The sequence below is a fragment of the Nitratidesulfovibrio sp. genome, from assembly GCF_040373385.1.
Lineage (GTDB): Bacteria > Desulfobacterota > Desulfovibrionia > Desulfovibrionales > Desulfovibrionaceae > Cupidesulfovibrio.
Window position 1 is genome coordinate 1 of record NZ_JBDXXH010000007.1, and the last position, 57,671, is coordinate 57,671.

42 protein-coding genes and 1 riboswitch are annotated in these 57,671 nt (G+C 68.0%); of the genes, 17 read left to right on the top strand and 25 right to left on the bottom strand.

Annotated elements, in window-relative coordinates; genetic code table 11:
* Positions 1–142: 142 nt before the first annotated feature.
* Positions 143–227: riboswitch (ZMP/ZTP riboswitch) on the top strand.
* A gap of 278 nt (positions 228–505) precedes the next feature.
* Positions 506–1,729: a benzoate/H(+) symporter BenE family transporter gene (locus ABWO17_RS12320; protein ID WP_353118952.1), complete on the top strand. Its 1,224-nt coding sequence runs from the start codon at positions 506–508 to the stop codon at positions 1,727–1,729.
* A gap of 244 nt (positions 1,730–1,973) precedes the next feature.
* Here ABWO17_RS12320 and ABWO17_RS12325 read toward each other — a convergent pair whose 3' ends face one another.
* Positions 1,974–3,050 carry an HDOD domain-containing protein gene (locus ABWO17_RS12325; RefSeq protein ID WP_353118954.1) on the bottom strand — a complete coding sequence of 359 codons (1,077 nt, stop codon included), beginning with the start codon at positions 3,048–3,050 and terminating at the stop codon, positions 1,974–1,976.
* 562 nt (positions 3,051–3,612) lie between these two features.
* Positions 3,613–5,301: a long-chain fatty acid--CoA ligase gene (locus tag ABWO17_RS12330; protein WP_353118956.1), complete on the bottom strand. Its 1,689-nt coding sequence runs from the start codon at positions 5,299–5,301 to the stop codon at positions 3,613–3,615.
* Between the two features lie 384 nt (positions 5,302–5,685).
* Here ABWO17_RS12330 and ABWO17_RS12335 point away from each other — a divergent pair, with 384 nt between their 5' ends.
* Positions 5,686–5,991 (top strand): Dabb family protein, encoded by a 306-nt coding sequence (locus ABWO17_RS12335; protein WP_353118958.1) that lies wholly within the window; start codon positions 5,686–5,688, stop codon positions 5,989–5,991.
* Between the two features lie 107 nt (positions 5,992–6,098).
* Here the strand turns inward: ABWO17_RS12335 and ABWO17_RS12340 are convergent, their stop codons facing one another.
* Positions 6,099–6,761: a class I SAM-dependent methyltransferase gene (locus tag ABWO17_RS12340; RefSeq protein WP_353118960.1), complete on the bottom strand. Its 663-nt coding sequence runs from the start codon at positions 6,759–6,761 to the stop codon at positions 6,099–6,101.
* A gap of 188 nt (positions 6,762–6,949) precedes the next feature.
* Here ABWO17_RS12340 and ABWO17_RS12345 point away from each other — a divergent pair, with 188 nt between their 5' ends.
* Positions 6,950–7,885, top strand: a complete 936-nt coding sequence (locus ABWO17_RS12345) for a LysR family transcriptional regulator (protein WP_353118962.1) — start codon at positions 6,950–6,952, stop codon at positions 7,883–7,885.
* Here ABWO17_RS12345 and trhA read toward each other — a convergent pair.
* Both trhA and ftsY read right to left on the bottom strand, forming a co-directional pair.
* Complete coding sequence (gene trhA, locus ABWO17_RS12350) at positions 7,872–8,519, bottom strand: PAQR family membrane homeostasis protein TrhA (protein WP_353119255.1); 648 nt, start codon at positions 8,517–8,519, stop codon at positions 7,872–7,874. The two genes, ABWO17_RS12345 and trhA, sit on opposite strands and share 14 nt — an antisense overlap.
* A gap of 318 nt (positions 8,520–8,837) precedes the next feature.
* Positions 8,838–10,205, bottom strand: coding sequence for a signal recognition particle-docking protein FtsY (ftsY, locus tag ABWO17_RS12355; RefSeq protein ID WP_353118964.1), 1,368 nt, complete (start codon positions 10,203–10,205; stop codon positions 8,838–8,840).
* 512 nt (positions 10,206–10,717) lie between these two features.
* Here ftsY and ABWO17_RS12360 point away from each other — a divergent pair.
* Positions 10,718–13,033: an ATP-binding protein gene (locus ABWO17_RS12360; RefSeq protein WP_353118966.1), complete on the top strand. Its 2,316-nt coding sequence runs from the start codon at positions 10,718–10,720 to the stop codon at positions 13,031–13,033.
* Positions 13,034–13,403: 370 nt separating this feature from the next.
* Positions 13,404–14,645 (top strand): OmpP1/FadL family transporter, encoded by a 1,242-nt coding sequence (locus ABWO17_RS12365; protein WP_353118968.1) that lies wholly within the window; start codon positions 13,404–13,406, stop codon positions 14,643–14,645.
* 361 nt (positions 14,646–15,006) lie between these two features.
* On the opposite strand, the gene ABWO17_RS12370 is transcribed toward ABWO17_RS12365, so the two are convergent.
* The 5 genes from ABWO17_RS12370 to ABWO17_RS12390 form a co-directional block, all read right to left on the bottom strand.
* Entirely contained in the window at positions 15,007–15,501 is a 495-nt protein-coding gene (locus tag ABWO17_RS12370; RefSeq protein WP_353118970.1) for a hypothetical protein, read from the bottom strand.
* Positions 15,498–18,599 carry a DEAD/DEAH box helicase gene (locus ABWO17_RS12375; RefSeq protein WP_353118972.1) on the bottom strand — a complete coding sequence of 1,034 codons (3,102 nt, stop codon included), beginning with the start codon at positions 18,597–18,599 and terminating at the stop codon, positions 15,498–15,500. Before ABWO17_RS12375 ends, ABWO17_RS12370 begins: the two co-directional genes overlap by 4 nt.
* Positions 18,600–18,948: 349 nt before the next feature.
* Positions 18,949–19,722: a precorrin-8X methylmutase gene (locus ABWO17_RS12380; RefSeq protein WP_353118974.1), complete on the bottom strand. Its 774-nt coding sequence runs from the start codon at positions 19,720–19,722 to the stop codon at positions 18,949–18,951.
* Positions 19,713–21,410, bottom strand: a complete 1,698-nt coding sequence (locus ABWO17_RS12385) for a cobyrinic acid a,c-diamide synthase CobB (RefSeq protein ID WP_353118976.1) — start codon at positions 21,408–21,410, stop codon at positions 19,713–19,715. The genes ABWO17_RS12380 and ABWO17_RS12385 overlap by 10 nt, the downstream gene beginning before the upstream one ends.
* A 29-nt stretch (positions 21,411–21,439) precedes the next feature.
* Positions 21,440–21,697 (bottom strand): hypothetical protein, encoded by a 258-nt coding sequence (locus ABWO17_RS12390; RefSeq protein WP_353118977.1) that lies wholly within the window; start codon positions 21,695–21,697, stop codon positions 21,440–21,442.
* A gap of 426 nt (positions 21,698–22,123) precedes the next feature.
* Here ABWO17_RS12390 and ABWO17_RS12395 point away from each other — a divergent pair, with 426 nt between their 5' ends.
* The 3 genes from ABWO17_RS12395 to ABWO17_RS12405 all read left to right on the top strand — a co-directional run bounded on the left by ABWO17_RS12395 (position 22,124) and on the right by ABWO17_RS12405 (position 25,401).
* Positions 22,124–22,516: a Ros/MucR family transcriptional regulator gene (locus ABWO17_RS12395; RefSeq protein ID WP_353118979.1), complete on the top strand. Its 393-nt coding sequence runs from the start codon at positions 22,124–22,126 to the stop codon at positions 22,514–22,516.
* A 331-nt stretch (positions 22,517–22,847) separates the two neighbouring features.
* Positions 22,848–24,659 carry a methyl-accepting chemotaxis protein gene (locus tag ABWO17_RS12400; RefSeq protein WP_353118981.1) on the top strand — a complete coding sequence of 604 codons (1,812 nt, stop codon included), beginning with the start codon at positions 22,848–22,850 and terminating at the stop codon, positions 24,657–24,659.
* Positions 24,660–24,852: 193 nt separating this feature from the next.
* Positions 24,853–25,401: a hypothetical protein gene (locus ABWO17_RS12405; protein WP_353118983.1), complete on the top strand. Its 549-nt coding sequence runs from the start codon at positions 24,853–24,855 to the stop codon at positions 25,399–25,401.
* A 160-nt stretch (positions 25,402–25,561) separates the two neighbouring features.
* On the opposite strand, the gene ABWO17_RS12410 is transcribed toward ABWO17_RS12405, so the two are convergent.
* The 6 genes from ABWO17_RS12410 to der form a co-directional block, all read right to left on the bottom strand.
* On the bottom strand, positions 25,562–26,281 hold the full coding sequence (locus ABWO17_RS12410; RefSeq protein WP_353118985.1) for an alpha/beta fold hydrolase: 720 nt from the start codon (positions 26,279–26,281) through the stop codon (positions 25,562–25,564).
* A 171-nt stretch (positions 26,282–26,452) separates the two neighbouring features.
* Positions 26,453–27,277 (bottom strand): ATP-binding cassette domain-containing protein, encoded by an 825-nt coding sequence (locus ABWO17_RS12415; protein ID WP_353118987.1) that lies wholly within the window; start codon positions 27,275–27,277, stop codon positions 26,453–26,455.
* The gene (locus tag ABWO17_RS12420; RefSeq protein ID WP_353118988.1) at positions 27,274–28,071 is read right to left on the bottom strand and encodes a GTP-binding protein; all 798 of its coding nucleotides are present in this window, start codon (positions 28,069–28,071) and stop codon (positions 27,274–27,276) included. The genes ABWO17_RS12415 and ABWO17_RS12420 overlap by 4 nt, the downstream gene beginning before the upstream one ends.
* On the bottom strand, positions 28,059–29,120 hold the full coding sequence (locus ABWO17_RS12425) for an ABC transporter substrate-binding protein (protein ID WP_353118990.1): 1,062 nt from the start codon (positions 29,118–29,120) through the stop codon (positions 28,059–28,061). The genes ABWO17_RS12420 and ABWO17_RS12425 overlap by 13 nt, the downstream gene beginning before the upstream one ends.
* Before the next feature lie 142 nt (positions 29,121–29,262).
* The gene (locus ABWO17_RS12430) at positions 29,263–30,087 is read right to left on the bottom strand and encodes a cache domain-containing protein (RefSeq protein WP_353118992.1); all 825 of its coding nucleotides are present in this window, start codon (positions 30,085–30,087) and stop codon (positions 29,263–29,265) included.
* 213 nt (positions 30,088–30,300) lie between these two features.
* Entirely contained in the window at positions 30,301–31,824 is a 1,524-nt protein-coding gene (gene der / locus ABWO17_RS12435) for a ribosome biogenesis GTPase Der (RefSeq protein WP_353118994.1), read from the bottom strand.
* Between the two features lie 642 nt (positions 31,825–32,466).
* Here der and ABWO17_RS12440 point away from each other — a divergent pair.
* Positions 32,467–33,471 carry a substrate-binding domain-containing protein gene (locus tag ABWO17_RS12440; protein ID WP_353118996.1) on the top strand — a complete coding sequence of 335 codons (1,005 nt, stop codon included), beginning with the start codon at positions 32,467–32,469 and terminating at the stop codon, positions 33,469–33,471.
* A 211-nt stretch (positions 33,472–33,682) separates the two neighbouring features.
* Here the strand turns inward: ABWO17_RS12440 and ABWO17_RS12445 are convergent, their stop codons facing one another.
* The 3 genes from ABWO17_RS12445 to ABWO17_RS12455 form a co-directional block, all read right to left on the bottom strand.
* Positions 33,683–34,573, bottom strand: coding sequence for a MarR family winged helix-turn-helix transcriptional regulator (locus ABWO17_RS12445; RefSeq protein WP_353118998.1), 891 nt, complete (start codon positions 34,571–34,573; stop codon positions 33,683–33,685).
* Positions 34,574–34,758: 185 nt separating this feature from the next.
* The gene (locus ABWO17_RS12450; RefSeq protein ID WP_353119000.1) at positions 34,759–36,303 is read right to left on the bottom strand and encodes a M14 family metallopeptidase; all 1,545 of its coding nucleotides are present in this window, start codon (positions 36,301–36,303) and stop codon (positions 34,759–34,761) included.
* The gene (locus ABWO17_RS12455; protein WP_353119002.1) at positions 36,300–37,322 is read right to left on the bottom strand and encodes a M15 family metallopeptidase; all 1,023 of its coding nucleotides are present in this window, start codon (positions 37,320–37,322) and stop codon (positions 36,300–36,302) included. Before ABWO17_RS12455 ends, ABWO17_RS12450 begins: the two co-directional genes overlap by 4 nt.
* Positions 37,323–37,868: 546 nt before the next feature.
* On the opposite strand from ABWO17_RS12455, the gene ABWO17_RS12460 reads away from it, so the two are divergent.
* The 5 genes from ABWO17_RS12460 (at position 37,869) to recR (ending at position 44,872) form a co-directional block, all read left to right on the top strand.
* Positions 37,869–40,196 (top strand): YecA family protein, encoded by a 2,328-nt coding sequence (locus ABWO17_RS12460; protein ID WP_353119004.1) that lies wholly within the window; start codon positions 37,869–37,871, stop codon positions 40,194–40,196.
* Positions 40,197–40,554: 358 nt separating this feature from the next.
* Positions 40,555–41,478, top strand: a complete 924-nt coding sequence (locus tag ABWO17_RS12465; RefSeq protein WP_353119006.1) for a branched-chain amino acid transaminase — start codon at positions 40,555–40,557, stop codon at positions 41,476–41,478.
* Positions 41,479–41,667: 189 nt separating this feature from the next.
* Positions 41,668–43,710, top strand: a complete 2,043-nt coding sequence (gene dnaX / locus ABWO17_RS12470) for a DNA polymerase III subunit gamma/tau (protein ID WP_353119007.1) — start codon at positions 41,668–41,670, stop codon at positions 43,708–43,710.
* An 18-nt stretch (positions 43,711–43,728) separates the two neighbouring features.
* Positions 43,729–44,040, top strand: coding sequence for a YbaB/EbfC family nucleoid-associated protein (locus ABWO17_RS12475; protein ID WP_353119009.1), 312 nt, complete (start codon positions 43,729–43,731; stop codon positions 44,038–44,040).
* A 226-nt stretch (positions 44,041–44,266) separates the two neighbouring features.
* Complete coding sequence (recR, locus tag ABWO17_RS12480; RefSeq protein WP_353119011.1) at positions 44,267–44,872, top strand: recombination mediator RecR; 606 nt, start codon at positions 44,267–44,269, stop codon at positions 44,870–44,872.
* A gap of 327 nt (positions 44,873–45,199) precedes the next feature.
* On the opposite strand, the gene ABWO17_RS12485 is transcribed toward recR, so the two are convergent.
* Positions 45,200–45,955, bottom strand: a complete 756-nt coding sequence (locus ABWO17_RS12485) for a DVU0298 family protein (protein WP_353119013.1) — start codon at positions 45,953–45,955, stop codon at positions 45,200–45,202.
* Between the two features lie 578 nt (positions 45,956–46,533).
* Between ABWO17_RS12485 and ABWO17_RS12490 the strand changes: the two genes are divergently transcribed.
* Positions 46,534–50,271, top strand: a complete 3,738-nt coding sequence (locus ABWO17_RS12490; protein ID WP_353119015.1) for a hybrid sensor histidine kinase/response regulator — start codon at positions 46,534–46,536, stop codon at positions 50,269–50,271.
* 57 nt (positions 50,272–50,328) lie between these two features.
* Here the strand turns inward: ABWO17_RS12490 and ABWO17_RS12495 are convergent, their stop codons facing one another.
* Together ABWO17_RS12495 and ABWO17_RS12500 are read right to left on the bottom strand one after the other, a co-directional pair.
* Positions 50,329–51,789, bottom strand: coding sequence for a 3-deoxy-D-manno-octulosonic acid transferase (locus ABWO17_RS12495; RefSeq protein ID WP_353119017.1), 1,461 nt, complete (start codon positions 51,787–51,789; stop codon positions 50,329–50,331).
* Between the two features lie 217 nt (positions 51,790–52,006).
* Positions 52,007–52,732 (bottom strand): HD domain-containing protein, encoded by a 726-nt coding sequence (locus tag ABWO17_RS12500; protein WP_353119019.1) that lies wholly within the window; start codon positions 52,730–52,732, stop codon positions 52,007–52,009.
* Positions 52,733–53,258: 526 nt separating this feature from the next.
* On the opposite strand from ABWO17_RS12500, the gene hypD reads away from it, so the two are divergent.
* Positions 53,259–54,356, top strand: a complete 1,098-nt coding sequence (gene hypD / locus ABWO17_RS12505) for a hydrogenase formation protein HypD (RefSeq protein WP_502914916.1) — start codon at positions 53,259–53,261, stop codon at positions 54,354–54,356.
* Positions 54,357–54,360: 4 nt separating this feature from the next.
* Positions 54,361–55,386: a hydrogenase expression/formation protein HypE gene (gene hypE / locus ABWO17_RS12510; protein ID WP_353119021.1), complete on the top strand. Its 1,026-nt coding sequence runs from the start codon at positions 54,361–54,363 to the stop codon at positions 55,384–55,386.
* Positions 55,387–55,516: 130 nt separating this feature from the next.
* Here the strand turns inward: hypE and ABWO17_RS12515 are convergent, their stop codons facing one another.
* The 3 genes from ABWO17_RS12515 to ABWO17_RS12525 form a co-directional block, all read right to left on the bottom strand.
* Positions 55,517–55,837, bottom strand: a complete 321-nt coding sequence (locus ABWO17_RS12515) for a helix-turn-helix transcriptional regulator (protein ID WP_353119023.1) — start codon at positions 55,835–55,837, stop codon at positions 55,517–55,519.
* A 12-nt stretch (positions 55,838–55,849) separates the two neighbouring features.
* The gene (locus ABWO17_RS12520) at positions 55,850–56,197 is read right to left on the bottom strand and encodes a type II toxin-antitoxin system RelE/ParE family toxin (RefSeq protein WP_353119025.1); all 348 of its coding nucleotides are present in this window, start codon (positions 56,195–56,197) and stop codon (positions 55,850–55,852) included.
* Between the two features lie 106 nt (positions 56,198–56,303).
* Positions 56,304–57,653 carry a TIGR03013 family XrtA/PEP-CTERM system glycosyltransferase gene (locus ABWO17_RS12525; protein WP_353119027.1) on the bottom strand — a complete coding sequence of 450 codons (1,350 nt, stop codon included), beginning with the start codon at positions 57,651–57,653 and terminating at the stop codon, positions 56,304–56,306.
* Positions 57,654–57,671: the final 18 nt, after the last annotated feature.

Sequence of the window (57,671 nt, forward strand, 5' to 3'; positions counted from 1 at the left end):
GGGGGGGGGGGGAGGGCAGTGCGCTGTTCTGGCCGTACCCCTCTTCGATCGTGGTGTTGCGGCGGATGTCTTGGCCGTGCGGTAGGGCAAGGCGCGTCTTGACGCTGCAACGGCGACGGTGCTAGCACCGCACATTACCTACATGATGCCGCGCGACTGGCGAGAAAGTGGAGCAACACCACGAGGGAGCGCGGCATACGTCAGCGCCGCTCGCCTGGGCCGCATCGGACACGATGCCGACAACGACCTTTCCCGCACCGCCGGGAAAGCCTGTCCGGAGGCCGCCCATGTGCTTGTTCATGGTATTTCACGCAATCCATTCCCGATTCGACGGCGGTAATGCCGCAGGCGTTCGCGGCGCGGGCAGGTCCTGCGCCTGTCTTGCCGTGCGCGCCAGCCATCCCGCCAGCACCCGCCTTTCCGCGTGCACCCATTCGGCCGCGCTGCTTCGCCTGGTTCCTGCCGCCATTCGCCCCCTTTCCGGCCCTTTCCGGGGGAGGTCCGCATGCTGAAGCGCATCCTGTCAGAATCGTCCCTCTCTGCCCTTGTGGCGGGCCTTGTGGCGGTCATCGTCTCCTATGCCGGACCTGCCGCGCTGATGTTTCAGGCCGCCGATGCCGCGCACCTGACCCAGGCCCAGTTGTCCAGCTGGATCTGGGCCATTTCCGTGGCCAGCGGCGTGACCGGCATCGGCCTCAGCCTGCGTTACCGCGTGCCGGTGATCACCGCGTGGTCCACCCCCGGTGCGGCGTTGCTGGCCGCCGGATGGACTGCCTACAGCTATCCTGAGGCCATCGGGGCGTTCATCGCCGTGGGCGTGGCCATCACCGTGTTCGGGGTCACCGGGCTGTTTGCCGCGTTCATGGACCGCATTCCCAAGGCCGTGGTGTCGGCCATGCTGGCGGGCATCCTGTTCCGGTTCTGCGTGGACGTGTTCACGCGCACGCAGGCCGCCCCGCTGTTGGTGGCCCCCATGCTGCTGGTGTGGCTGGCGGCTCGGCGTCTGGCCCCGCGCTATGCCGTGCTGCTGCCGCTGCTGGCGGGGCTGCTGGTAGCGGGGCTGACCGGCCAGCTTTCGTTCGGCGCGGTAAGCGCCGCGCCCGCTGTGCCGGTGCTGACCATGCCCCATTTCACCATGGGGGCGTTGCTGGGCCTTGGCGTGCCACTGTTCGTGGTGGCCATGGCCGGGCAGAACGCCACGGGCCTTGGGGTCATGCGCGCATCCGGCTATGACACCCCCGGCAGCCCGCTGGTGACGTGGACGGGCGTGGCATCCACCCTGCTGGCGCCGTTCGGCTCGCACGGGGTAAACCTTGCGGCCATCACCGCCGCCATCTGCACCGGGCCGGAAGCCCACGCGGATCCGGCGCGGCGCTACTGGGCGGGCATCTTCTGCGGTGGCTTCTACGTGCTGGTGGGCACCTTCGGCGCCACGTTGGTGGGCCTGTTCACGGCCCTGCCGCAGGCGCTTGTGGCAGTGGTGTCGGGCCTGGCCCTGCTGGGGGCCTTTCTTGGCGGGCTGACCCAGGCCACGGAAGACCCGGTGCACCGGGAAAGCGCCATCATCACGTTTCTGGTCACCGTGTCCGGGGTGAGCCTGCTGGGCGTGGGCTCGTCGTTCTGGGGGCTGCTGGCGGGCCTGCTGGTCGGGGCGGTGCTGGTGGGGCCGCAGGCGCGGTTGCAGGCGGCCATTCACGCGCGCTCGGAGGGCGTGGCGGCGCGCAGGTAGAAGGGATTGTACCCGTCCGGGTGTGGCTTTGCCGTACCCGGGCGGAGCATGCATGAAATGATCGGCGGCGTGGACGGGGTGACCGTTCGCGCCGCCGTTGCGTTGCCGGGGTGGAAATATGGGAGGGTCAGGGGCGTTGCGTGCCTGAGCCGCGTTGGGGCTATGGCAGCGCAGGGATGCTGGCCCCGGTCAGGGGATCGTCCCGGAGCCGGGCGAACATCTTGGGTTAGGGCGCACGCCTCGATCAGGCCGTCACGTCGCCAAAAAGGGCCTGTTCCATGGCCTCGGTGTCGGCGAGGATGTGCCCAACCAGCGAAGAGAAGTCGGCGGGGGACAGCTTCAGGCGGTCCAGCGCGCCGCGCGCGGGCTTGTGCAGCAGTTCGTCACCCGGCATGTGGTAGCCCAGAGCCACGGCAATGCAGTCGCCAAGGTGCACGTATACACCCAGGTCGCTCCAGGCGCGGGCATCGGCTTCATGGTGGGTGCCCGCTGCTTCGGCCACGGCATCGCCCAGCCGCCAGGCATCCAGCAGCCGACGGCCTATGTCGCAATGGTCGTAGCCCAGCAACTCGCGTTCTGCTGCCTGGATGGGCATGGCGCCTTCCGTGGCGCGGCGGGATATCTGGGCCGCCAGGTCCGGCAGGTTGCCCATCAGCAGCAGGTGGCCGATGTCGTGCAGCATGCCCGCAACAAAGGTCCGGCCCGGCTCGGCTCCGCCGCAGGCCACGGCCAGCGCGCGGGCGGCGGTGGCCACACAGGCGGCGTGTCGCCAGAAGGTGCGCCGGGCCACAACGTCGCGCGGGGTCATCAGGCGCATCAGTGATGCGGCGGTGACCAGGCTGAGAATCTGGCGCATGCCCAGCATCATCACTGCGCGTTGCACCGTTTCCACGGGCACCAGCGGGGCGTGCAGCGGGCTGTTGACGATGCGCAGCACGGCGGCGGTCAGGTAGGTGTCATGCTGGATGACCTGCGCCACGTCGTCGGGGGTGGCGTCATCCGAGGTCACCAGCGCGCTCAGGCGCTGCACCACTTCCGGCGGGGTGGTCAGGGCCGGGCGGCGGGCCAGCAGCGCGGCCAGCGAGGGCGTGTCTGCCCGTGGTGCGGTGGGATGGGGGGCGGTGGTCCGGACCGTGGCGGGTCGGCTGCCGTCTGCGGTGCCGGGGTGCTGCACGGTCACGCGGGGAGAGTCCGGCTGCCCATCGCGCAGCAGGAGCACGCGCGCCCAGTCCGCAAGTTTGGCCAGCAGCGGATGGGCCAGGTCCACCTGGGCAAAGCGCCGGGACAGTTCCGCGTCTGCCCATGCGGCAGAGGGGGGCACGCTGGCTGCGCCGGGGCGTGCGGCGTGATCCGGGACAGAGTCCAGGCCAGGCTGAGCCGGGGGCTGGGCCGGGTGCGGTGCGCCCCCTGTCTGTGGGGCAACTGCGGGAGAGGCGGATGCGCGGGGCTTTCCGCCGTTGAGGAATCCCATGGTGTGGCCGGGTGAGCCGCGTGGTGCGCGGGCAGAGTGTGTCCGTCAGCCTGACGGATATCCCAGAGCGCCCGGCTTGAAAAGCGGACACTGGCGGAAGTGCGCAGGCCCAAAACGCAGAACGGCTTGCGGACCACCCGCAAGCCGATTTCTGCGTCATGCAAAGAAAGGAAGGATATCTGGGTTACTGCATGCGGCGTGCCAACCTGTGCCACCCTGCGATTTGTGTGCGCAACACGCTGATATTACATATGTTGTTCGCGCGGCTCGGGGTGAGTCACAGCCCTGCTCCGCGTGCAGGAAGTTGAACCGATCTTCCACGGTCCCGCAAGGGGGCCAAGAAATTTGACCGCCGCCCCGGTGCGGGATGGTGGGTCCTGTCCCGCTTCCCGTATCGCCCCTCGCCGTCCGCCTATTGCTCGACGTACAGGTAGCGCTTGATCTTGTGGGTGGGCGTCTTCTCGAAGGGTTCGGTCTGCTCGATGACCTTGTGCAGCCGCGCGAAGGTGGACACCTTGGTGTTCACGTCGTTGCGCAGTTCCTCCAGCAGGGCGGCCACCTTTTCGTGCGCCTTGGCGGCGGGCAGGCCGCCGAATTCCTCGTCCAGCCGCGCGTAGTCCAGGTGGATGCGGGCCGCCAGCCTGCCGTCCAACTGGAACACCAGCGATTCCATCACGTACGGCGACTGCTGGATAACCGCTTCCACCTCTTCGGGGTAGATGTTCTCTCCGCTGGGCCCCACGATGACGTTCTTCAGCCTGCCCTTGATGTACAGGTAGCCGTCGCGGTCGAACTTGCCGAGGTCGCCGGTGCGGAACCAGCCGTCCTCGGTAAAGACGGAGGCGGTGATTTCCGGCGCCTTGGCGTATTCGCGCATCACGTTGGGGCCGCGCACCAGTATTTCGCCTTCGCCGGTGGCCGGGTCGGGCGCGTCGATGCGCACCTCCACCCCGGTCAGGGGCCAGCCGGTGGCGGTCAGCCGGGTGTCGGACGGCCCGCAGCCCGCCACAAGGGGCGAGGTTTCGGTCAGGCCGTAGCCGATGGCGTACGGAAAGCCCGCCTCGCGCAGAAAGCGTTCCACGTCGGGCGCGATGGCCGCGCCGCCGATGCAGAAGATGCGCAGCGCCCCGCCAAAGGTCTGCAACAGTTTCTTGCCCGCCATGGCATGCAGCTTGCGCCGCACGAAGGGCAGCGCATACAGCCGCCGCTTCAGCCAGGTATCGGTGAACTTTGGCAGCACGGCGGACTTGAAGATCTTTTCGATGACCAGCGGCACCGACAGCATGGCCGTGGGCCGCACCTGGGCCAGTGCGGGCAGCAGGGCGCGCGCCGTGGGCGGCTTGTCCATGTAGTGCACGTGCGCGCCGTTCAGCACCGGCAGCACCAGCCCCAGCGTACATTCGTAGGTGTGCGACAGGGGCAGGATGGACAGCATGCGGTCGCCGGGGACGATGCGCACGATGCTTTTCACCGCGTCGGCGTCCCACACGATGTTGCGGTGGGTCAGCACCACGCCTTTGGAATGGCCGGTGGTGCCGGAGGTGTAGATGATGGCCGCCACGTCGTCCTCGCCCGGCTCTTCGGCGGCAACGTGGGTGAAGCGCATGGCCTTGTCGCGCAGGCGTCGGAATTCGCGCAGGCCGCGTTCCTTCAGTTCGCGCAGCTTGTCGCGCGTGGCCCCCTGCTGCACGGGGTGGAAATTCTCTATCTGGATGAGTTCCGGCGGGGTGTCGAACTGGCCGTCCTCCAGCTTGGTGAACAGCCGTTCGGAGACGAACACCACCTTGGCTTCCGAATGGCGGATGATGTGGTGCACGGCATCCGCGTGAAATTCCGGAAGGATGGGCACGGCGATGGCGCCCATGGCGGTAATGGCGAAATAGGCGATACCCCAGTTGGGCATGCTTTCCGAAAGGATGGCCACCCGGTCTCCGCGCGTCACGCCCTGTTCCGCCAGCAGGGCAGATACCGTGGTGGCGTGCTCGAGCAGTTCGCGGAAGGTTATGGGCGTGCCGCCTATCTGCGACAGCGCGGGCTGGTCGGCGTACAGTTCGGCGCTGCGTTCCAGCACCCGCCTGAGGGTAAGCGTCTGCAACTCCATGCAAGCTCCTTCGTGTGGGACTTCACGGATGTACGGCAAAGCCGGATTCGCCGCAATCCCATGCGATGCGGCGGCAGGCGCGGAGTGCGGGGTGTCGCCGTAACGTCACGCAGGGAAGGTGCGAGGCGGGGCGTTGCAGTGGTCAGACGTACGTGAAGCGGGGCGGATACGCGGGCAGACCGTGGCGGGGTGCTGACGGCATGGGGCCGGACGTGGATGAAGAGGCGGCGACGAAGGAGAAGCGCGGTGCCGTGAAAGAGCGCGCTTTCGTGGGGTGCGGCACGTGCCCCAGCGGGCGCGCATGCGCGCACCGGTTGACCACGCAGCCCATCGTGACGCATACCGGAGGAACCATCCAAACCCCAACGCCGCACGAGGTTTCCCATGCTCAAGCACATCGTCTGGTGGACCCTGAAGGACGAGGCCGAAGGCGCCTCCGCCGCCGAAAACGCCGCCAAGATGAAGGCCATGCTCGATCCGCTCATGGGCAAGATTCCCAGCCTGAAGGGGCTGGAGGTGAGCACCACCTTCCTCGGCACCACCACCGAGCCGGTGCAGATCATCCTGGTGTCCACCCACGACGACGCCGAAGGGCTGAAGGCCTACGCCGAACACCCCGAACACATGCAGTGCGTGGACTTCATCAAGAAGATCGTGGCTAGCCGCAAGGCCATCGACTTCACGGTGTAGCCGCGCTGGCCGGGTGCGCCCGGCGGTGCCTTTTTCCGGGGCGGAAGAGCGCGGGTTCTTCCGCCCCGTGCCGTTCCGGCGGCCAGGCGGTCACGCAGGCATGCCGGTCACGACCCGCCAGCCGGTCGGGGGCACCGGGTGCCCCAGGCTACGAAGATGGAGATGCTGGCGCTGCCGCAACCGCAGGCGGATGTGGCGCAGCAGGTGCCGCCTGCGTCCTCCACCCGCACGTCGCGCAGGCCCGCCTCGCGCAGCCAGCGGGCCACGTCCCCGCGCCGGAAGCCGGGCCAGCGGTCGTGGTGTTCCTGCAGCAGAAAGGCGTTGTCGTGCCGGTCAAGGTCGGTCAGCACCACCCTGCCGCCGGGCCGGACGATGCGCGTCATCTCGCGCAGGGCCGCGCCGGGGGCGTCGACATGGTGCAGGTACATGTTGGCGAAGGCGTGGTCCACAGCGCCGTCGGGCAGGGGCAGGGCGTTGCCCTCGCAGACCCGGCAGTCCACCGGGGGCAGACCGGGGCCGCCCGCCGCGAAGGGCTTGGCCCGCAGTACGTCCAGCATGGCCGCGTTGGCGTCCAGCGCCATGACGGCCACGCCTTGCGCCACCAGCGCCTCGGTGACGAAGCCGGTGCCCGCGCCCACGTCCGCCACCGTCTGGCCGGGGGCCAGTGGTGCCCGCGCGCAGGCCGCCTCGCGCACGGCCTCGGAAAAGAATCCGGCGCGCAGGGTATCCCAGTCGCCCGCCACGGCATCGAAATAGCCCTTGCATCCCATTTGCGTCCTCCTGCATGTTGCATGTTGCCGTCGGAAGCCGGAATGTATGCCCGCACCGCCCGCCCGGCCATTCGCATGTTCCGGTGGCCGGTTCGGAAAAATTGAAGGCAGGCGGCCCTGTCGGCATGTGCGGCCAGTCCGGCGTTGCGTCGTATGCAGTCCATTGACCGTCCGGCACGGGGAGAAACATGGAACTCTATCAGTTGCGCACCTTTGCCGAGGTGGCGGACACCGGAAACCTGACCCGCGCGGCGGAACGGCTGCACGCCAGCCCGCCCGCCATCAGCGCGCATATCCGCGCGCTGGAGGACGAACTGGGGGTGACCCTGTTCCGGCGCACCCCGCGCGGCATGGAACTGACCGACGCCGGGCGCGACCTGCGTGAGCGGGCAGGCACGGTGCTGGCCGGGGCCGAGGAGTTGCGGTCGCGTGCGCTGGCACTGCGCGGCGAGCCGGAGGGGCAGGTGACCCTTGCCCTGCACGCGGCCTCGAACCTTTTGCGGGTGGATGCGGCGCATGCCCGACTGCGCGCGGCCGCGCCCCGCGTGCGTCTGCGCCTGTCGCGCGCCATGAGCTGGGAAGTGGTGGCCGACCTGCGGTCAGGCGCGCTGGACGCGGGCTTCCTGTACCTGGCGGATCAGACCTCGCCCGGTGGGGCGGCTGACGGCGTGACAGGGCCGGAAGGAGTGGTCGTGACGCCCCTGGCGCGGGTGGGGTTGCACGTCATTGGTCCGCTGGAATGGGCGGACGTGCTGCAAACGGGCACCCTGGCCGAACTGGCGGCGCTGCCCTGGCTGTGGGTGCCGTGCGAGTGTCCGTTCTGCCCGGTGATGGAGCGCTTGTTTGCCGAAGTGGGCGTGGAACCCACCGTGGCCGCCGTGGCGGAGCAGGAGGACGCCCTGTGCGCGCTTGCCGCCGGAGGCGCCGGGCTGACGGTGATGGTCGAGGCCGAGGCGCGCGCCGCCGTGGCGGAAGGCCGACTGGCACTGCGCGAGCAGCCGGTGGCGCATGTGACGCTGGTGTTCGCCGTGTCCGCCGCCCGGGCCGAGGAACCGGCGCTGGTGGCGCTTCGTGACGCGGTGTGCGCTGCGTGGAGCGCGGACGCCGCCCCTATAGCTGGCTGACGTAGGAATACATGACCACGAAGTGGCAGAAGCTGCCCGCCATCACGAACAGATGGAATATCTCGTGGAAGCCGAAGTGCCGGAAGCGGTTGGGGCGCTTCAGGGCGTAGATCACCGCGCCCACCGAATAGAACGCGCCGCCCGCCACCAGCCAGGCCAGGGCTCCGGCCTGCAGGTTCATGACCAGCGGGTAGATGCCCGCAAGGGCCATCCAGCCCATGCCCAGGTAGATGCCCGTGGATACCCAGCGCGGGGCGTGCAGCCAGAACACCTTGGTGAAGATGCCCGCCACGGCCACCGCCCACACGCAGCCGAACAGCGACCAGCCCCACGGCCCGCGCAGCGGGATGAGGCAGATGGGCGTGTACGTGGCCGCGATGTAGACGAAGATCATGGAATGGTCCACGCGGCGCAGCAGGCGCGTGCCCCGTTCCTGCAGCGGCAGCCAGTGGTACAGGGTGCTGGCCGTGTACAGCAGCACCATGGACACCCCGAAGACGGAAAAGGTCACCACGTGCCACGGCAGCAGGGGCGAGGCGGCGCGCACCACCAGCAGCACCGTGCCCAGCACGGACAGCAGTGCGCCGATGCAGTGGGTAAGGCCGCTGACCGGGTCGCGCAGGCTGGACACCATGCGGCGCAGCAGCGAGGCTGATGGAGCGGACTGGGGGGGGAGCAGGGCGGTGGTCATGCGGGTGTCCTCCTGACGGGGGCACTGGGGAAGTGGCGCGGCACGCGCGGGCGGCGGGCGGAAAAACCTTGCCTCGTACTGTTGGCATAGCCGGTTTCCGCCCCGCCGTCACCGGGGGCAGGGCGGGCAGGCTGCGGAAACGCATGCCGGGCGCCCCCACGGATGCGGCAGGCGGGAAAACGAAAGGGCGGAATGTACGCGCCCCGTGTACAGGGGGCTGCGCCCATTCCGCCCGGAAATGCCATGTGCGGTGCGTCCGGCCTATTCGGTGTCCGGTCGACCTACCTCGCGGCCCACGCCCAGCAGGGCCAGGGCAAAGTCGCCGCCGTCAAAGGGGCGCAGGTCTTCCATCTTTTCGCCAAGCCCCACGAAGGTGATGGGAATGCCGAACTGCATGGCCACCGCCACCACGATGCCGCCCTTGGCAGTGCCGTCCAGTTTGGTCAGCACTATTTCGTCCACCCCGCAGGCCTCGTTGAACAGCCTGGTCTGCGACAGGGCGTTCTGGCCGGTGGTGGCGTCGATGACCAGGATGGAGCGGTGCGGCGCGCCGGGGTGCTTGCGCTCCAGAATCCGGCGGATCTTGTGCAGCTCTTCCATCAGGTTGACCTTGGTGTGCAGGCGGCCCGCCGTGTCCACGAACACGATGTCGTAGCCGCCCGCGAGCGCCACGTCCATGGCCTCGAAGGCCACGGCGGCCGGGTCCGACCCGGCGGACTTGGCGTGAAAGTCGGCCCCCACGCGTTTGGCCCACACTTCCAGTTGTTCGATGGCCGCCGCGCGGAAGGTGTCCGCCGCGGCGATGAGCACCTTCTTGCCCTGCATGCGGGCGCGGTGGGCCAGCTTGGCGATGGTGGTGGTCTTGCCCACGCCGTTGACGCCGATCATCAGCACCACCTCGGGCGGGGTCACGGCGGCGATGCGGCGCGGCGCGCGAAAGATGTCCTGCAATTCCTCGCGCAGCAGGTCGCGGAAGGCGGCGGGGTCGTCGGTGCCCGCCTTGCGGGCGCGTTCCTTCAGGCGGCCCACCAACTGCGTGGCGGGTTCGAAGCCCACGTCCGCCATGATCAGGATTTCTTCCAGCTCTTCCCAGAAGGTCGCGTCGATGCGGCCATGCGAGGCCAGCAGGGCGTCGATGCGGCCGGTGATCTGCTCGCGCGTGCGGGCCAGGCCCTCGGTCAGTTTCAGGAACAGGCGGTTGCGTTCGTCTTCCTCGTCCTCCAGGTCAAGGGCAAGGGCCAAGCGGTATTGCAGTTCGGAGCGGAAGTCGGCGACATACCGGTAGTCCATGGCGGCAAGCCAGCGCCGGAAGTCGGCGATGAAGGCTTCCGCCTCGGTGTCCGGGGTTTCCAGCGCGGCAAACAGGAAGCGCAGCCGTTCCCACAGCGTGTCGTCCGCCTCTTCCACTCCGGCCAGCACGTGGCCCAGCCACACCGAAAGGCGCGGCTCGGACTGGCGCAGGGCGCGGGCAAGGTCCGCCCGCCAGGGGGCGTCCTGTGTGCCCGGCGCGTCGGGGGCTGCCGGTTCCGGCGTCGTTGCTGCGGCGTCCCGTGGGGCCGCTGGCGGTGCCGTGGGCGCATCCTCGTCGCGGGGAGTCCACAATTTCTTGATGGCGCTGAAGAAACCCATATGTCGTCCTCCGATGCGGGAGATGGGAGCAGTGGGAAAGCGGTGCGGGCCGTACCGGTTGGCCGGGGCCATGCCGGATGCGGGGCCGCCACAACTTTGCCCAGAACCCCCGGCGAGTCAAGGCGGACGGGGCCAGACAGGCCAGACAGGCCAGACGGGGGCCAGACAGGCCAGACAGGCCAGACGGGGGCCAGACAGGCGAGGCAGGGCCAGGCAGGAGATGACGGATGGCAAGGCCGTGGCGCACGGGCTGCCAGCCGCGCCTGTCCGCGCGGACATTTTTGCCCGCATCTGCCTGCCAGACTGCCGGGAACGGCCTGCCGACCCGCCCACGGATTGGCATTTCCGTCGCACCGTTGCCCCGGCACTCTTTCCATCGCATGGCGCATCGTGTAGGCTGTCGGAAACCGGATGGCCGATGCGTCGCCGTCCGTCCCGCGCTCCTTTCCGCACGGGGCGGCACGCGCTGGCCGCGCCCCTCCGACGACAGGCGACGGGGACTTGACGCGCGCATGAGCAACACCACCGCCAGCAAAGGACTCTCCGTCCCGGACATCATCAAGGGGCGCTCGCTGTCGCGCGACCTCACCGTGAGCCTCGTGGTGATGGTGCTGGTGGTGGTGGCGGCGCTGTTCTCGTTCGTCTACGTGCAGATTTCGCGCGACATGCTGCACGAGGTGGACCGCAAGGCCGACGAATACATCACCCGCCTGGCCGATATCCTGTCCATTCCCATGTGGAACTTCGATGCGCGCACCATGGACCAGATCGGTTCGGTGTTCGCGCAGTACGAACTGATCAACGAAATCCACATCGAGGACGCCCAGGGCAACACCCTGTTCCGGGTGCGCAAGGGGGCCGACCCCGACGCCACCGTGTTCCGTGAACGGGCCGTGCGCTTCGAGTCCGAGACCATCGGCCGCGTGTCCATGGTGGTCACCCTGCAAGACTACCGGCGCAGCCTGGAGCGGCTGCTGAAGGCCAGCGCCCTGATCATGGGCAGCGTGCTGGTGGTGCTGCTGGCTTCCACCGGGGTGCTGCTGCGCGTGTTCCTGCGCCGCCCGCTGGAGGCGTTGCGATCAGGCATGGACCAGATAGCCCGGGGCGACTTTGCCTACGACATGCGCTCCATCGCCCATGCCGAACTGGCCCAGATCGCGGAAAACTTTTCGCGCATGTGCAGCCAGGTGGAGCAGCGCGAGAACGAACTGCACGCCATCAACACCAAGTTGCAGGACGAGATCCAAAGCCGCCGCCAGACCGAACTGGCCCTGCGCGCCAGCGAGGAACGCTACGCCCTTGTGGTGGGCGGCACCAGCGACGGCATCTGGGACTGGGACCTCATCGCCAACTCCGTGTATTTTTCGCCGCGCTGGAAATCCATCGTCGGCTACGAAGACCACGAGCTTCCCAACCGGCTGGACGAGTGGAAGGAACGGGTGCATCCCGACGACCTGGACACCGTGCTGCATGCCCACGACGACTACCTTGCCCGGCGCGTGCCCGAGTTCCAGGTGGAATACCGCATGCGCCACAAGGATGACAGCTACCGCTGGATCCTGGGGCGCGGCGCGGCCCTGTGGGACGCCAAAGGGGTGCCCGTGCGCATGGCCGGTGCCCATACCGACATCACCGCCCGCAAGGAAGTGGAGCAGGAACTGCGCGAGGCCAAGAACAACCTCGACAACATCCTGAACGCCATGCCCTCGATCATTGTGGGGGTGGACCAGTCCGGCAGCATCACCCTGTGGAACCGCACGGCGGAACGCGTTACCGGCCAGCCGCGCGACGCGGTGCTTGGGCGCCCCGTGGGCGAAGCCCTGCCCGACTTCGGCTTTCTGCTGGACGAAATCCGCCGCTCCATCGCCGAGGGCGGCACCATTGCGCTGGACAAGACCCCCGTGTCCGGTCCCGGCGTTACCCGCTATTTCGACATCGTCATCTACCCCGTGGTTTCGCGGGGCAGCTTTGGCGCCGTGGTCCGCCTGGACGACATCACCGGCCGCATCCGCATCGAGGAGATGATGGTGCAGACCGAAAAGATGCTGTCGGTGGGCGGTCTTGCGGCGGGCATGGCGCACGAGATCAACAACCCCCTCGGCGGCATCCTGCAGGGGGCGCAGAACATCCAGCGCAGGCTTGAACCGGACTTCGCCCCCAACGTGGTGGCCGCCCACGAGGCGGGATGCTCCATGGATTCCATCCGGAGTTACCTGGACCGCCGGGGCATCCTGCGTTTTCTGGAGGGCATCCGCGAATCGGGCAACCGTGCGGCCAACATCGTTTCCAACATGCTGGAATTCAGCCGCCGCAGCGAATCGCGCTGGCAGCGGGTGTCGCTGCCGTATCTGGTGGACCGCACCCTGGAACTGGCGGCCAACGACTACGACCTGAAGAAGAAGTACGACTTCCGGCATATCGACATCGTGCGCGACTTCGCTGCCGACCTGCCCGACCTGCCGTGCATGCCCACCGAAATCGAACAGGTGCTGCTGAACCTGTTCAAGAACGCCGCCCAGGCCATGCACCTGCGCGGCGAGAGGTCCGACCCGCCGCGCATCTCGGTAAGCCTGCGGCACGAGGGCAGCGCGTTGCGCATCGACGTGGCCGACAACGGCCCCGGCATGGAAGAGGACGTGCGGCGCAGGGTGTTCGAGCCGTTCTTCACCACCAAGAGCGTGGGCGAGGGCACGGGGCTGGGACTTTCGGTGTCGTACTTCATCATCACCACCAACCACGGCGGTACCTTTACCGTGGATTCCGAGCCGGGCCGGGGCACGGTGTTCACCCTGCGGCTGCCCCTGGATCAGCGCCACGTGACCACCTAGGCCCCAAGCGCCGCCATCTCCGCCCCTTTCCTTCCGGGTCCGCCATTTCCGCGTCATTCTGCCTTGTTACCCGCCGGTCACGCCGCGCCTTCTCGCGCGGCGTTGTGCGTTGTGGCGCCACCCTGCTGCGAATCGGATTTCCGCATGCCGGGAGCTACCCCGCGTCCTTTCGCCCCGCCCCGCTGCAACGTCGCGTCCGCCAATGCCTTCCTCCTTGCCATAAGAGACAAATGTTTCTACATGTTTCCGCTCGGCACTGCACGATGTGGACAAGGGCGGCTAACAGCCGCCCGCCATTGGCGCGCGAGGGAACGTTGCCCGGTTTCGGGCGGCGTGCGCGCCGGGGCGTCGCACGGCCATTTCCGGCCGCATGCATATCGGAGGCACTGTGTTCCGTGTTCTTCTGGCCGCGCTGCTCTGCGTCGCGGCATGGTCCCCTTTTGCCGAAGCCGCAGGCTTCGCCATGTATGAATTCAGTGCGCGGGGCAACGCGCTGGGCGGTGCCATGACGGCCCGCCGGGCCGACCCCTCGTCCATCGCCTTCAACCCCGCCCTGGTCACCCAACTGGAGGGCACGCAAACCCTGGCCGGGGTCACCGTGGTGGCGCCGCAGGTAACCGCAGACGTCAACGGAAGCTCCACGGATACCGAATCCAACATGTGGACCATTCCGCACGCCTACGCCACCACCCAGATCAACGACAACCTGTTCCTGGGCGTGGGCACCTTCTCGCGCTTCGGCCTGGGGACGGAATTCCCCTCCAACTGGGCGGGGCGCGCAGAACTGCAGTCGGTGAACATCCAGTCCATGTCGGTGAACCCGGTGCTGGGCGTGCGCAACGGCGATTTCGCGTTCGGCTTCGGCGTCGAGGCCATGTGGTTCGAGTATGACCAGAAGCAGGCGACCCCCGTGGGCGCCACCGACATCGACGGGCGGGTCAAGGGCGATTCCACGGGCTTCGGCCTGAACGGTGGCGCCTGGTGGAAGGCCACCGACAGCGTGGCCCTGGGCGCCAGCTTTCGCACGCCCATCAAGCAGAACCTGGAAGGCCGGGCCACCTTCGACAAGAACGGTGCGTCGGTTCCGGCTTCCTGGTTCCGGGACACCGATGCCGAAGGCTCCGTGACCCTGCCCGGCGAAGTGCGCGTGGGCGTGGCGTGGGAGCCGGACGACCGCTGGAGCGTGGCCATGGACGTGACCCGCACCTTCTGGAGCAGTTACGACGAATTGCGCATCAGCTACGGCGATCCGCTGGCCCCCGGCGTGACCGAAAGCGTGAAGACCACCGAATGGCGCGACGTGTGGCGGCTGGGCCTTGGCGTGGAATACCGCCTGACCGACATGGTGGACCTGCGCGCGGGCTACGTCTATGACTGCGAACCCGTGAACCCCGACCATCTCGACTTCCTGGTGCCCGCCAACGATCGCCAACTGTACAGCCTGGGCGTGGGCCTGCACGACGGGCCGTGGCGGGTGGACGTTTCGTACACCTACCTGTGGATCAAGGGCCGCGACGGCGAGGTCCGCAGCGATGACGGCACCGTCTACGACGTGCGCTTCCATGACGGGGATGCGCATCTTGTTGGCCTTTCTGCTGGCTGGGAATTCTAGGCGGCGCAAGGGGCCTTTTGCCCTCTGCCGTCGTCAGAAGCCTTTTTTATTCCGGTCACGCACGGAAGAGTGCGCTCCCTGCTTAAAAAAGGACTTCTTCCTAGGCAGAGAACAAAAGCCCTCCTTGCGCCTTCATGGAGAGGCGAGGGGAGTGAGTAGTGGAGATGGAAATGGGAGGAACCGTGAGGTTCCTCCCATTTGGTTTTGTGTGTCTTGAGAGGCCGTTTTCAAATTAGGATTTTTGTTCGTTGGCGAGGAAAACGAGCCTGCCATGAGGGAGTATACTCTTGTTGTATTCGACCGAAATGGCAGGCGATGTTTGACGACGCCAACGGGCAAAAAGACAATTTGAATGCGGCCTCTAGATCAGCTTGTCGAAAATGAGCTTGTACGTGGAACGGATGTGCAGGGCTAGGCGCAGGCGCAGGGCCTTGGCCTCGGCGTCGCCCAGCGAGAGCAGCGACACCAGGTGGTGGGCCGCCTCGGAGAAGTCGGCGTCGCCCTTGTGTTCCAGCATGCCCACGTAGCCGCGCACCTTTTCGGTCAGCGCGGCGGCTTCCCTGCGGTCGGCATTGCGCGCGGGGGCCTGCTGGAAGCGTTCCAGGAACGTTTCGAAGATCACCTCGTGGTCGTTCGGGAACGATCTGCGCAAGGCCAGCCGCCACAGGGCGATGAACAGGGCCCGCAGGTCCTGCAGCGCGCGTTTGCGCCGCAGGAACTGCATGCGTCCGATACCCATGGCGTCGATTTCCGGCGTGAAGTCGAAGGAATCGAGCAGGGCGGCGAAGTTGCCCAGAACCTCGTCGACGGTATAGGCGGGCGATGTGCTCATGCCCGGCAGCGGACCGGCGCTCATTCGGCGTCGGCCTCCGCGTGGCGTGCCGCACCGGCATCCGCTCCGTTCGTGTCGCCCGTACCTTCGGTGGCCGCACCCGCAGGCTTTTTGCGGCGGCGGCGCCGGCGGCGCTTGGCGGGCGTGGCCGCGTTGCCGGTGGCGGCGTCATTGGGGTCGTGTCCGCCGGGCTGGTCGTCGAATGCATCGTCGAACTCGTCGTCAGCTTCCAGGGCCTCTTTCAGCACGGGCTGTATCGGTGCCGAGGCTGCCTTGGGGGCTGCCTTGGGCTTCGCGGCGGCCTTGCCCCCAATTCGGGAGGACTGGGAGGGCTGGGCGGGCTGGGCCTTGGCCCCGGTGGGCAGCCGCTGGCCGAACACGCTGCCAACCGTCAGCGAGGAGCCGCGTGCGTCGTCCAGGCGGTCGTCATCTTCGCTCAGGTAGTCTTCCAGCAGCAAGGGCATGTCGTCGTCATCGTCGTCGTCTTTCTCGGGGGCCTTGGCCCGGGCCTTGCCAGCGGGAGCGGCCTTGCCCTTTTCGGGGGTGGCGGCTTCGGCCTTGCCCCGGCCGCGGCGTGCACCGCGCGCGGGCTTGGCTTCATCGGTCCCGTCGGAGACCGCGTCGACGGAAGCGTCGACGGATGCGGCGTCAGGAGCCCCGGCATCGGTCACTTCGGCGGCAGCCTTGGCTGCCTTGCCCCGCGCCGGACGCGTGGCCCTGGCCTTGGCGGGCTTGTCGGCCGGCGCGGCCTTCGCCTCGCTGGCGGCAGGTTCCTGAGGTTTGGCGGGCGCAGCGGCCTTGGCGGGGCGGGTTTCCCTGCGCGGCTTGGGCGTGGCGGGCGCATTGGGCGCTTCGGGCGCGGCAGTCATGCCGTCGTCCCACGCGCCGTCGGCACCATCCATGCCGTCGTTCATGCCGTCGTCCGTGGCATCGTCCGTGGCATCGTACTGTGCGTCGTACGGGGTGTCGATCATGTCCAGGGGCGCGTCGGTGGCCTGTCCGTCTTCCTGGGCGGAGCGGGCCTCGGCGTCGCGGCGGCGCTTGCGTCCACGGCCACGGCGTGATCTGCGTCGGCCTTCACGGGGGGGCTGTCCGTCTTCGCGCGGTTCCGCGCGTTGTTCCGGATTCTCGGCGCGGGGGGGGGCGTCCGCTTCGGCCACGGGGGTTCCGGCCACGGCGTTTCCGGGCATGGCGGGGGTGCGTTCGTCACGCCGCTCGTCACGCCGTTCGTCACGGCGGTCACGGTCGCGGCGGTGCCCGTCGCGTCCGTCACGTCCGTCGCGTCCGGCACGTTCTTCGCTCCGGGCGTCCCGGCGTTCATCCCGCCGCTCATCACGACGCTCATCTCGGCGTTCGTCACGGCGTTCGTCACGGCGTTCGTCCCGCCGCTCGTCGCGGCGTTCGTCGCGGCGGCGGTCCTGCCGAGGCGCCGGAGCCGTGGCGGGCATGGGCGGGGCCGCATGCAGGCTTTCCTGATAGTACTGGTCCAGCAGCATGGCCAGCAGCGCAAGCTGCTCGTCGTCCCCGGCCAGGGCGCGGGCCAGCGGCGCATAGCGCAACTGCCGCTCGCGCTCCAGCCCGGTGCGGGCGCGCAGGCGCGCCTCCAGCAGGGCGGTCAGCCGGTCGCCGGCAATGCGCGCCACCGACTCGTCGTCGGGGGTGGGCCGGTGCTGGATGTCGATCTTGTAGTGCTTGGCGATGCGCTGCAACTCGAGCTTCTGGATGATGTCCACAAGCGAGATGACCGTGCCCGCAGAGCCCGCGCGGCCAGTGCGCCCGGCGCGGTGGATGTACGATTCGCGGTCTTCCGGCGGTTCGTACAGGATGACGTGCGAAAGGTCGGGAATGTCGATGCCGCGCGCGGCCACGTCGGTGGCCACCAGAAAGCGCACCCCGCCCTTGCGCAGGTTGCCCAGCACCTGCTCGCGCTTGGCCTGGGTCAGGTCGGCCGAAAGCTCGTCGGCATTGTAGCCGAAGCCCTGCAACACCGCCGTCACGTAGTGCACGTTGGCCTTGGTGTTGCAGAAGATGATGGCTGCCGTGGGGTTTTCCGACTCGATGATGCGCACCAGTGCCCGGTCTTTGTCCATGGGCTTGGTTTCGCAATACAGGTGCTGCGTCTGGGCCACGTGCACCTGCTGGTGGCTCAGGCTGAGCATGCGCGGTTCGCTCAGGAATTCGCCCGCCAGGTTCAGCACGTGGGGCGGGTAGGTGGCCGAGAACAGGTACGCGGAAATGCGGCGCTTGGGCATGTAGCGCTGGATTTCCTTCATGTCCGGGTAGAAGCCGATGGACAGCATGCGGTCTGCTTCGTCGAACACCAGCGCGCGGATGCGGTCCAGGTTCATGGTGCGGCGCAGCAGGTGGTCCAGCACGCGGCCGGGGGTGCCCACCACCAGGTGGGCGCCTTCACGCAGGGCGTCCATCTGCTTGCCGTAGCCCACGCCGCCGTACACGGCGGCCACGTTCAGGCCGGTGCCCTCGAAGAGCATGCGGGCCTCGTATTCCACCTGCAAGGCCAGTTCACGCGTGGGCACCAGGATCAGGGCCTGCACGGCGGGTTCGTCGGGGGACAGGCGTTCGAGAAGCGGCAGCAGGAAGGCGCCGGTCTTGCCGCTGCCCGTGCGCGACTGCACCATCAGGTCGCGCTTGGCGAAGATGTACGGCAGGGCGCGGGTCTGCACCGGCATCAGGTTGGTCCACCCGGCGCGGGCGGCGGCCTCCTGCATCATGGGAGGCAGATCGGAAAGGGCCACCGGGGGCAGCGCGTCTTCGGGCTCGTCGATGCGGGTGATCTCGGCGGCAAGGCGCAGGGCCGGGTCTTCGTCATCCGCAAGGGCGGCGAGTGCGGCGGGGTCTGCGGAATCTGCGGGCTCGGGAACGGAAATTTCGGCGGGGGTGCCTTCGGCAGGGGCGTCGGAAGCGGCCACGGGGGCCGGGGTGCCGGGTGTGTCGGGCGTGCCGGGGATTTCGGCGGCGGTGTTGCCAGAGGCGTCGGAGGAAGCGGGGACGTCGGCGACGGCGGGGGCGGGCACGTCGGAAGCGGCAGGCGCGGACGAAGGGGTTTCGTCGGTGTCGGCAGCCGAGTGCGCGTCGCCCTCAAGGCGTGGATCGTGGGTCATGCAGGTTCCTTGTTGGACCGGCTGGGCCGGTGCGGTGTGGCACCGTTCCGGCGAGGGAACGGAATGCCTGTCGTACACGATAGCAAAGGGTGTGCCTGTTGTGCAAGAACGTGAGACGTGGTCGCCCGGGCAGAACCGGAGCGGCATGGTCCGGACGCGCTGCATTGCGGCCAGTTGGGGCCAGTTGGGGCCAGTTGGGGCCAGTTGCGGCCAGTTGGGGTAATCGAGGGCAACCGGGCAAACCGAGCCGACTGGGCCACGTGGGCCGACTGGAGCGGATGCCCCACGGGTTGGCGGGCTTTTGACCGTATGGCACGGCCACGGCGCGGTACCGCACGCCCCGTGATGATCACCCCCGGTCGCGCAGGGCCATTTCCGCCAGGGCGTTGACGGTGGCGGCGGCCAGGGGCGAGCCGCCCTTGCGTCCCCGCAGGGCAAGGCAGGGCAGTCCGTGCGGGCCGTACTGGGTCAGCGCGGCGGCACGCTCCAGAAACAGTGCCTTGGATTCCGCCGCGTTGACGAAGCCCACCGGCATGGCCACCACCAGCGCCGGGGGCGGGCCGCCCGCCGCCAGGTGGTCCAGCAGGGCCAGCAGCGCGGTGGGGGCGTTGCCCACGGCCACGATGGCCCCGCCCAGCCGGTCGCCCGCCAGTTCCATGGCCGCGCGGGCGCGGGTGGTTCCGCGTTCCTGCGCGCGTTCCGCCGTGCCGGGCAAGGCATGCAGGCAGGCCACGGCGCAGCCCAGCGGATCAAGGCGGCGCAGGGGCATGCCCGCGCGGGCCATTTCCGTGTCGGTATAGATGGCGCAGCCACGGGCAAGGGCGGCCACCCCGGCCTTTATGGCCGCGTCCGGCAGGTGCAGGTGGGGCAGGATGTCGAAATCGGCGCAGGTGTGCACCAGCCTTCGCGCCACTTCCCAGGCCCGGCCCGTGAAGGGCTTCGGCTCGCCTGCTTCCTCGTCGATGATGGCGAAGGAGCGGGCCTCGATGGCGTCGGGGGTGAAGGCGGGTTGCAGGCGCGGGTCCGCGTCGACGGAGCCGGGCGTGCGCGTTCCGCTGCTTGCGGGGGCGCTGGGGGTGCCAGTGGCTCCCTCGGGGTGCCGGGGATCGGGGGTCAGGGGCATGCGATGTCTCCGGGGGCGGCGCAGGCGGCCACGAAGGCGCGTGCCGCATCGGGGTTGGAGCCGAAATGCAGGTGCACGTACGAACCGGACACCGAACCCGCGCGCAGTCCTTCCGGCCCCAGGGGGGCACCGTTGCGGTCGCGCAGGGTCCATGTCGGTGCCGTTGGGGGCGGTGGGCCGTATTGGCAGGATTGGGTGGTTTGGCCCGATTGGCAGGATTCGCGGGATTGGCGAGACAGGGCAGACCGGGCGGATTGGTCGGCGGGTGCGCCATCCGCTGCCGTGGGCTCCAGGTGCGAATAATGGAATTCGTGGCCGCGCAGCATCGTGCCCGCCGGGCCGAAGGGGGAGGCGTGCAGGGTTTCCGCCTCGCGGTAGCCCAGGGCGCGCAGCCGTGCATCCATGCGGCAGTCGGCGGGAAGGCAGCCGGTCATGGCGTGGCGGGTGCCGTGTGCATCGGTGATGGAACGCATCAGGTACATGAAGCCGCCGCACTCCCCATGCACCGGGCGCCCCCGCGCGGCCAGGGCGCGCACGGCGGCCAGCATGGGCGCGTTGGCGGCCAGGCGCGCGGCGTGCAGTTCCGGATAGCCGCCGGGCAGCAGCAGCCCGCCGATGCCGGGCGGCAGCGCCGCGTCATCCAGGGGGGAAAAGAACACCGGCTCGGCCCCGGCCATCTCCAGCAGGAACAGGTTTTCTGGGTACAGGAACGAAAACGCCGCGTCGCGGGCGATGCCGATGCGCACCCGGCGCGCCGGGCTTTCGATCAGGGGCGTGGCGGCGGGGAACGGGGGCGTGACCAGTTGTTCCGGTGCACCGCCGTCGTTGGGGGGCGTGTCCGGGCACTGCGGGGGCGCCATGGCCGCGCAACGGGCCAGCAGGCCGTCCAGGCTTTGCCCTGCCTCGGCCAGCCCGGCCTCGAACCAGTCGGCCAGCCGGGTGGAAAGCTCTGCCCAATCATGCTCGTGTGCCTGCGCCAGGCCCAGATGGCGCGCGGGCAGGCCAAGGGCCGCGTCGCGGGTCAGCAGGCCCAGCAGGGGGACGTCCGGGCAGTGGGCGGCCAGCGCCCCGCGCAGCAGCTCGCGATGGCCGGGACCGCCCACCCGGTTGCAGACCACCCCGGCAAAGCGCAGGGCCGGGTCGAACCGGGTGTAGCCCGCCACCAGCGCCGCCACCGAGCGCGACATGCCGCGCACGTCGGCCACCAGCAGCACGGGGGCGTCCAGCAGGGCGGCCACTTCCGCCGTGGAGCCCTGCCCTCCTTGGGCAGATGCGCCGTCGTACAGGCCCATGACGCCTTCGACGACGGCGATGTCCGGCGGGCCATTCGGCGCATCTGCCAGCCGGGTTTTCGCGGTCCTGCCAGTCCCGCCTGTCCTGCCAGTCCTGCCAGTCCCGCCTGTCCTGCCAGTCCCGTGGGTTTCACTGGCCGCACGGCACCAGCCGGCCCGGATGGCCCGAACGAACGAACGGCGCACCCCTTGCGGGCCGCACATCCAGCCGTCCAGGTTCCAGCCGGGATGGCCGGTAACAGCGGCATGCAGGCCGGGGTCGATGTAGTCCGGCCCGGCCTTCAGGGGCTGCACGCGCAGGCCGCGCCGGGTCAGCGCGGCCATCAGGGCCAGCGTGACCGTGGTCTTGCCGCAGCCGCTGTGGGTGCCCGCGACGATCACCGTGGGCGGAGGCATGGGCGCCGCGTCGTGCGCCGCCGGGAGGGTCATGCGATGTGGGCCTCGCCGGGCAGGCGGGGGGCGAACTTGGCGGTGATGATGGCCGCGTCCTCTTCCCGCGCCGAAACCTGCAACTCCGGCGCGCCGCCGTGGCAGCGGAAGGCACCGTCCACCATGTCCACGTACCCGGCGGACAGCACGCGCGTGTAGGGCAACTGTTCGCGCATGTCCGCGTGGTCCACCCGGTGGGGAAAGATGAACGGCACGGGGTGGCCGGAAAAGTCTTCAAAAAGGATGTACTTCATGCGGGACTCCCGATGGGTTTGCCGCATGGTACGGGCTTTGGCGGCGAAGGTCCACAGGATGACAGGGCGCACGGCACCATGGCGACGCCGCTGCCGGAGTGGCGGACAACAGTGGGCGTCGGCGTGCAGGCCGCGCCGCCGCAACAGCCATGCCGCACGCCATGCGGCACGCGCAATGACCGCATGGTTCACCACGGGCGGTTCGTGCAGGCAATTGCACATGCCCTGATGTCGTGCCCGCTACTGCGTCAGTGAGTGCTCTGCATCGTCTGTATTGTGTGTGCATTGCGGACGTATCTTGATGTGCGACCTGCTGCGCCGCATGTGGACGCAACCGATTGTGGTTGACCCCGAAGGAAGGATTGTCGTAGGTTCGAAACGAGTTTCGTGCACGCCATATCTTCATCAAACAGCAAAGGAGCGGCAATGTCGGAGAGTTATCTGAAGGAGGCTCTGGACATCGTGAAGGCGCAGGCCAGTGTCCGGACCATGACCGAAGAAGAGATCACCACCATGGTTCGGCGCCTTGCGGAGGGCATCCGGACCCTGAGCGAAGGTGGTGCGCTGCCCGAAAGCGGCGAGGGCGCTGCGATGGATCCCAAGAAGGCCATCAAGGAAAAGTCCATCACCTGCTGCGAGTGTGGCAAGTCGTTCAAGATCCTGACCAAGAAGCACCTGGGCACTCATGGCCTCACGCCCGAGACGTACCGCGAGAAGTGCGGCTACAAGAAGGGCACCCCCTTGGTCTGCAAGTCGTTGCAGCGTGAACGTCGCAAGAAGATGCGCGACATGAAGCTGTGGGAGCGTCGCGGGGCATAGCTTCGCGAACCTGCCGACAGGGACGGCGCGGGCGATTTGCGGCGCCCGCGTTTTTCAGGGCAGGCCCCCGGGTTCATCCATTCTTTTCCCTCCTGCCGGGCATGGGCGGCATTCCGGCGAGTGATGCGGATCGTCACCGGAAAATCGCACTGTCAGGCTAAAGTACCGCCCGGCGTTCTGCCGATAAGCACCCATGAAGAAAGACCCTTGCAGGGAGCCCGCGGGAATTCCTGCCTCTGCTTGTTGACAGTGATTCCTGATAGCGCTACGCCCGCGTATGGCGCGTCGTGAACACTGCGGCGCGCATTGTTCGTTATCCCTGGGAGGGGCCATGTTTCGCGATCTCAGCCTGAAATGGAAAATTCTCATCGTGGCGCTTGCCGGGCCGGTCGTCGTGGCCGCCATCATGGCCTGGCAGCGCGTGGACGACATTCGTACCGGGGCTGAAGAGGCGATCCTCCAGAAAAGCCGGGCCGTGGTGCTCATGGCCGAGGCCACCCGCAACGAGATGGGCCGCAAGCTCGAAATCGGGCTGATGCGCCCGCTGGACGAGCTGCCCAAGGACAAGATCATGGACGCGGTGCCCGTGGTCACCGCCATGCGCATGGCCGCCCAGAACGCCGCGCAGGTGGGCTACGAATTCCGTGCGCCCAAGGTGCAGCCGCGCAACCCCGCCAACACGCCCACTCCGCTGGAGCTTTCGGCCATGCAGGAGATGGAGCGCGGCAACCTGGCGGAAAAGGTCATCCGCACGCCGGACAAGATCTACTATTTCCGCCCCATCAAGCTGACCAGCGACTGCCTGTTCTGCCACGGCGACCCGGCCGGAACCCCGGACGTGGTAGGCGGCACCAAGGAAGGCTGGAGGGCGGGCGAGACCCACGGCGCCTTCGTGGTCATCAGTTCGCTGGAAAAGGCGCACGAGCAGGTCATGCAGGCGCGCATTGCCGTGGCCGGGTGGACCGTGCTGGTGCTGGCGCTGCTGTTCGCGGTGATCTGGGTGATCCTGAACCGGGGCATCATCGGGCCGCTGCTGCGCATTCGCCAGTTTGCCGGGCAGGTGGCCGGTGGGGCGCTGGATGCCCGCGCCGAGGGCGAGTACGCCGCCGAACTGGGCGAGGTGAAGGGCGCCATAGAAACCATGGTGGGCAACCTGAAGCAGAAGATGCACGAGGCTGACCAGCGCCGGGCCGACGCCGACGCCCACGCCTCCCGCGCGGAAAAGGCCCTGGCCGAGGCCCGCGAGCAGGAAGCCAGGGTCAACGACCTGCTGCAACGCATGACCTCGGTGGCCGGAGAGGCCTCTACCATTGCCCAGCAGGTGTCGCTGGCGGCGGAAGCCCTGTCCGCCCAGGTGGAACAGGTTTCCGCCGGGGCCGAGCAGCAGTCTGCCCGCGCGGGCGAGACGGCCACGGCCATGGAAGAAATGAACGCCACCGTGCTTGAGGTGGCGCGCAGTTCCGGCAGTTCCGCCCAGAGTGCCGACGAGGCCAGGTCCAAGGCCCAGGAGGGCGAGCGGGTGGTCAGCGGCGCGGTGCAGGCCATCAGCCAGGTGCACGAGCAGGCCCAGGCCCTGCAAGGCGAAATGACCACCCTTGGCAAGCAGGCCGAGGACATTGGCCGGATCATGGACGTGATTTCCGACATCGCCGACCAGACCAACCTGCTGGCGCTGAACGCGGCCATCGAGGCGGCGCGGGCCGGTGACGCCGGGCGCGGTTTTGCCGTGGTGGCCGACGAGGTGCGCAAGCTGGCCGAAAAGACCATGAACGCCACCAAGGAAGTGGGCCAGGCCATCCAGTCCATCCAGGCCGGGGCGCGCAACAACATCAGGGGCATGGAGACGGCGGCAGCCGCCGTGACCGAGGCCACCCGCATGGCCCGCGAATCGGGGCAGGCATTGCAGAGCATCGTGTCCCTTTCGGAAGAAAACTCCGATCAGGTGCGCTCCATCGCCACCGCCGCCGAGCAGCAGTCCGCCACCAGCGAGGAGATCAACCGCGCGGTGGATGACATCAGCCGCATCGCCTCGGAAACGGCCGAAGGCATGAATCAGGCTGCCGGGGCCGTGCTGAAGCTGGCCGGGCTGGCCAAGGCCCTGGAGAAGCAGATCGATCAGCTGACCAACGGCTCGTCCAGGTAACGCTGGCGGCTGACGTCATATCCGTAACATGACGACGGCCCGCGCCCTTTTCGGGGTGCGGGCCGTTTGCGTTGGGCCTCCGGGTGTTGCTGTCGCAGGGCACATTTCCGGAGGTGGCGGCGGGGTGGAAAACCACCGGCCGGTGCGCACAAACCCGTGGCGGGGCCGGGCAAAACCGTGTAGGGGAGGGGCCATGTCGCACGTGAAGACCATCCGCGCCATCCGCCGCTTCTGCCTGGACTGTCAGGGCGGTGTCGCGCGCGAGGTGCGGCTGTGCCCGGATACCGGCTGCGGCCTGTACGCGTGGCGGCTGGCTGGCATCCTTACCGGCGCGGCCAATGGCGGCGGCAGGCATGACCCGACCGGGGACGGCGATGCCGACGCGCCCGATGCGGCGAGCGCGTCCGATGTCTCCATGGTGGCCGGTGCGCCGCCCGAGGGTACGGCGTCGGCGGGCAAGTCCGCCACGAACAAGCCATCTTCGGACCCGCTGCCCGGCGCGTTGCCGCTCATCGCCCAGACCCTGCCCGACGAACGCCCGGTGCGGGCCATCCGCCGCTACTGCATCGCCTGCTGCGGCGGCGAACGGGAAGAGGTACGCACCTGCGATGCCCGCGACCGTTGCGCCCTGTGGTCCTACCGCTTCGGCGTGCTTCCGGAAACCTACCGCAGGGTCAAGGCCCGCCTGACCGGCCCCCGCACCCTGGTGTTGCCGGGCCTGCCCACCGGTACCAACGGATAGTCCCCCGCTTCCGCCATCACGCGCATCTGTTTGCCGACGCCTTTCCGGATGCTTTCCGAAGGGTGCCGATGTCTTTTCGTGCGTTCCCCCCGCACGAGTGGCGCCGGGCAACTGTAATGCCCGGCGCCGCGTACCGTAAGCCGTCGCGCCGTGGTTTACCTCAGCCCAGCCGGGCGTGGGCGTCCAGCAGGGCGGCCAGTTCCGCCGGGCAGTTCACCATGGGCATGTGGCCGGAATCCAGTTCGTCCACCGGCCAGCCCAGCGCCCGCGCCTTGTCGGCCATGGCGCGGATGAACGGGGCCGGGGTGGCCCGGCAGGCGATGAAGGACATCATGGCCGGGTCGGGCGCAAAGTCGTCCTCGAACACCGTCTCGAACACGGCGGCGGGAAAGTCGCGCAGCCGTTCCGCGAACCACGCTGCCTTTGCCTCGGGCACGCCGAAGGCGGGCAGCGGCCAGGGGCGCACCCGCCAGCCGTCGGTCAGGTGGTCGTCCAGCATCTTGCGCAGGCCCGGCCCGGCGGTATCCACGAAGCTGCGGCCCCGCTCGGGCATGATGGCATCCACGTAGACTGCCCGGCGCGGGGCCTGGGCCGTGCCTGCCGCACGGGCCAGCACCGCTCCGCAAGTCATGCCGGACAGGCTGTGCGCCACCAGCACCGCGTTCCGCAGGTCGTGCAGGCGCAGGTAGTCCAGCACGTCGGCAACGTGGTCGTACAGGGTCACGCCTTGCCGCAGGCCGTGGTGCAAATGGCCGCACCCGGTCAGCGCGGGCACATGCACCGCATGCCCCATGTCCCGCAGCGCCGCCGCCGTTTCCGCCCAGACCCAATCGCCCTGAAACGCGCCGTGTACCAGCACGAACGTCGCCCGGTTGTCCATGTGGCCTTCCTTCCGTCCCCTTCCGCAGGACGTGGCGGCACGGCGCGCCGCGCGGCATGCGCAGCCGCGTCCGCCCGTGCCGGATGTGGTGAAGGGACGGTACGCAGCAGCCAGAGTGCCTGCCGGAAGTGCGCACCGCCCGTGATGCCCGATGTTCCGCGCGGCCCGGCCTCAGGCCACGGGCTCGCCCCGGCGCAGCCGGGCGCGGATGTCGGAAAGCTGGTCCTCCATGGCCGAAATGTGTGCCAGCAGGCGCGTCTCTTCCGTGGTGCGGCGCAGCACCGCGCGCACGGCCCCGTGCTCGAACACCAGGCGCCGGTCGGCGGACAGGGCCAGCACCGGGTCGTGCGTGGCGATGACCACGATCTTGTCGCTGCGCAGCAACAGATCCAGCGCCCGCCGCTTGTCCACTCCGGCGTTTTCGATCTCGTCTATCAGCAGCACCGGCGACCAGCTGAGCAGGGCCGCGTCGGCGATCATCAGCGCGCGCGACTGTCCGCCCGAAAGCTGGGTGAGGTAGGCGCCATCCCCGAACGGCTCGCCCGCAAGGTCGTTGGCCGCAGCCAGCACCGCGCGCGCCGTGGCGTCGGGGTTGGGCACGGCGCGGCTTTCGGCGTGCATGCGGATGAACGGCAGCACGCGCATGTCCAGCACGAAGTTCATGTTCTGGGTCAGCTGGGCCACCAGCCGCCCCTGCAGGGCAAAGCGGCGGTCGGCGTCGGGAACGGCATCGTCCAGCAGGATGCGCCTGCCGGAGGGGGTGTCCGCGTCGGCCAGCGATTCGATGTCGTACAGGAAGCGGCTTTTGCCGGAACCGGTGGGGCCGAGCAGGGCCGTGACCTCGCCGGGGCGGAAGATGACGTCCGCGTGTTCCGCGCGGCCCGACTTGTCGTGTCCGGCCAGCACGGCAAGGGTGCGCAGCACCGGGGCGTCACCGGTTGCGGGGCGTGCGGTGTCTGCCGTGGCGGGAGTGTTGGGGGCGGTTGCGGACATCATGGGTGCACCCCCGTCTCGTTCTGCCCGTCAGGCCCGTTTGCCCCGCGTGCGTCGTCCCCCCTGCCTGTCGCGTAGGCAGCCTCACCTTCCGGGTCGCGCGCGGGCACGGCGGCGAATTCGGCCTTGCGCACGTTGCCCTTCTGGTAGCGCGCGCCGATGCGCGTCTCGCTCAGGCAGTACGAGCACACGGCGGCAGGCATGGCGAAGCGCAACCGCATGTCCGTCACCGTGGCGATGTCCGGGGCGCGGGACAGTACCGTGGCCAGTTCCTGGCAGCCCTGCCCGGTCAGCCCGTTGATGTGGCGGATCAGCGCGCGGCCGTTCATCTGGCGGATGCGGTGACGGTACACCTCGCGTTCCGCCTGCGAGACCAGGTCGCCCTTGGTCACCAGCACCATGTCGGCCAGGCGCAGCATGGGGCCGATCTTTTCCGGCGCGTCGATGCCCATCAGGTTGTCCACCACGCACAGGGCCAGCGCCCCGCGCAGGTGGGGCGAGCAGCGGTTGCACAGCCCGGCGGTTTCGATGACGCAGCATTCCGCCCCTGTCCCGGCGGCCCAGTCCCAGGCCTCTTCCAGGTTGGTGGCAAAGAAGTGGTCCGGGCACAGCCCGCCGGACAGGGCGACCACGGCGGTGATGCCCGCCGCCGCGTAGGCATCCGCATCGCGGGTTTGCAGGCAGTCGAACTTGATCACCGCCGTGCGCACTCCTTGCGCGGCCAGCAGCCCGCAGGCGCGGGACAGCACGGACGTCTTGCCGCACGAGGGCGGCCCGGCCACCGTCACGAGGCGCATGCCGCATCTCCCTGGGCCTGTCCCTCGCGCGCGTTCACCAGCAGGCGGAATTCGCCGTTCAGCCGGTCGCGCAGGGCGGTGATGTCCGTGGAACGGATGTAGTCCCAGCCTATCCACTTGATGGCGGCCCCTTGCGGCAGGCTTTCAGGCAGCGGGCCGGTAAGCGGCAGGAACCAGCGGGCGCTTTCTATCTGGCCGAACCCCGTGGCGAAGAAGTCGATCAGCCGGTCCAGCCGGGGCCGGGCCGTGCGTTTGGCCAGCATGTACAGGGGGCTGGCCGCCGCGCCGTCCTCCGGCCAGACGGTTTGCATGTGCTCGGGCTGGCGGGTGGTTTCCGCGAAGAAGTACGGCAGGATGTAGATGCCCCCGGCCTGCGGCGCGCCGCCCGACTTGGCCATGCGCGAGGAATGCATGAGCCCGCGTGTGTTGGCGGCAAACCGGGCAATGCCCTGCATGCCGAAGTCCTTGTGGATGGACAGCAGCACAGCGTCGGCCATGTCGTCGCCGTCGCCGCACATGTTCACCTGCCCGGCGTAGCAGGGGTCCAGCAGGTCGGCCCAGCAACGCGGCACGGGCAGGTCGCCCAGGCGCTTGCGGTCGATGAGGAAGATGTACGGGGTCAGCCCGTAGACCAGGTAGCGCCCGTCCGGGTCCACGATGCCCGCCGCGCGGTGCATGGGCGTGACGTCCTCGGGTTCCGGCGCGGCGAACACCCCCGCGTTGACGAAGCGCTCCGCGAAGCCGCGCCGGAAGAAGTCGCCGAAGCCGATGGAGGCAATGACCTGCGGCAGATGGTCGGGGTCGGTTTCGCGGTACAGCGGGTCGTACGGGTCCACCGAGGTGCAGCCCATGGGAATGTGAATGGCCAGGGGATTGCCGTCACCAGCGTACGTGGCGGCATGCGCGGCGGCCAGCGCGTCGATGGCCTCCTTCACCGCCAGCTTCACCGGGCAGGGCGCGTAGAACAGCAGATCCGCTGGGGGCGGCGGCTGGCGGTCTTCCTCTCCCATGTTCCTGACAGACTGGATGAGGTCGTCGAGGCTTTTCATGCGGCGGCTCCTGTGTCGGAAGCGACAAAAACGGCGCGTGCGACGCGGTGTGTGGCGCCATGCGACGAAAGTGTCGCGGTGCGGGGTAGAGAAGTACGACAGCAAGGGGCATGCCGTGGGATGGCGGGATGGCCCCGGCGCATCAGCGTTGTGCGGCCTCGCGGCGGCGGGCCAGCACCGCCACCAGCAGGGCCAGCCCCAGCGCGGCCAGCCAGCCCAGGCGCAGGGCATGGAATTCCAGGGCGCGCGGGGTGGGCGGGGGCGGTTGCGTCGTGTCATTCCGGGGGGCCGCACCGGCTGCCCCCGCGTCTGCCGGAGCCCATGCGCCCAGCCAGTAGTCGGTGCCGGGCACGGCCAGGGTGTAGGCCCGGCGCGCTTCGGTCCGGCCCTCGCCAAGGTCCGCCGTCCACTCGGTAAAGCCACCCCCCGCGCGGGCCGTGTCCATCATGCGCTGCACGAAGCGCACCCCGTGCACGTCAGTGGCCGTGCCGAAGTCCACCCCGCCCGCGTCGGGCAGGGTGGGGGTGTGCACGTTCACCGTCCCGCGCGAAAGGAACACGTAGTCCCAGTGGGCGGTGCTGGTGCGCACCGGGTCCACCGCGCGCACCAGCAGCTCGCGCCGGGCGTTTTCGTCCGGCTGGGTGGCGGCCAGTTCGCCGAGCGCCTGGGCCAGCGCGGTTACCGTGGCGGCCAGTCTGCTGTCGCGGGCCGTTGCCAGCAGGGTTTGCTCGCGCGCGGCGGTGACGGCGGACAGCGGCGCCATGGTGGATTGGGCCAGGAACAAGCCTGCGGCGGCGGGCAGCAAGGCCCGGGAAAAGGCACGGCCTGACACGTGGCGCGCCAGAAAGCCCCCTGCGCGGCAGGCGATCTGTCCGGCACGGGCGGCCAGCCTGCGGGCAATATCCAGACACTGTTCCGGAAAGGGCGGGTGGGACGACGGCGTCGGGGAAGGGGAAGGTTGGGGCATGGGGGCCTCCTGTCGGCCCGCACTGTAGCCGGGATGGGCCGCAAGGTGAAGGCTTGGCGGAGGGGGATGGGAAAAGCGTTCCGCGCGGCGGGCACGAAAACGGACCCGCAGCCGGAAACGCAATCGCCCCGTACCGCCCGTCCCCTGCGGTTGCGGGGGCGGAGCGGTACGGGGCGGAAGAAAACAGGGAAGGTCGTGTGGTTCCGGCGGGTACTATTCGCCCTTCTTCTTGTGCGACGAGCGGAAGCGCACCCGCATGGGGGCATGCTCGATGCGGAACAGCTTGCGCAGGGCCTTTTCCACGTAGCGGGCGTACGGCGTCTGGATGCGGTCGGCATCGTTGACGAAGAACACGAACGTGGGCGGGTTGGTCTCCGCCTGGGTCAGGTAGAAGAACTTGGGCCGCAGGCGGCGCACCACCGGGGGCTGGTGGCGGGTGAGCACCTCTTCCATGGCCCGGTTGAGCTGGCCGGTGCCCACGCGCGCGTGGCATTCGGCGCGGATGCGTTCCGCCAGGGGCAGCACGGGGCCAAGCCCCTTGCCCGACTTGGCGGAAAGGTACAGCAGCGGCACATGGGGGCAGAATTCCAGCATGCCCTTGAACGAGGCTTCCAGGTCCGGCATCAGCTTGCGCGGCACAAGGTCGATCTTGTTCACCAGCACCATGAAGGGCGTCTTGCGTTCGTCCAGCAGGTCCACCAGGCGCTTGTCCTGCTGGGTGACGCCCTGCAGCGCGTCGAGCACCAGCAGGGTGATGTGGGCCTTGGTGGTGCTTTTGAGCGAGGCGTTGACGCTGTAGCGCTCCACCGAATCGGTGATGCGCGAGCGGCGGCGTACCCCGGCGGTGTCCACGAAGGTGATGGTCTTGTCGCCCGATTCGAAGCTGACGTCCACGCTGTCGCGGGTGGTGCCCGCCATGTCGCTGACGATCATGCGCTGCTGGCCGGTAAGGGCGTTGACCAGCGACGACTTGCCCGCGTTGGGGCGGCCCAGCATGGCAAGGCGCAGGTGGGTGGGATCGAAGGCGGGGCCTTTGGGCTCGGCGGATTCCGCGCCGTCGGCACCCTCGGCGCTGTCCGCGTCGCCTTCTTCGGAAAGGCCGAAATCGTCCTCGTGATCCGAGTCCACGCCGTCGCCGTCTTCCGCGCCTTCTTCTTCAGGCTCATCGGGCAGCATGTCGCGCATCTCGTCTTCCAGCACGCGCACGTTATGCCCGTGCGCGGCGGAAACGGGCAGCAGCGGAAAGCCCAGGGCGTGGAATTCGGCCAGCATCTCGTCCTCGCGCTCCACCCCGTCCACCTTGTTCACCACCACCAGCACGGGCTTGCCCGCGCGGCGCAGGTGCGCGGCCAGGTGTTCGTCGAAGGGGGTCAGCCCGTCGCGACCATCCACCACCAGGCAAATGCCTGCGGCTTCGGCCATGGCGGCTTCGGCCTGGCGCAGGATTTCCGCCTCGAAGCCGCGAATGCCTTCCGGCCCTTCGGCCACGGCGGCGTGGGCATCCAGGGTGATGCCGCCGGTGTCCACGATGGCGAAGGTCTGCTTGCCGCGCGAGCGCACCTGGCCTTCCATGCGGTCGCGGGTGACACCGGGCCGGTCGTGGGTGATGGCCCGGTTGGCGCGGATGAGCCGGTTGAACAGGGTGGACTTGCCCACGTTGGGGCGGCCCACCAGCGCGATCTTGGGCAGATGCGTGGTGACGGGCGCGGACGGGGCGGGGGGCTGGGCTATGGGCATGGCGTTCTCTGACTGTGGGATGACATGGGATGACAGGAGGGCGGCAGGGCCGCCAGTGGGGCACAGCGTAGCCCGGCGGGGCGCGTCGCGCAATGCGGCACACGGGGCCGGGCGGGTGCGTGCGGAAATTTTCGATGTGCCGGTGGTTGCAGCCGGGGCGCGGGCCTTGTGCGGCACCTGCGCCGCTGCCTGGCGGGCGTGTCCACGAGCGCTCGGCGAACTCCTGGCAAGGTCTCGGCGAGAGTTTGGCGAGAGTTCGAAATGACGGGCGCGTAACGGGAGTGTGCCCATTACCCCAAGCGCGCCATGATGGCAAGGCCCGGATATGGTAGATATGGTAGATATGGTAGATATGGTGTGGCGCTGTGTGACGCGGCGTTACACGTGGCCGGACCTGCAAGGCGGGAGGGATGCGGGATGATGCGGCGTGGGCTGCCCGCCGGAGGCATGCATCCCGGCGCCATGCGTTGCACCGCTGGCCGAGTGCGGCTACATTGGCCGCCAGGGTGTCGCGGCCCTGCCCGCCGGGTATTGTCCTGTCAGGCATGTCCTGTCCGGCCGGTCTTGTCGGCCGGATAGTGTCGGGCCGCCCGCCGCCTGTTCCCTCCGCTCCCCGTCCGCAAGCCCGCAGGAGGCATATCCGTGAAGCAGCTGCTATCCACCCGCGAGGTGGCCAAGGTGCTCGGCGTCAACGAAAAGATGGTCTACAGCCTGATCACCGAAAAGGGACTGCCCGCCACCAAGGTGACCGGCAAGTGGCTGTTCCCCGCGCATCTGGTGGAGCAGTGGCTGGAAAACAATACGGTCAACCATCCGGAACGCGCGGGCGGCACGGTGCAGCCGGGCGGCGGCGTACTGGTGGTGGCGGGCAGCAACGACCTGCTGCTGGACAAGGCGCTGGCCCTGTTCGCGGACCTGAACCCCGGCCACATCGCGGCCTTTGCCAACCTGGGTAGCCTGGGTGGCCTGCGGGCCATGCGCGAGGGGTTGTGCCACATGGCGGCCAGCCATCTGATGGAAGGCGGCCCCGGTCAGGTGCCGGAGCCTGCGGCGACCACCGGGCCCGGCGCGGCGTCTCCGGACGCGGCACGGGCCGGCAACGGGGGCAAAGCGGGCCGTGACTACAATTTCGGCCATGCCCGGCAAGAGCTGGACGAGGCCCCGGCGGTGGTCAACTTCTGCATCCGCGAGCAGGGCTATCTGGTGGCCCCCGGCAATCCCAATGCCGTGCGCGATGCGGGCGACATCGTGCGCAAGGGGCTGCGGGTGGTCAACAGGCCGCTGGGCACGGGCACGCGGCTGCTGTTCGACACAGAACTTTCCCGCGTGGGGGCGGACCCCCTGCGCATTCCCGGCTACGGCACCGAGGTGCGCCGCCATCTGGACGCGGGCATAGAGGTACTGGCGGGCCGGGCCGACGCGGCCCCCGGCATCCGCGCCGTGGCCGGGCTGTTGGGGCTTGGCTTTGTGCCGGTGCAGCGCGAACGGTTCGACCTGCTGGTGCCCCGCGCCCGCTACTTCGACCGGGGGGTGCAGCTGTTTCTGGGCATGCTGGTGGACGCGCGCTTCCGCGCCCTGGCCGACGGCTTCGAGGGGTATGACCTGTCCCGGGCCGGGCGGGTGGTGTTTCCCGGCGACGCGCCGTAGGGCGACGGCAGGCCAAACGCCGCCGCGCCGGACGGGTGGCCTTGCGACGCGTCATCCGCTGCCCGATTGCGGACCGGACGCGACATTGCAAACCGGGCGCGACATTCCGACCGGCGAGCCGACCAGACCGGCGCGAGTCTGTTTCGCAAAACGCCAAGGGGCACTCCGGCTGTTGCCGTTGTGCCCCTTGATTCCTGGATATGCGCGGGGATTATGCGTCGCGCTCCGCATCCGCCGTAGCGAAGGTTTCCGTAGCGTCGGTGTCGCGGTCAGCGGCCTTGGGGGCCTCGGCTTCCAGCCCTTGACCGCCGCGCGGACCGTGCGGACCGAACCCGTCGTGACGTCCCCGGCCGCCCTGTCCGTGATGCCCGCCTCGCCCCTGTCCGCCGTGACCCCCGTGACTGGCGCGATCATGCCCGTGGCATCCGCCGCGTTCTGCTTCCGCATCGGCGCGGCCTTCGGGGCCGTGCGCCGCGTGGCAGCAGCCCTGCCCATGCGGACCCTGTCCGTGGTGACCCTGTCCGTGAGGACCATGCCCATGCCGTCCGCCGCGCCCGTCTTCAGCCACGGCGTCCTCGCCCCCGCAGCAGCCATGGCGGCCCCGGCCCCGCTCGTGTCCATGCCCATGGCCATCCATGCGGCGGCAGGCCCCGTCTTCACCGTCCCTGGCTTCCAGCGAGGCGATGAGCTTGTCCAGCAACGCGGAAAGGTTTTCCTGCTCCTCTGCTGTCAGACCGGCCAGAGTTGTTTCCGCCGCGTCCTTGCGGGCCTGGCGTACCTCGTCCACCATGGCCCGACCCTTTTCGGTCAGGAACACGGAACTCATGCGCTGGTCTTCCTCGTGGCGGCGGCGTTCGATGCTGCCATCGCGCGAAAGCTTGTCCAGCAGTTCGCTAAGCGAAGGCGGCTGCACGCGCAGCAGGGCGGCAAGGTCGCGCGGGCTCAGCCCGTCCCGGTCGGCCAGCATGGCCAGAACCCGGCCCTGCCCGCGATGCGCGCCGCCGCGACCGCCATGCGGACCGTGCGGGCCATGGCCCCGGTGCAGCAGATTCATGCAATAGTGTAGCTGGTGAAACAGCTTTTCGGTGGTGGAAATGTTCATATGTGTCTCCTTGCTTGTTTTCGATTAGGTGCCTAACGAGATGGATATAGGTATCCACCGGGCACGGTCAAGGAGAATTTGTTAGGTGCCGAAATATTTTTTGCGCGGCGTATGAAAAAGATGAAGCCCCCGGCTGTCGCAGCCGAGGGCTTCATGTATTTTTTCAAGCTATTGCACGGGCAATGCTAGTAGCCCAGCAGACTTTCTCGCCCGGCCACCGAAGGCCGCATGTCGCGCTTGCCGGGCTTGGCCCCGCCCTCGAAGCGCACCAGGATCATGCCCGCGAACTTTTCGCCCCGGTACACTTCCACCCGGTAGATGTTGCCCGACTTGTCGATGGAAAAGCGGTTCTGGAAGTCCTTCTTGCGGATGGCCACGTCGCATTCGCTGTCGTCCCGCGCATCGGGCCGGGCCACCTGCGCGCCGATGGCGTTGACGCGAAAGCCGTCCACGGGGTGCACGGTGAAGGTGTCGCGCACGGTGATCATCCTGCCGAAGGGCACCACCAGCTTGCGGCCATCCACGTCCAGCGAGAGCGAGCCGGGGCCGTCGGTGTATTCGCGCCATTCGGGGGTGATGCGCGTCAGCGCCCGGTTGCCGTAGAACACCCGGTACCCGTCGTCCTCGCCCACCACGGCCAGGATGGGCTTGGTGGCGGTGAACGAAACCTTTTCGCCCTTCTTGAGCGGTATGTACCCCAGCGATGCGCGCACGTCGTCCAGCGGCAGGTACAGCCGCTGGTCGAAGAAGGCCACGGCCACGTCGCTTTCCAGCGCGGCCAGCACGCCGCGTGGGGTCATGGCGAAGTCGCGCTTGAAGCCCACGCCCATCTGGCGCAGGAACGATTCCAGCACCCGCAGGTGGTAGTAGGCGCGCTGCTCTGTGGAAAAGTCCTTGCTGGCCTCTATGCCGAAGGCGGGCTTGCCGTGGCGGATGGCGAAGAAGGTCAGGGTCTTCTCCATCTCGTGGTCGCCTTCTGCCGTGCGGGTGTTCTTCAGGTGGTATTCGTGCGCGGGGCTCAGCAGCCCCCCGTTGGCCTCGCGCACGGCCTTCTGGGCCATGGCGGCGAGATCGCCGTGGCGTGCGCCGGGCAGGGCGGCCTGGTCGATGATCACGCTCTGCCCCCAGCGCATGGGGTTGCGCATGGGGCCTTCGTTCTTGGGGCGGTAGAAGCCGCTGCCGTCATGCAGGTTCAGGATGATGTCCACCTGTTTGTCGAGGATGATGTCCTTGATGCGGCAGACGGTGTCGTATTCCGGGTCGTCCTTGCGCAGGGCGGCGAACTTGCGGTTCATGTCGCCGTTGGGCCCGCGCGAGCGCTTGATCATGCTGGGAAAGTTGAGGTTGGGCACCACCCACACCGAGCCATTGGTGATGGCGTAGTGGGTGACCAGCAGTGACGCGGCGGAAAAGCCGCCCGGCTCGTCCCCCTGTATGCCGCCCACCACCAGTACGGTGGGGCCGCTGCCCGTGCCCAGCTTGTACAGGTTGAAGTCCAGTTCGGTGTGGCGGGGCGGGGTCTTGGTCAGGTCGGCGGCGGCGGTGACGACGGCGGGCGCGGGGCTGGCCGAAGCCACTATCTGCGTGGTGGCGGGCCGCTTGGCCTGGGCGGGCGACGCCGCCAGCGCGGGCGCGGCGTGCAGGCAGAGCAGCGCGGCAAGACAGTACAGCCAAGGGCGGACGCCGTGGCGGAATGCGGCCGGGCGTTGTGCGGTGCGGTGCGTCATCATGCGGTGGCGACCTTGATGTGCCAGGGTTCGAAGCGGACCCCCAGCATGTTGTCCTGCGGGTAGCGCAGGGTGATGTAACCCAGTTCCTCCAGCCGCCGGAAAACCGGGGTGGCCGTGAAGGCAGAGGTGAAGTTGCGCGCGCCGTAGCCGCGCTGCCCCACGTCGAAGTCGCCTATGCCGTGGAACGAATACCCCGGCGGGGCCAGCGAGCGCGAGGCCAGCGACAGGTTGCCGCCGTTGGTGGAGGCCTTGGTGAGGAACAGGTGGAACTGCTTCATGATGCCGCGCACGCCGGAGGTGAGCACCACGTCCTCGCCCAGCAGGCGGCGGATGGTTTCCCACGTGGCGCGTGGTTCGCCCTGGTAGACGTAGTTGCCCATGCCCGGCACCTTGTACACCTCGCGCGAGGGGATGGTGGCGGTCAGCGAGTTCAGCGGCTTCATGCCCATGAACCCGTAGGCGGATGCGTCCGCATGGAACAGTTCGTCGATGAGGGCCAGTTCCTGCGGGCTGAAGGAGCCGACAGCCGGGTAGCGCCGGGCCACCCGCACCGCCTCGTCAAAGCCGAGCAGGTAGAAGAAACCATGCCCCACGGTGCGCTCAAGGCGGCCCAGCCTGTCGGTGGCGGCGTGCAACACGGGGATGCGCTGGGGCGGCAGGGTGATGTCGCTGGGGTGGGGGCTGTCGAACCGGCGCATCTTGAACAGGTAGTCGCGCACGGCGTCGTCGATGCCGGGGGGGGCGTCCAGATCGTTGGGGTGGTCCGTCTGCTGGGCGACCAGGTCGTCGTCCAGCGGCGGGGGGGGATTTTTGGGGCCTGATGCGGATTGCCCGGACGGGGTAGGGGAAGACCCGGCGCCCGATGCGCCCGATGCACCTGACGGGGACGGGACAGACCCCAGCGGCCCGCTGCCGCGCCGCAGGGCGGGGCGCACTGCTGGCCCGGCAAGGGCGGTGCCCATGGCGGCCAGGTGCAGCGCGCAGGCGCACGCGGCGATGAGAAACCGTCGTCTGTTCATGTGCCCGTTGCGTGCCCCCGAAAGTGTGGTCCCAAATGCCCAGCGGGCGTTGCTCTGTCCCGGTGTTGTCGCCGGATGCGCGTTGTGCGGCCTGATTGCGCACCAGTGCGACTCCGGTTGCAGGCAGGCGTGGTGCAGATGCGGCACTGGATGCGCTTGGACGCGCTTGGACGCGCTTGGCGTGTGCTGCGGTCCGGCCCGGCGCTGCTAGGTGCTGCCCGGTGCTGTCGACCCTGCTCTGTCCACCCGGACGGGCCGCAGGCCGCTTCGGCAGTGCCGGACAAGGCGCGGGTAAAGTCCGGACGGAGCCGCGCCCTGCCGCCATGCGCCGGGGGAACCCTATCCGAAATCCCGGCGGAACTCAAAGGGCGCGGAAGGCCCGGCCTGAATGGGAGTGGGGAGTGCGTATAGGGCTGCCGTCCATCACGAGGGTATCGGCATTGCTCTGGAAGTACTTAAGAATGGAGCCTGCGTGCGCTTGACTGGTTATTGGCGATGTCAGATGTAAATGGGGATCGATATGTTGATTTACCATGGGGAAGCCATATGGCAATTGCGGGGCTGTCTGAATCGGAAAGGCTTGAGATTGTGGCATCTACCATGAAAAAAATGGAGATGCTCGGCCATCGGTTGCGTGAGTTGATCGCAACACAACCACCTTGTGATTTGCTGGGATATGTTTACGGAACGTCCTTGATGCAGGGAGTGACAGGCGCCACAAAAGAGGCAGAATGTTCGGAAAACGCGGAAGCCATATGTCGTATCACCGAAGATACACAGTTCCTGCTTGAGTATGTCCACGCAGTTCTTGCTTCGATTCCTGATCGAGGCATTGGCTTATTTGATGAGGCGGTCTGCGCCAAAATTTTCGAGTGCGCCAGGGAGTTGAGAATGACCGCCATGGTGCACGCCATGAGGAGTTCTGGCGGAACGGAAGGTGGCTTTTTTGGGCCGAATACAGCGGACATCGAAGCTCAAGCAAAAATGGTATGGGTCACGCTGCGCGGTAACCGCTACATGGTATTGGAGGGCGAGTTCTACACCTTCGTTCTTGCCCCGCACGACGTACTCCTCCGCGAAACTTACGGGGTAGGTGCAGATGAGATCGCTGCGGGATTTCAGAACATGGCCAACTCCATTCGGACCGGACACTCTGCTGCATTCGAACAAATCGAGGAACAGTTAGACGCCGCACAGGCCTTCGCTGATGCGCGAGGCCAGTCGCTTGAAAAAGCGACCGCAAATTGGGCGGCAGAGCACGCAGGCGATAGAGAGATGGCTGTGCGGGCCTTCGATGACATGATGCACGGTGGGATATGCAATGTCAGCCGTCACACGATGCTCCCGGCTACGCTTTTGGCGGATTTGGCCTACGACCGAGGCGAGGATGTAGAATTCTACGCGGATGGGCCATATTCCGGAACGCCTTTCCGGACGCTGCCAGCCCGCAAGAAGCCGCTGGTGAAGCTCGGCGACGAGTATTACGCCACTGATTCCTGCTTCATCAGAGATGCTGGATATCGCGCGCTGCTCCACAACCTGTTGCGGCGGAGGCCAGATTACAGAAAAGAATTTGAAGCGCGCCAGAAATCCATGACTGAGATGGCCGTCATTGAAATTCTTTCCGCCCAACTGAAGGGTGCCGTTGTCCATCGGGAAGTCTACTACCGGGACACGACAACCAGGCAGTGGGCTGAGAGTGACACGCTGATCCTCATCGACGATATGCTGATGTTGGTGGAAGCGAAGTCCGGCGCAGCGGCGACCATTGCATCGCCAGCCTTGGATTTTGCACGTCACACGCAGGCAGTGCAGGAACTCGTGATCAAGGCGTATAGACAATGCCGTCGCTTCTTTGAATATCTGCAATCGGCAAACGAGGTGCCCATCTTCAAGTTGGAGAATGGCAAGCACGTCGAATGTGGCCGCCTGCGGCGAACCGATTATCGGGTAATGCTCCCAATCGGCCTGACGGTGGAATCGTTTTCGCCATTTTCCACCATGTGCAAAGAATTTCAGGATATTGCTCCCATCCTTGGAAAGCATCCCTTTCTCTCACTTTCAATCGATGAGTTGCTTGTCCTGACGCGGTTCCTTCCGACAATGGGGGGGCTCGCGCATTATTTGGAGGTCCGTCAGGCCGTCGCTGGCATGAAAGGCGTCTTCCTCTTCGACGAGTTCGATCACCTTGGTGCTTACATTGAAAGAAACCGGTTTGACTGGGTTCTTGCGAAGCAACTCGCCGAAGGCAATTTCAGCATGTTGACGTGGGATGGCATGAGCGGTGTCGTGGATCGTCATTTTGAGGGTGTAGATTGGGAGGATCGGCAAGTACCCATGCAGGACTTTCCCCCCGAGTTGCGTGGATTGCTGGACGCGTTGGATCGGACACGGGCACCGGGGTGGCTCTCTGCCGAGAGTCACATCCGAAACTTCCGGGATGAAGTAAGGAATAATCTTGCTGGCGTGCTGGCAAAATTACGCGCCTCCCTTGCCGTGCATCCGTCTCGGAACTTTTCGCTTATGGGGGAAACGCCCCTGTTTGTTTGGCTCCAGCGCGCAAACACGCCGCATGACCCTCTTGTCGTGAAGGACAAGGCCAGCGCATCCGCATTGGCGGCGGAAGCTGGGAATATGACAGCGCTCTTCGTTGTCGCCGAACCCAATGGCCGCTATGTCGCTGCCAAGCAGTTCGATGTCGACATTCCGACGAAACGAACGGCATTGAATACCCATCTTTTCGAAGAGGCCGATCGTATGCAACGCCGCAAGGTTGGCATAGAGCAAAAGTCAACGCCGACCCGACGGCTGGGGCGCAACGAACCATGCTGGTGTGGCAGCAAGCTGAAGTTCAAAAAATGCCACGGTCGTTAATCTGCGGGCATGCTTCTTTTGATCTTTTCGTGGAATTGCCCGTGTCTCCGTCCTGTGTCGTTGTCTGTCCGTCATTTTGTGTCCAGCGTTGCCTGCGGAATTCGTATTGTTCATTTGCGCCATAATGCCGGAGTGTCCGCCCGCCCCTCCGCTCCGCCCCGCCGCGTCTTGACCTTGCCGGGTGGCTTGATTAGCGTGGCACGTCTTCACACCACGCGGTGCGCCGGGGGCCCGGCGCGCGATATCCGTCACCACCCAGGCGCGGCCGTGCCGCCATAGCTGGCCGCCATGCGCCCGCCAGCGCGGCCCGCCAACGTGCCCCGAAACACGCGGGGCGTACATCCGAGAGGTAGGAAACATGGTCCAGAAAGCGGAAACCATCTGGTTCGACGGCAAGCAGGTGCCCTGGGACGAAGCCAACGTGCACGTGCTGACCCACACCCTGCACTACGGCGTGGGCGTGTTCGAAGGCATTCGCGCGTACAAGTGCGCCGACGGCGGGTCCGCCGTGTTCCGCCTGCGCGAGCACATGCAGCGCCTGCTGAACTCGGCCAAGATCCTGCGCATGGTCATTCCCTACACCGTCGACCAGCTCGTGGACGCCGTGGAAGAAACCCTGAAGCGCAACAAGCTGGCCGAAGGCTACATCCGCCCCCTGTCGTTCGTGGGCGCGGGCGCCATGGGCGTGTACCCCGGCGACAACCCGGTGCAGACCATCATCGCCGCCTGGCCCTGGGGCGCCTATCTTGGCGCAGAGGCGCTGGAACACGGCATCCGCGTCAAGACCAGCTCGTTCTGCCGCCACCACGTCAACGCCATGATGACCAAGGCCAAGGCCTGCGGCAACTACGTGAACTCGGTGCTGGCCAAGATGGAAGCCAAGGCCGACGGCTACGACGAAGGCCTGATGCTGGACACCCAGGGCTTCGTGTCCGAAGCCACGGGCGAAAACATCTTCATCGTGCGCGGCAAGCTCATCAAGACCACCCCGCTCACCTCGGTGCTGGACGGCATTACCCGCAACAGCCTGATCACCCTGGCTCGCGAACTGGGCTACGAAGTGGTGGAACAGCAGTTCACCCGCGACGAATTGTACATCGCGGACGAGGCGTTCTTCTGTGGCACCGCCGCCGAACTGACGCCCATCCGCGAGGTGGACCTGCGCGTCATCGGCCAGGGCACCGCCGGTCCGGTGACCAAGCACCTGCAGGGCGAGTACTTCAAGGCCGTGAAGGGTGAAAACCCGGCCTACGCCCACTGGCTGCACCGCTATACCATCTAGGGTCCGTCCGTGTATGATCGCCGCACGCCGGGCACCTGTCCCGGCGTGCGGCGTGCGTTGCGGCCCAGGCCGCAGGAACGCCCGTAACGCCAGCAGCCCCACGGCACGCACCAACCCGCGCCCCGTCCGGCGTCCCGTCCTTCCGCGCGAAGGCGGGCAGGACAGGCGGCGCAGCAGGCCCGCATCGTCATGAGCAACGCCCCCCTCACCGCCAGATACCGCCCGCAGACCTTCGCCGAGGTGGCCGGGCAGGAGACGGTAAAGGCCATCCTTTCCCGCGCCGCGGCGGAAGACCGCGTGGCCCCGGCCTACCTGTTCAGCGGCACGCGCGGGGTGGGCAAGACCACCATCGCCCGCATCCTGGCCAAGGCGCTGAACTGCGAAAAGGCCCCCACCGGAGAGCCGTGCAACACCTGCGAGCAGTGCCGCAAGGTGGTCATGGGCAACCACGTGGACGTGGTGGAAATCGACGGCGCGTCCAACCGGGGCATCGAGGACGCCCGCCGCCTGCGCGAGGCCATCGGCTACGCGCCCATGGAAGGCCGCTACAAGGTCTTCATCATCGACGAAGCCCACATGCTGACGCGCGAGGCGTTCAACGCCCTGCTGAAGACGCTGGAGGAACCCCCGCCGCGCGTCACCTTCGTGCTGGCCACCACAGAGCCGCACAAATTTCCCGTGACCATCATCAGCCGCTGCCAGCACTTCACCTTCAAGCGGCTGCCCGAGCACGAACTGGAAGCCCACCTGACCGGCGTGCTGACCCGCGAGGGGCAGGACTTCGACCCGGCGGCGGTGCGGCTTATCGCGCGGCGGGCCGCAGGCAGCGTGCGCGATTCCATGTCGCTGCTGGGGCAGGTGCTGGCCCTTGGCGGCGAGCGCCTGACCGTGGAGGGGGCGCGCGGCGTGCTGGGCCTGGCCGGGCAGGAACTGTTCTTCGAGGTGATGCAGGCCCTGGCCTCGCAGGATTGCGTGGCGGTGTCCGCCGTGGTGCGCGACCTCTTGGACAAGGGCGTGGACATCGGGTTCTTTCTGCGCGAACTGGCCGCCACCTGGCGCAACCTGTTCATGCTGCGTCAGGCGGGCGAGGCCGCCCTGCCCGCGCTGGACCTGCCGGAAGAAGAAGCCCGCCAGTGGCTGGAATGGGCGCCGAAGTTCGAGATTTCGCATATCCACGCCTGCTGGCAGATGACCCTGGAAGGCCAGCGCCGTGTGCTGACCAGCCTGGAACCGGCCATGGCGCTGGAATTGTTGCTGCTGAACCTAGCCATGCTGCCGCGCCTTGTCTCGCTGGAACAGCTGTCGCGCGGCGGTGGGGCTGGCCCCGCTGGCGGGCGCGGCGCGCCCGGTGGTACTGGCGGCCAGCCCGGCGGTGGGCAACCCGGCGGGGGCGCGGGGGGCTACGGCTCCATGCCGCCCCGACAGGGCGGCCATGGGGGGCCGGGCGGGTATGGCGCGCAATCCGGCCAGTCCGCGCAATCCGGCCAGCCCGTTCAGACGGGCCAATCCGTGCAAGCGGGCGAATCATTCCCGCAGGCCCAGCCGCCGCAGGGCCGGTATCCCGGTCCGGGACAGGTCCGGCCCCAGGCCGCGTCGTCGTCCATGACCTCGGCAGCGGGCGTGTCCGGCATGCCGCCCGCGGGCGACTTTCCCCGTCCGGAGCGCGCCGCCCCGGCGGCGGACCCCGTCCCCCCGCGCGGCGGGTCGGACACCTCGCTGCCGTGGGATGACGTGCCGTATCCCGCTCCCGGCGCGGGGGCCGCTTTCGGCGGCGCTGCCGTCGGGGGCACCCCGAATGGCTCTGACGCCCCTTCCCCGGACCCGGCATCCGGCGCATCCGCATCCGTCCCCCAGGACCCTCAGGGCGACGGCACGTGGGACGGCTTCGTGCAATACTGCGTGGAGCGTAACGGCGAGGGCGGCAGCAGCCTTTCCATGCTCCGGCAGACGCAAGGGCATTGCGCCGATGGCAGGCTGACGGTGTCCACGCGGTCCAGCACGCTGTACAACCAACTGTCGGTGCCCGGGAACGAAGCGCTTCTCGTTGCGCGCGCCCGCGCCTATTTCGGCACCGACGTGCGGGTAGAGGTGCTTCCGCCCACCACCCGCATCAAGACCCCCTCGGAACTGCGCGCCGAGGCCGAACGGCACCCCGCCGTGAGCCTGTTGCGCGAGCAGTTCGGGGCCACCATGCTGTCCTGTCGGCCCCTGGCCGACGGGCGGCTTCAATAGAACCATCCGGAGGAATCCATGCGCGGTATGAACGACCTCCTGCGCCAGGCGCAGGTCATGCAGACCAAGATGAGCAAGCTTCAGGCCGAGATGTCCGAACGCACCCTGGAGGCCACCAGCGGCGGCGGCATGGTCAAGGTCACCGTCAACGGCAAGCAGGAAGTGCTGTCCATCGCCATCGACCCCAAGGCCGTGGATCCCGGCGACGTGGAAATGCTCCAGGACCTGGTGCTGACCGCCGTCAACGAAGCGCTGCGCCAGGCCAAGGACATGATGGAGAAGGAGATGGGGGCCCTCACTGGCGGCCTCAAGATGCCCGGCCTCTTCTAGGAGACGCCGTCACAAGGGGGCTTTTGCCCTCTGCCTGCGTCAGAACGCCTTTTTGCTCCGGTCGAGTACGATAAGAGTACACTCCCTTCACAAAAAGGCGTTCTTCCTTGGCAGAGAACAAAAATCCCCGCTTGTGGCGACGCCTCCTGCGGCGTCCCCTGCGCTTCTGTTGCGCGGGGGATTGCCTAAGATTCAACCGATTTTCGCAATGTAACCCGGAGTGTCCGTGCAGCGACTGCCCGAACCGTTGAAGGCGCTGGTGGAGCAGCTCTCCCGGCTGCCCGGCCTTGGCCCCAAGTCGGCCCTGCGCCTTGCCATGACCCTGCTGAAGTGGCCCGCCAGCGAAACCCGCAGGCTGGGCCGCGCCGTGCATGACCTGCGCGACAACCTGCACCTGTGCGGGCGCTGCGGCGCGCTGACCGACGTGGACCCCTGCGGGATATGCACCGACCCGGCCCGCAGCGGCGAAACGCTGTGCCTGGTGTCGGAGTGGGATTCCATGCTCACCCTGGAAGAGGGCGGCTTCTACAAGGGCCAGTACCTCATCCTTGGCGGCCTGCTCGCCCCGCTGGACAACCTGCACGCCGATTCGCTGGAACTGGACCGGCTGACCAGAAGGATGGCCGAAGGCACGGTGCGTGAAGTGGTCATGGCCCTTGGCACCACCGTGGAGGCGGAAAACACCGCCACCTACATCCGCAACATGATCGCCCGGCAGTACCCGCAGGTGCGCGTGACGCGCCTCGCCCAGGGCATCCCGCTGGGGTCCGAGGTCAAGTTCATGGACCGGGAGACGCTGCGGCAGTCCATGCAGTACCGCCAGGACCTCTAGCGGTACGCCCGACCGCGTCCTTTCGTCCTCCGGCATCGTCAGATTTCGCCTTTTGCTCCGGTCACGTACGAGAAGAGCGCGTTGCGGTCGCCATCCGTAACACTCATGGTGTTCGTGTAACGGCTGCCGCACGCTCCCTTCGCAAAAAGGCTCATCTTCCTTGCCGGAGAACGAAAATCCTGCGGTCGGAGCGCACCGCTTCAAGTGCTTTTCTCCAATGTTTCCGGCAACGGTTTGAGCGGTTGCCAGGGCTGATCACACAACAAACCCCGCCCGTCTTCGCAGTGAAGGCGGGCGGGGTTGTTCGTGGGCGAATGTCGTGCGGGGCTACGCCGCCGTACCCTTGGCGTCGGCTTCGGGTGTGGCGTTGCCCGCAGCGGGCTGGCAGTGGGCCTCGATGCGTTGGGCGGCGCATTGGGCCAGTTCGCCCACGGTGCACAGCAAGAGGCGCCCGCGTTCGAAGTGTTCCACCGGGGCGTCGCAGGTGCGCAGTTCTCGCAGTGCGGGCAGGGCCTCGGGTGCGGAGAGCACGCCAAGGGCCCAGGCCGCCGTGCCGCGCGCAGGCAGGTCGCAGTCGGCCAGGCCCGCCAGCAGTGCGGGTGTCGCCGTTTCGACAAAGCCGGGCAGGTCGGGCCGTTCCTGGGCCAGGCGACCCAGGGCCCAATACACGCCGCGCCGCAGGGGGGCGTGGTCGCAGTAGTTGTCGTCCTTGCCCGTCTCGCGCACGTACGAGACAAGGATGCGGTGGTATTCGTCGGCCAGCCTGGGGTGGCAGGCCAGTATTTCGCCGAAGGCCTCGGGGATGCCCCAGCCGATGTTTCCCGATTCCTCGTTCATGTGCCACATCAGGCGGCGCATGATGATCCGGGCGTCTTCCATGTTGGCGTCGGCGATGCGCGCCACCACCCGGCCCAGGGCCACCACGGCGCGCCATTTGGCCTCGCCGCCCAGCAGCAGGGACGACAGCAGTGGACCCACGGCCCCCTTGCCGGGCAGGGCCACGATGTCGTCCAGATGTTTTTCCCACTCTGCGGAAGCGAGCAACGCGCGCAGGTGGGTCTTCAGCGATCTGAAGCGGGGCATGCTCTCCTCCTTTCTCGTGTCGTGGGGGGCGAAGGTTTCGCCCGACCATGCAGCATGCACCATAACAAGGTGCGCGCACGATGCAACCCCGGCCTGTGTCCGCAGGCTCCGGCCTCTTTGGGGCCGCTTCGGGCCGCCGGGTTCCGTCCGGTTTCTCCCGACGCGCCCAATTTAGTCCAGCCCAGCCATATCCCGCATATCCAGTATATTCCGCCCGCATCAGCCCGCATGCGTCCAGAGTTGCGCAAGCCTGCCCGCCACCCCTCCCGTGGCATTTCCGGATGCACCGGCCCGTCCGGGGGGAGGGGGGGGGAGGGGAACGGCCTTGCCCCCATTGCCGGTTGCGGGACTCGCCTCGTTGCGTGCCCCATGGCGATTGGCTATGCTGCGGATAACCGACATCCTTCCGCCAAGACGGCCCAGAGGCTCCGCATGTCCAGCGTCGCAGACCATACAGCCAGCATCGCCGTCCGCCGGGTGCGCGTGGCGGCGTGTTGCGGCGCAGGCAGGCCCGCAGCCGTGCGGCCCGGTGCCGTCCCCGCGTTCCAGCTCTCCCTCCGTTCTTCCTTCGCACGGTCATGACTGGCGGCCTGCGTACCGTCCTTGCGCGCTGTTGGGCGCGCTTTCCGCTGCGGCATCTGCTGTCGCAGGCGATGCCGCCCGTTCCCGGCCTGCGCCTGCGCATGGTGGGATGGTGCTTTCTGGTCTGCCTGCTGCCGCTTGGCATCGTCAGCGCGGTGTTCGTGCAGGTGACCACGGTGCAGACCGACAGCTATCTGCATGCGCAGGGGCGCACCCTTGCCGATGCGGCCTCGTTGCAGCTCACCCGCCTGTCACGCACGGCAGAGGCCCTGGCCCGCGTGGTGGCCGGGCTGCGGGTGGAATACGACGGCGACATGCCGGGGCTGCGTCTGCGCCTGTCGGAGCTGCACGGGCTGTGGCCCCGCGCCTGCATCGAGGTGTTCGACATGAGCGCGGAGCCCGTGGTGCGGCTGCTGCCCGCAGGTGGCGGGCAGGATGGCCCCACGGGCGGCGTGACGCCCAACGGCGCCACCACGGACGGTGCGCTGGTGGTGCGCCAGGCGCTGCGGGGGCTGTCGCGGCGCGACGTGTTCCGGTCCGTCGATGGCTTGGCCATCAAGGCGGTGGTGCCGGTCATCGTGCCGCGGGAGCATCCCGGTCCCCGCCCGGGCGCCAGGCGTCCGGCCCCGCTGCCCGCGCCCATGGGCCCGGCGGCACTGCCGGAATCGTCACTGGGCAGCACGCCCCCGTTACCCGCCCAAATGGCCCAGATGGCCCAGATGTCCCCGTACGCGCCGTTCGCCTCGGACGTGGAGGAAATTACCGGCCGGGTGGACCTGGAAGGGTTGGCGGCCCGCCAGCACGGGCGCATCGTGGGGGCGGCGGTGGTGTCGTTTCCCATGAACCGTTCGCTGCTGCGGGGTCTGGGCGATGCGGTGCGCGCCGACGTGGCGGTGTTCGACCTGGGCGGCGAGCGGCCACGCGGCACGCTGTTTCCCGGCGACGGCACCGCCGATGTGGCTGACTGGCCTGACCGGCCCGACCTTGCGCAGGGGGCGTCGTCCGGCGGCATTTCCGGCGCGCGGGGGGGCGGCGGCAGAGCGGTCGGCAGTGGATATTTCGGGGGTGCCCCCCTGTTCCGCTGGCCCGGCGGCGACGGCGGTCCGTTCGGCAGGGCACAGGGGTTCGGCCACGGGCCGGACTTCGGACAGGGACAGGACCTGCCCTTTCTGCAGCGCTACGAGCAGGTGGCGGGCAGGCCCTATCTGGTCAGCTATCAGCCCCTGCCGGGGGGCAGCGGCATGCCCGTGGGTGCCCTGGCCGTGTTCGTGGACGTGGAGCCGCAGCGCTCGCGGCTGCGCACCGCCGTGGAATACACCCTGCTGGCCGCCGTGGTGGCCCTGGGACTGTCCATCTGCACCGGGTTCCTCATCGCCGATCGGGTGGTGCGGCCCCTGCACGAACTGCTGCACGCCATCCGGCGCATTTCGCTCGGCAACTACAGCGAACGGCTGCCCCCTGCGGGCATGGCGGAAATCGGCCAGTTGGCCCAGGCCGTGAACCACATGGCCTCCACGCTGGAAGAAAACCGCACCAGCCTGCTGGGTGCCTTGCAGGAAAAGGTGGAGTCGGGCGAGCGCCTGGCCCGCGCCAACCGCGAACTGGAACTGCTGAACTGGGAACTTACCCGCGCCCAGGCCAACTACCGGCGCATTTTCGAGGAATCGGCCCAGGGCATCTACCAGTCCACGCCGCAGGGGCGTTTTTTGCGGGTGAACCCGGCCATGGCGCGCATGTTCGGCTATTCCTCGCCGTACGAGATGGTTTCGTCGGTGACGAACATCGGCGAGCAGTTCTACGTGCGCCCCGGCGAGCGCGAGGAACTGCTGCGCCGTCTGCGCCAGGAGGGCAGGGTGTCGCTGGAAACCTGCCTGCGCAGGCGCAACGGCAGCGTGGTGCACGTGGCGCTGACCGCCCGCGCCGTGACCGGCGAGACCGGCGAGCAGTTGTACATCGAGGGCGCGGTGCACGATATCACCGAGCGCGTGGAACGCCACCGCGCCGAGCGCGAGCGCGAGGCCGCCGAGGCGGCCAGCCGCGCCAAGACGCAATTGCTGGCCCGCATGAGCCACGAGGTGCGCACCCCGCTCAACGCCCTGCTGGGCATGGCCGACGTGCTGGACCGCACCCCTCTGGAGCCGGAGCAGCGCGGCTACCTGGACGTGCTGCGCAGCTCCGGTCATTCGCTGCTGGCGCTGCTGAACGACGTGCTGGACTTTTCGCGCCTGGAAGCCGGGCGGGTGGTGCCGGAGCGGGTGCGCTTCCGTCTGGGCGAGATCATGGAACAGGTCTGCCGTCAGATGGAACCCGCCACCAGTGCGGACGGGCGCAGCCTGCGCCTGGACTGGGCCGTGCTGCCCGGCGTGCCCGACGCACTGGTGGGCGACCCGCTGCGGCTGCGCCAGATTCTGGGCAACCTGGTCTCCAACGCGGTAAAGTTCACTCCCTCCGGGCGGGTGTTGGTGCTGGCCCAGCCCGCCGACGGCAACGTGCCGGGCCGCGACGGCGGGCCGGATGCGCTTCCCGCCGCGCCCATCGCCATGTCGGGCGAGGCCCCTTGCCGTGCGGGCATCGGCAGGCGCGTGGAGGTGCTGTTCTCGGTGGCGGACACGGGCATCGGCATTCCGCCGGAACATCAGGACGTGGTGTTCGAAAGCTTCATGCAGGCGGATTCGTCCATCACCCGCCAGTACGGCGGCACGGGGCTGGGGCTGTCCATCTGCCGGGCACTGGTGGAGATGCTGGGCGGCACCATCTGGCTGGAAAGCGCCCCCAACAGGGGAACCACCGTGTATTTCGCCCTGCCCATGCAGCCTGCCGCAGATGAACCCTGCGGGGCGGAACCGGCAGGGGAGCGTGCTCTGCATGCCCTTGAAGCAGCCAGCGGTCCGGACAGTGAACCGGCCCATGCTTCGGCCCATGCTTCGGCCCATGACCCGGTCAATGACCCGGTCAATGATCCGGCAAATGACCCGGTCAATGATCCGGCAAATGACCCGGTCGGTTTTTCTACTCTGGCTGGCTCGGCCGACCCAGCCAGTCCGGCCAATCCTGTCGACGCGACCCGTCCCGCCGGGGGGGCGCCCTTCGGCGGCACCTGCCCACAGGCGATTCCGGTCCCGCCAGTTCCGCCAGTTCCGTTAGTCCCGCCAGTTCCGTCGGATGCGCTGCCCGGCGACGAGGAACCGGGACCGCTGCGCCCACTGTCCATCCTGCTGGTGGAGGACAGCCCCAGCAACAGGTTGCTCTTTTCGCTGTACCTGCGTGGGCGTCCCTGCGCCATAACCGAGGTCCACAACGGCGAGGAAGGCGTGGCCGCCTACGCCGCCGGGCGATTCGACCTGGTGTTCATGGACATCGAAATGCCGGTGATGGACGGGTATCGGGCCACGCGGGCCATCCGCGCCCTGGAGCGCGAGCAGGGGCTGCCGCCTGTGCCGGTCATCGCCCTGACGGCCCATGTTGTGGGCGAGTTCCGCGACGACTGCGCGGCGGCCGGGTGTTCCGGTTTTCTGGCCAAGCCCTTTTCGCGCGGGGAACTGCTGCGCTGCATGGTGCGGCACAGCGGGAGGGGCGCACAGGAAGGGGCGGCTTGCGACGGCGGGGGCGACCAGGCCGAAGGGGATGGCATCCCGTCCGGTCAACCGGACCACCCCGAGCCATCCGGTCAATCGGACCAATCCGCCCCGACCGGGCAGGTCGTGCCGACAGGGTCGGTCGGTCAGGCCAGCTGACGGGCGGCGGGGACGGTCCGGCCTCCGTTTCGGGGGCGCGGGCTGTTGCCGAAGGCCTCAGCGCAGTCCGGCCACGGACAGCACCACTTCCGCCGCCATGCGCCCGCCGCCCCGGCGGGGGGCCATCCATTCTTCGAAGCGATGACGCACCCCCCCGCGTTGCAAGGGGTTGCGCAACTGTTGCAGCAGCGCTTCCGCCAGGGCATCACCGTCGGGCACCTCGGCCAGCAGACCGGCCTCGGCCAGCCCCCCGCCCTTGGTGAGTCCCTGATCCACCCATGCGAAATTCTCGCGCGAGGGGCCCACGCAGGGCACCACCCCGTGCGTCAGCGGTTCCAGAAAGTTCTGGCCGCCCAGCCGGGCCAGCGACCCCCCCACGAACACGGTGGTGGCGCTGGCGTACAGCGCGGCCAGCTCGCCGAACACGTCCCAGACCAGCACCGTGCCCCGGGCGGCGGCATCGCCGGAAGGCGGGGCAGTACACCGCGAGCGCAGTTCCCACGGCAGCCCGGCCTGTTGCAGCGCGTTCACCCAGGCGGGCACGCGGTGCATGTGGCGGGGGGCCACGGCGATGTCAACATCGGGATGCTCCTGCACGATCCTCTCGATGACCGGCAGCAGGACGGCTTCCTCTTCCTCGCGCACCGATCCCAGCACCACCAGCGGAGCGGATGGGCGCAGCACCGTGCCCGCAAGGTCGGGAGCGGGGGCGCCGGTTACGTCGGATTCGTCGGATTTTTCGGGTTGGGGCAAGGCCCGGTCGAACTTGATGTTGGGCATGACCGAGGTGCGGTCGTGCCCGAACAGCAGGCCGAAGCGTTGGGCGTCTTCGGGAGCGATGGCGGCGATGCGCGCCGGGGCCAGCCCGCGCCAGAAGTCCGGCGTGAGCAGGTACCCGGCCAGGGTGCGCGGGGTCATGCGCCCGTTGACCACGGCCACGGGGATGGACCGCGCCGCGCAGGCGGACAGCAGGCCGGGCCACAGCTCCGTTTCCAGCAGGGCCACGGCGCAGGGGCGGGCCTGGTCCAGCGCGCGGCGCATCAGTTCCGGCTCGTCGAAGGGAAAGTAGCGTACCTGCACCCGCAGGCCGGGGCGGTGTGCGGCGGCCCAGTCACGGGCCTTTTCCAGCACCTCCACCCCCTGCCGGGTGCACGAGGTGAGCAGCACGGACAGCCTTCCGTCCTGGGGAAAGGGGGGAGCGAGGGCGGGACCGGGAACCGGGCCGGGCCGGGAGTTCGGTTGGATTTCCGGCTGTTGCGGGTCTGCGGTGGCGCCGTCGCCTGTCGTGGATGCGACCTCGTCGCCGTCCAGATGGCGCAGCAGTTCCCACGCCAGATATGCCTCGCCGCCGGATGCGGCCTGCACCCACAGGTGGGCCGCCCCGGCCCAATCGTCGGGCACCAGGCGCTGGTCGTACCCTTCGGCCAGGCGGGCGTTGCGGCGCAGCAGGGGGCGGGCCAGACGCCATACGCCGCCGTAGACGGCCAGCAGTGCGGCGTGCAGAGGGTCGGGCTTCATGCGGGAACCTTTTGGCGAAACAGGGGGAAAGAGGTGTGAGGGGGCGGCGCGGCCCGCATTCGTCGGTGCGTGTTCGATGCGCACGGGGTACCTTCTGGCCCCATCCAGTGCTGTCCGGATATGTCCAGTTCTGGGCGGCCCCGCGCGGCCCCGCACGGTCCTGACCGGATCCGCACGGACCTGACCTGACCTGACCGGACATGACCGGACGGGGCACCTACCGGGCGACCACCAGTGTTCCGTCGCGCGGCACGGCATCATGCAGGGGCATGCCCAGCCACGTGGACAGGGCCTGCTCTATCTCCACGGCCTGCTCGTGCGATTCGCGGATGCGTTCGCGGATGCGTTCGGTGCGGCCATACCGCTCGACGAGATCGTCGAAGCGTTCTTCCAGCGTTACCAGCTGGTCGTGCTTCACGCGCTTGTCGGCGTAGATGATGATCAGCGGCATCAGCCATTCCTGTACGGTCACGTCCACCCGCCACGGCCAGTGCACGTGGTGCATCACCCCCTGGGCGATGCGCGGGTTGCCCGTCTCGTGCAGGGCCCACGCGCCGCCAAGCTGGGCGTGGTTGCCCCCGAAGCGGATGGTGTAGTCCTTGGCGATGTCGTGCAGCAGGGCGCTGGCCAGCACCGAAGGCAGGTGCAGGGCGGCCTCGTCCGCTCCCCCTGCTCCATTGTCCAGCGCCGCGCGGGCCAGCGCCATGGCCATGTCGGCCACCATGCTGCTGTGGGCGCGGATGTGGTCGGGCATGGCATAGCGGTCCCACAGGGCGTGGCAGGCGGGGGCGTCGGGCACGGGCCAGGCGTCCTTGGAATTGGCGGGGTTCGGAACCCCGAAGCTGAGGGGCGGCAGGTCATCCACGGTCATGCAGCGGTTGGCAGCGGCCTCGCGCGGGCTTTCCACGTCGCCGGTGAAGGGCATCCCCACGGTGGCGGTCATGCGGTCTCCTCTGGTGACGCGCGGGCGGGGCGGACCGCCGGATGCCGGTCCCGTGCGATGCGCCGCGCGTTCGCCACATCCGCGAACATAACCACTGGCACGGCAAAAGGCAAAGCGCGCGCCGGGCGTGGCGGGCAGTGGCGGGGCGTCCCTGCCGTGGACGGGCGGATGCCGCCCCCTTGCCCACTTGCCCCTTTGCCACTTTGCCACTGGGCTTGGTCGGTATTGGTGGGGTGGGGCACCCCGCCAGTGCCCGTGACCCGTCTCGTTGACAGCAGCCCTTGGCACGGCGTAGCACCATCGGGACACGGTGCGGAGGGCATGGGGTTGCCCGCGCGAAACCGTGCGGGCGGCGGGCCATGCCCTTGGGGCGGTACCGCCGTCGCGTCGCGCCTGCCCGGCCCATGGCCCGGCGGCGCATCATCGTCCGGCGGGAGGCCCCAGGGTTCGGCCCTCAGCGGTCATCCGGGACCATCCGGAACCATTGGGGTTCACCGCCGACGCAGCGACAGGCAGGAAGACCAACGTGAGCGTGAATTTCTCCACGGCCTTCAAGGACCCGGACCTTTCCCGCAGCCTCGTCGAGCGGCTGCACCGCGAACTGGACCGCCCCCTGCGCTTCATGGAAGTGTGCGGCACCCATACCGTGGCCATCTTCCAGAGCGGCATGCGCCCGCTGCTGCCCGCCGGGGTCAAGCACCTGTCCGGCCCCGGCTGCCCGGTGTGCGTGACCCACGAAAGCGAGGTGGCCGCCTACCTGCAACTGGCCGAAAAGCCCGGCGTGATCATTGCCACCTTCGGCGACCTGATGCGCGTGCCCGGACCCGGCGGCGACAACCTGAAGCTGGCCCAGGCCAAGGGCGCGCGGGTGGAGATCGTCTATTCCGCCCATGACGCGCTGAAGCTGGCCGCCGACCACCCCGGCGACACCGTGGTGTTTCTGGGCATCGGCTTCGAGACCACCGCCCCCACCGTGGCCGCCACGGTGCTGATGGCGCGGCAGCAGGGGCTGACCAACTTCTGCGTGCTCTCGTTCCACAAGCTGGTGCCGCCTGCTCTGCGCGCCCTGCTGGCCGACCCGGACTGCGCCGTGGACGCCTTTCTGCTGCCGGGGCACGTGTCCACCATTCTCGGCATGGAGCCGTACCGCTTCGTGGCCGACGAATTCCACACCCCCGGCATCATCGCCGGGTTCGACCCCGTGGACATCCTGCAAGCCCTGCTGATCATGGTCGAGCAGCGCAAGACGGGCGAATTCGCCATCGTCAATTCCTACCGCCGGGCCGTGGACGACGCGGGCAACCCGCGCGCGAGAGAGATTCTGGATACCGTGTTCCAGCCTGCCGATGCCCTGTGGCGCGGCATCGGCTGCATTCCCGGCAGCGGGCTGGTGTTCCGTCCCGAGTTTGCGCAGTACGACGCCATGGCTCGCCTGGGCCTGACCCTGCCCGAGGCCCGGCCCATTCCCGGTTGCAAGTGCGGCGACGTGCTGAAGGGCAAGATGCAGCCCTGCGACTGTCCGCTGTTTGCCAAGGCCTGCACGCCCGCGAAACCCGTGGGGCCGTGCATGGTTTCCACCGAGGGCAGCTGCGCCGCCTACTTCAAGTACAACGTGGAGGCCTGATCGCATGGCCGGTGATACGCTTCTTCTCGACTACGGCAGCGGCGGCAAGGCCGCGCACCGCCTGATCGGCGAACTGTTCCTGAAACACTTCGACAACCCCGTGCTGCGCACGCTGGACGACGCCGCCCGGCTGGAACTGACCGGGCCGCTGGCCATGAGCACCGACAGCTACGTGGTGGACCCGCTGTTCTTTCCCGGCGGCGACATCGGCACGCTGGCCGTGCACGGCACCGTCAACGACGTGGCCATGCTGGGCGCCCGGCCCCGCTACCTGAGCTGTGGGTTCATTCTGGAAGAAGGGCTGGACATGGAGGTGCTGGAGCGCATTGTCGCCTCCATGGGCAACGCCGCGCGCGAGGCCGGGGTGTGCATCGTCACCGGCGACACCAAGGTGGTGCCGCGCGGCATGGCCGACAAGGTGTTCATCAACACCACCGGCATCGGCGAGATCATCGTCGATCCTTCGCCCAGCGGGCATTCCGCCAAGCCGGGCGATGCCGTCATCATCAGCGGCAGCATGGGCGACCACGGGCTGACCATCCTGTCGCACCGCGAAGGGCTGAACTTCTCCGCCGACGTGCGCAGCGATTCCGCCGCGCTCAACGGACTGACCGAACGGCTGCTGCTGGAGGTGGGCGACATCCACGTGCTGCGCGACCCCACGCGCGGCGGCCTTGCCACCACCCTTAACGAGATCGCCGGGCAGTCGGGCGTGGTCATGCGCATCGCGGAACGGGACATTCCCGTGCGCGATGCCGTGCGCGAAGGCTGCTCGTTCCTCGGTCTGGACCCGCTGTACCTCGCCAACGAGGGCAAGCTGATCTGCATCCTGCCGCAGGAAAAGGCCGACGCCGCCCTTGCCGTGCTGCGCCAAAGCCCCCTTGGGGCGGACGCCGCCCGCATCGGCACCGTGCTGGCCGCCGATGGCGCCGGGCCGGGCCGGGCCGGGCAGGTCATCCTGGAAACGCCCATGGGCGGCCACCGCCTGCTCTCCATGCTGGAAGGCGAGCAGTTGCCGAGGATTTGCTGACGGCGGCGGGCTGCTGGATAAGAAAAAGAGTTTGAATACGAGAGAGGGGGGCTTTGAAAAGCCCCCCTCTCTCGTGCTCTCACCCCGCAAACTTTTTGGTTGGGGGTAGCACGCACATGGCGGTGTGCCGTCACACCCGGCAGGCATCCGAGAACGGCGTGATTTCCACTTCTTTCCGGCCCGGCAGTTGCGCGGTGATGCGCAGCGTGCCGCCAAGGGCGCGTACTATCTGGCACAGAGTGCTGATCTGCATGTCGCCGCTGCGTTCCTGCTTGGAAACGGTGGCCTGCGAAACATCCAGCGCGGCGGCAAGTTCCTTTTGCGAAACGCCGAGTTCCCGGCGCAATTCACGCAGGTTCATTTCCATGCGCAACTCGTCGGTGCGCTTGCGGATGGTTTCCCGGCGGGCTTCGGGCAGTGCCGCGATAACGGCGCTGAGCTTGCGGGCCATGTGATTGCCCTCCTATGGTTGCAGCGTGGCAAGATGCCGGTCGTACCGGGCATCGGCAACGGGAATCAGCCGGTCATAGAAGCGGGCATCGCCAGCCTTGCTGCCGCCGACCAGCACCACGGCGTTCCGTAGCGGGTCGAAGGCGAAAAGGAAGCGGTACGGCTGTCGGCCAAGGCTGAAGCGCAGTTCCTTCATGTTCGGATGCCGGGAGCCCTTCAGTGTATCCACGTGGGGGCGCCCCCGCGCGGGGCCGACTTCCTCCAGCAGCGAAAGCCGCGCCAGTAGTTCGTTCTGAAGCGGAACGTCGAACCCGTCGAACTCGGCGTCGAATGCATCGCAAAAGCTGACGTCCCATTTCATGGGCTGAAAATATAGATTTTAATGCATATCGTCAAGTGGGTCGAACAATGAGAAAGGCCGACCACCCATGGGTGACCGGCCTTTGGCGTATCGGGGAAAATGGTTTCTACCGCGCACCCTTGGGGAACAGGATGACCCCCACGGTCTTGAGCACGATCTTCAGGTCCAGCAGGGGCGACATGTTCTTGATGTAGTACAGGTCGTACTCCAGCTTGTAGCGGGCGTCCTCGATGGAGGCGCCGTACGGGTAGCATACCTGCGCCCAGCCGGTAACGCCCGGCTTCACGGTGTGGCGCACGTAGAAGTAGGGGATGACCTTTTCCAACTCGCGCACGAACTGCATGCGTTCCGGGCGCGGGCCGATGAGCGACATGTCGCCGCGCAGCACGTTCCACAGCTGGGGCAACTCGTCGATGCGCACCTTGCGGATGAACTTGCCCACCTTGGTCACGCGGGTGTCGCCCTTCTGCGCCCACACCGCGCCGTTCTTTTCCGCATCCACGGTCATGGAGCGAAACTTCAGCACCGTGAACTCCGTTTCGTGCAGGCCCACGCGCTTCTGTTTGTAGATCACCGGGCCGGGCGATTCCAGCCGGATGACGATGGCGGCAATGGCCATGATCGGCAGGGTAAGCACCAGCAGCACGAAGGATGTCAGCACGTCGAACACCCGTTTCAGGCGTTGCATGGACCCCTGGGTGTTCAGGTTGAAGCCGTCTTCCATCAGCAGCCATTCGTCGCGGATGAGGCTGACGGGAATGCGTCCGGCCACGTGTTCGTACAGGGTGCGGATGTCCACCACCATCAGGCCGCCCAGCTTGGCGCGCAGAAGTTCGCGGGCGATGTCCTCGTCCAGCGGGGCGTCGGGCAGCATGATCAGCATGGTGGCGCCGTGGCTGCGCGCAACCCCCAGCGGATCGTACGAGGGGCCAAGGCACGGCCCGGCGTCGGCGTCCATGTCGCCTTCGCCCACGTAGCCCAGGATTTCGGCGTGGGGCATGCTTTGCGCCAGCAGGCTGCGCACCTTGCCCGCGCGGTCCACGCCCACCAGCACCACGCGCTGCCGGGTGACGAACCGCTTGCCGATGCGGTGCCACACCACGCGCCAGACCAGGCACAGGGCCACCACCAGCACCAGCAGCAGCACGAAGGTGGCCCGGTCGAAGCGCCAACTTTCGAACGAATAGAACATGAAGCCGGTGGCGATGACCCCCAGCACGGATGCCACGCCCACGCGGGCCACGGAATCGCGAAAGTCTTCCTCGCCCACCGAGTAGCAGTCCAGCACGTAGAACGAGAGCAGGAAGAAGAAGGTGGTGAAGAACGAGGCGCCCGTGTAGTCCACGAGCACGCTGTATTCGTCGGGCAGCATGGTTTCGCCGACCACGTACAGCGCGATGAGGATGCACAGGGCATCCAGCAGACGGAACAGGCTGTTGCGGATATTGTCGTTCACGCATTCCTCCCGGAATGG

Bases quoted from the DNA above. Each gene is read 5' to 3' on its own strand.
- ABWO17_RS12320 (WP_353118952.1), top strand. From the start codon at position 506: ATGCTGAAGCGCATCCTGTCAGAATCGTCCCTCTCTGCCCTTGTGGCG.
- ABWO17_RS12330 (WP_353118956.1), bottom strand. From the start codon at position 5,301: ATGGAGTTGCAGACGCTTACCCTCAGGCGGGTGCTGGAACGCAGCGCC.
- ABWO17_RS12335 (WP_353118958.1), top strand. From the start codon at position 5,686: ATGCTCAAGCACATCGTCTGGTGGACCCTGAAGGACGAGGCCGAAGGC.
- ABWO17_RS12340 (WP_353118960.1), bottom strand. From the start codon at position 6,761: ATGGGATGCAAGGGCTATTTCGATGCCGTGGCGGGCGACTGGGATACC.
- ABWO17_RS12345 (WP_353118962.1), top strand. From the start codon at position 6,950: ATGGAACTCTATCAGTTGCGCACCTTTGCCGAGGTGGCGGACACCGGA.
- trhA (WP_353119255.1), bottom strand. From the start codon at position 8,519: ATGGTGTCCAGCCTGCGCGACCCGGTCAGCGGCCTTACCCACTGCATC.
- ftsY (WP_353118964.1), bottom strand. From the start codon at position 10,205: ATGGGTTTCTTCAGCGCCATCAAGAAATTGTGGACTCCCCGCGACGAG.
- ABWO17_RS12360 (WP_353118966.1), top strand. From the start codon at position 10,718: ATGAGCAACACCACCGCCAGCAAAGGACTCTCCGTCCCGGACATCATC.
- ABWO17_RS12365 (WP_353118968.1), top strand. From the start codon at position 13,404: ATGCATATCGGAGGCACTGTGTTCCGTGTTCTTCTGGCCGCGCTGCTC.
- ABWO17_RS12370 (WP_353118970.1), bottom strand. From the start codon at position 15,501: ATGAGCGCCGGTCCGCTGCCGGGCATGAGCACATCGCCCGCCTATACC.
- ABWO17_RS12375 (WP_353118972.1), bottom strand. From the start codon at position 18,599: ATGACCCACGATCCACGCCTTGAGGGCGACGCGCACTCGGCTGCCGAC.
- ABWO17_RS12380 (WP_353118974.1), bottom strand. From the start codon at position 19,722: ATGCCCCTGACCCCCGATCCCCGGCACCCCGAGGGAGCCACTGGCACC.
- ABWO17_RS12385 (WP_353118976.1), bottom strand. From the start codon at position 21,410: ATGCCTCCGCCCACGGTGATCGTCGCGGGCACCCACAGCGGCTGCGGC.
- ABWO17_RS12390 (WP_353118977.1), bottom strand. From the start codon at position 21,697: ATGAAGTACATCCTTTTTGAAGACTTTTCCGGCCACCCCGTGCCGTTC.
- ABWO17_RS12395 (WP_353118979.1), top strand. From the start codon at position 22,124: ATGTCGGAGAGTTATCTGAAGGAGGCTCTGGACATCGTGAAGGCGCAG.
- ABWO17_RS12400 (WP_353118981.1), top strand. From the start codon at position 22,848: ATGTTTCGCGATCTCAGCCTGAAATGGAAAATTCTCATCGTGGCGCTT.
- ABWO17_RS12405 (WP_353118983.1), top strand. From the start codon at position 24,853: ATGTCGCACGTGAAGACCATCCGCGCCATCCGCCGCTTCTGCCTGGAC.
- ABWO17_RS12410 (WP_353118985.1), bottom strand. From the start codon at position 26,281: ATGGACAACCGGGCGACGTTCGTGCTGGTACACGGCGCGTTTCAGGGC.
- ABWO17_RS12415 (WP_353118987.1), bottom strand. From the start codon at position 27,277: ATGATGTCCGCAACCGCCCCCAACACTCCCGCCACGGCAGACACCGCA.
- ABWO17_RS12420 (WP_353118988.1), bottom strand. From the start codon at position 28,071: ATGCGCCTCGTGACGGTGGCCGGGCCGCCCTCGTGCGGCAAGACGTCC.
- ABWO17_RS12425 (WP_353118990.1), bottom strand. From the start codon at position 29,120: ATGAAAAGCCTCGACGACCTCATCCAGTCTGTCAGGAACATGGGAGAG.
- ABWO17_RS12430 (WP_353118992.1), bottom strand. From the start codon at position 30,087: ATGCCCCAACCTTCCCCTTCCCCGACGCCGTCGTCCCACCCGCCCTTT.
- der (WP_353118994.1), bottom strand. From the start codon at position 31,824: ATGCCCATAGCCCAGCCCCCCGCCCCGTCCGCGCCCGTCACCACGCAT.
- ABWO17_RS12445 (WP_353118998.1), bottom strand. From the start codon at position 34,573: ATGAACATTTCCACCACCGAAAAGCTGTTTCACCAGCTACACTATTGC.
- ABWO17_RS12450 (WP_353119000.1), bottom strand. From the start codon at position 36,303: ATGATGACGCACCGCACCGCACAACGCCCGGCCGCATTCCGCCACGGC.
- ABWO17_RS12455 (WP_353119002.1), bottom strand. From the start codon at position 37,322: ATGAACAGACGACGGTTTCTCATCGCCGCGTGCGCCTGCGCGCTGCAC.
- ABWO17_RS12460 (WP_353119004.1), top strand. From the start codon at position 37,869: ATGGCAATTGCGGGGCTGTCTGAATCGGAAAGGCTTGAGATTGTGGCA.
- ABWO17_RS12465 (WP_353119006.1), top strand. From the start codon at position 40,555: ATGGTCCAGAAAGCGGAAACCATCTGGTTCGACGGCAAGCAGGTGCCC.
- dnaX (WP_353119007.1), top strand. From the start codon at position 41,668: ATGAGCAACGCCCCCCTCACCGCCAGATACCGCCCGCAGACCTTCGCC.
- ABWO17_RS12475 (WP_353119009.1), top strand. From the start codon at position 43,729: ATGCGCGGTATGAACGACCTCCTGCGCCAGGCGCAGGTCATGCAGACC.
- ABWO17_RS12485 (WP_353119013.1), bottom strand. From the start codon at position 45,955: ATGCCCCGCTTCAGATCGCTGAAGACCCACCTGCGCGCGTTGCTCGCT.
- ABWO17_RS12490 (WP_353119015.1), top strand. From the start codon at position 46,534: ATGACTGGCGGCCTGCGTACCGTCCTTGCGCGCTGTTGGGCGCGCTTT.
- ABWO17_RS12495 (WP_353119017.1), bottom strand. From the start codon at position 51,789: ATGAAGCCCGACCCTCTGCACGCCGCACTGCTGGCCGTCTACGGCGGC.
- ABWO17_RS12500 (WP_353119019.1), bottom strand. From the start codon at position 52,732: ATGACCGCCACCGTGGGGATGCCCTTCACCGGCGACGTGGAAAGCCCG.
- hypE (WP_353119021.1), top strand. From the start codon at position 54,361: ATGGCCGGTGATACGCTTCTTCTCGACTACGGCAGCGGCGGCAAGGCC.
- ABWO17_RS12515 (WP_353119023.1), bottom strand. From the start codon at position 55,837: ATGGCCCGCAAGCTCAGCGCCGTTATCGCGGCACTGCCCGAAGCCCGC.
- ABWO17_RS12520 (WP_353119025.1), bottom strand. From the start codon at position 56,197: ATGAAATGGGACGTCAGCTTTTGCGATGCATTCGACGCCGAGTTCGAC.